Here is a 55118-nt window from a genome sequence, read left to right as displayed (position 1 = left end):
CCGCCGGCGGCGGCGATGGCGGTGACGGCAACGTGGTTGCGCATGTGAGTGACCCCCCATGTCTCGATTCGGCAGGAGGTTATGCGCGTAGCGCCGAAAGCGGGCGTGCCGAGAGGGTCTCCGGAACGGGCTGTTCGGCACTTGCGCCGCAGCGCGCCGCGGGCCGCACCCACGGGCCCCGTGCCGTACCGCCCCGGGCTACCCGGCCCCGAGTGCCTCCGCGTCGGGGGCGAAGACCGTCATCCAGTGCGGGCTGAGCCGGTAGAAGACGACTTCGTCGTCCCAGCGGAAGGCGTTCTCGCCGTAGAAGTCCTTGAAGTACGCGAGCATTTCCGGCCACTCGGGGTCGGGCTCGCCGCTCTCGGGGTTGAGGGTGACGGCGTTGCCGTGGGTGAACACGCCGAGTTCCTCGCCGCGCATGTGCGCCACGCTCGCGGCGGGGCGGGCGGCGAGGTGGCGGGCCTTGGCGGCGGTGCGGGCGGTGCCGAAGTACCAGGTGCCGTGGAGGAAGTGGCCGTCGGCGCCGCTGATGCGGGGTTCGCCCTTGGCGGTCACGGTGGACAGGGCGAGGGTGCACATGCCGGTGAGGACGCGCGTGAGCTGCTCGGCGTTGAGAGTGCGGTCGGTGTCGATGATGGAGCGGAGGTGGCCGGTGGAGCGGGCCAGGGAGGTGTCGAGGAGTTCCTGGAGCCGCCGCAGTTCTTCGGGGGTTTCGCGCATCCGGTCACGGTAACCGGGCGGGTCGGGGGCGGGCGGGGTACGGCGCGGGGGTGGCTCGTATCCGTCCCGGACGGCGGGTGGCGGCGGGTGGGAGCAGGCGGTGCGGCGGGGTCTTCGGGCCGCCGGCGGCCGTGGCGCGGGTCTCTTCGCCGGCTCGTCACATCGGCGTGTTCTCGCCGGTCAGTTAGGTGACGGCCGACGGGGAGAGGACCGGAGCGCATATGAGTGAACACGACTGGCTGGCCGAGCGTTTCGAGACGGACCGGCCCCGGCTGCGCGCGGTTGCGTACCGGATGCTGGGTTCGGTCACGGAGGCCGACGACGCGGTCCAGGAGGCGTGGATCCGGCTGAGCCGCTCGGACACCAGCGAGGTGGAGAACCTCAGTGGCTGGGTGACGACGATCGTGGCCCGGGTGTCGCTGAACATGCTCCAGTCCCGCAAGTCCCGTCCCGAGGTGCTGGTGGACACGTCGGACGCGGGTGAGCCGCAGGACGAGTTGTCGGCGGACGATCCCGAGGAGGAGGCGGTGATCGCCGACTCGGTGGGGTTGGCGCTGCTGGTCGTCCTGGACACGTTGACGCCGGCGGAGCGGCTGGCGTTCGTGCTGCACGACATGTTCGCCGTGCCGTTCGAGGAGATCGCGACGATCGTCGACCGCTCGCCGGCGGCGGCGCGGCAGTTGGCCAGCCGGGCGCGGCGGCGGGTGCAGCGGTCCACGCCGAGTGCGCGGCGGGGGGAGAGTTTCGGTGTGTACGACGACACCGGGGGCTCGTTCGCGACGGGCAAGTCGGATCTGGCGACGGCGTTTCTCGCGGCGTCGCGGGAGGGTAATTTCGAGGCGCTGCTGGCGATGCTGGCGCCGGACATCGTGCTGCGTACGGACTCGGCGGCGGTGCGCATGAGTCTGGAGGCGGGGATGCGCGGGATGCATCCGATCACGGATGTGGCGGAGATCCACGGCGCGGACGCGGTGACGCGGGTGTTCGCGGGGCGGACGTGGAACCCGGCTCCGGCGCTGATCGACGGCGAGTCGGGGCTGGTGTGGGTGCAGGACGGCCAGCCGCATGTGGCGTTCTGCTTCGTGACGGAGAAGGGCCGGATCACGGCGATCGACATCAAGGCCGATCTGGGCGGTCTGGGCATCGCGTTCTAGTACGGGCCCGCGGGGGTAGCAGGTTTCTGCACCGGCGGGGGCGGCCGTCTGTCGGTCGGCGCAGCCGCGACCTAGGGTGTGGTCGTGGACGAATCTACCGATCTCACCGGGCAGTTGCTGGATTTATCACTCGGCTATCTGAAGTCCGCCGCGCTGCATGCCGCGGCGCACTGGCGTATCGCGGATCTGCTGGCGGACGGTCCGCGCAGCGCGGACGACCTGGCGGCGGAGGCGGGGCTGAACGGCCCGCATCTGGCGCGGCTGCTGCGCTATCTCGCGGGGCAGGGTGTCTTCCGGCAGGAGGAGGACGGGCGTTTTGCGCTGACGCCGCTGGCGGAGTTGCTGCGGGAGGATGCGCCGGGGTCGATGCGCGCGTACGTGGACGTGCGTGGCGAGGACATCTTCTGGCGGGCGGCGGCGGGGATGCACGAGGCGGTCCGTACGGGCGGCAACCCGTTCGAGGACATCTTCGGGATGCCCTTCTACCGGTATCTTTCCGCCAACCGTGAGCTGGGTGTGCAGTTCGACGCGAGTATGGCGTCGTTCTCGGAGGCGCTGAGCGACGAGGTCGCGGAGTCCTACGACTTCGGTGGGGCGTCGACGGTGGTGGATGTCGGCGGTGGCCGCGGCGGGCAGTTGCGGGCGATCCTGCGGCGTCACGCGCATCTTGAGGGCACGCTGCTGGATCTGGAGCCGGTGGTGGCGGGGCACGTGCTGGATGTGCCGGAGCTGGCCGGGCGGTGGCGTGCGGAGGGCGGCGACTTCTTTTCGGCGGTGCCGGAGGGCGGGGACGTCTATCTGCTGAAGCATGTGCTGGCGAGCTGGCCGGACGAGAAGTGTGTGCAGCTTCTGGAGGTGTGCCGGCGTGCGATGCCGGACGACGGCCGGCTGCTGGTCGTCAACGCGCTGGTGCCGGAGGGCAACGAGCCGCATCCGGGCAAGACGATGGACATGCTGATGCTGACGGTGCTGAACGGCAAGGGCAGGACGCGGGCGGAGTACGAGGAGTTGCTGCGCAAGGCGGGGCTGGTTCCTGGCCGGGTGCTGGATGTGTCGCCGCATGCCTCGATCGTGGAGGCGACGAAGGGCTGACGGGCGGCGTGGGCGGCGGTCGCCGGCAGTCGGCGCTGACAGCCGGTTCGGCCGCACGTACCGACGGGCGGCGTGGGCGGCGGGCGGCCCGGGTTCTTTGGGGCGCCGGCCGCCCGCGCCGTTCGCCGTCGTACGGTCACGGCTCCGGCGGGTGCCGTGCGGGTTACGGCTGGAGGCGGCCGGAGGTCCAGCCGTCGCCGTCGCGGTCGTAGCGCAGCCGCAGGTGGAGCCGGTCGGGGCGGTGGGCCCAGAACTCGACGTCCTGGGGCTGGAGCCGGTAGCCGTAGAAGCGCTCGGGGCGGTCCAGTGGCTTGCCGTCCGCGCCGAGGCGTTCGGCTTCGGCGCGCAGCGCCGCCGGGTCGGCGAGGGGTTCGCTCTGCCGGGAGGCGACGGACATGGCGTGCAGGGGGATGGGGCGGCCCTGCCAGAGGGATTCCGATTCGGCGACGGGGACCGGTTCGACGGTGCCGGAGAGCTTGATCTGCTGGCCGGTCTCGCGCCAGTAGAGGAGTCCGGCGGCCCAGTTGTTCTCTTCGAGTTCGCGGCCCTTGCGGCTGGAGGCGTGGCTGGTGAAGAGCACGCCGCGCTCGTCGATGGCGCTGACCAGGACGATGCGCGCGGAGGGCCGGCCGCGTTTGTCGGCGGTGGCCAGGGCGAGCGCCTTGGGTTCGCGGACTTCGAGTTCGACGGCGCGTTCGAGCCAGCGCTGCATGAGGCCGACGGGGTCGGCGGGCGGGTTGTCGTACTCGGGGAAGTCCGGGTCGTTCTCGACGGTGAGGCTTTCGAACTTGCTGCTGTGCATCGCGTGCCTTTCTCACGGTGGCGGCCGGCGGGGCGCCTGGGGGCCTAGAGGAAGAGGGTGCCGCGTCCGACGGTGACGCCGTGGCCGCCGACGTGGACGGCGTGGATCCGGTCGCCGTCGCCTTCGGCGGTGGCGAGCATCAGGGAGGGTCTGCCCATCTCGACGCCTTGGAGTATCTCCATCTGTTCGCCGTATTCGGCGAGGCCGTGGCGGGCGAGGTGGATGGCGAGGGGGCCGGCGGCGGAGCCGGTCGCCGCGTCTTCGACGACGCCGTACGCGGGTGAGAACATCCGGGCTCGCCACTGCCGGCCCTGGCCGGCGAAGCAGTTGGCGGCCATGTCGGGGAAGGCGGACAGTGCGCGGTGGTCGGGGCGCAGCGCGGAGAGTGCGGGGACGCTGTCGAGGCCGACGAAGACGTGGCGGGGGCCGTTGCGGTAGATCTCGACGGGGGCGATGGAGGAGTCGGCGCCGAGGGCGTCGAGGAGGGCGTCGGCTTCGGCGTAGGGCTCCCAGACGGGGTTCGGCTGGCGCATGCTGATCTTGACGGCGCCTTCGTCGTCGGTGAGGCGGACGGGGATGACGCCCATCGCGGTTTCCAGTTGCAGTTCGTCCTGTTTGCGGGTCTCGCCGAGGGCGACGGCGGTGCCGATGAGGGGGTGGCCGGCGAAGGGGAGTTCGTTGACGGGGGTGAAGATGCGGATGCGGGCGTCGCCGCCTTCGCCGGGGGGCAGGACGAAGGTGGTTTCGGAGAGGTTCATCTCGCGGGCGATGCGCTGCATCAGGTCGGGTGTGAGTTCTTCGGCGTCGAGGAACACGGCGACGGGGTTGCCGTTCAGCGGCCTGCGGGTGAAGGCGTCCACCAGCATGTAGTCGAGTTCTGGCATGTACGGCACTCCTGACGGGCGGATACGAGTGGTGCGGTCGCCTCGGCGAGGCGCATGTGGGGGGGGGCGGGGGCCGGCCGGGTGTGTCCGGTCGGCCCGGTGGTCACCGGCCGATCACCCCGAGGAGGGCGTCGCCGATGAGCCGGGGGCCGTCGACGGTGAGGACGGATTCGGCGTGGAACTGGAAGGAGGCGAAGTGGGGGCCGCGCAGTGCGTCGATCTGGCCGGTGGCCTGGTCGCGGCTGGTGCGGACGCGGCCGACGTGGGGCACGTCGAGTTCGTCGGTGGGGCTGACGGCGGCGAAGGTGTTGTAGTAGCCGACGTGTTCGCGGCGGCCGAAGAGGTCGATGGCGCGCTGGACGCCCTGGTTGGGCCGGCTGCGGCGGACGAGGTGGAGGCCGAGGCGGAGGCTGAGCACCTGGTGGCTGAGGCAGACGGCGAGGAACGGGGTGCGGTCGCGGAGCAGGCCGGCGACGGCGGTGTCGAGTGCGGCGATCTTCGGGTCGGTGGTGGCGCGGGGGTCGCCGGGGCCGGGGCCCATGACGACGAGGTCGAAGCCGTCGACGGCGTAGGGCTCGTCGAAGCGGCGTACTTCGGCGGTGGGGCCGAGGGCTTCGAGTTGCTGGACCATCATGGCGGTGAAGGTGTCCTCGGCGTCGACGACGAGGACCTTCATGCCTTCCAGCGCGGGTACGGTCAGCGGGCGGGCGCCGGTGGCGGCGAGCCAGAAGTCGGCGATGCCGGTGTTGCGGCCGCTGAGCGCGTCGCGGATGGCGGGGTGGTCGGCGAAGCGCGGTGCGGCGGCGTCGGTTGACGGGGCGGCGGCGTCGGCGGGCGCGGCTGCCGTGGGTGCGGCGCCGGCGGGTGCGATGTCCGCGTGCGCTGCCGGTGCGGGCGCTGGCTGCGCGGGCCCGGTGTCCGCGGCGGGGTCCGCGCCGAGGGCGTCGAGGAGGGCCGCGGCTTTGGCGCGGGTCTCGGCGGACTCGCCTTCCGGGGAGGAGTGGCGTACGAGGGTGGCGCCTACGGAGAGGGAGAGCCGGCCGTCGTCGGCGATGTCGGCGGTGCGGATGAGGATGGCGGAGTCGAGGGTGCGGCTGCCGGTGGGCTCGTCGCTGACGAGCGCGGCGATGCCGCTGTAGTAGCCGCGGCCGTGCGGCTCGTGGCGGGCGATGACGCGGGCGGCGCTCTCCACGGGGCTGCCGGTGACGGTGGGCGCGAAGAGCGTCTCGCGGAGCACGTCGCGTACGTCGCGTTCGGTGCGGCCCTCGATGAAGTACTCGGTGTGGGCGAGGCGCGCCATCTCCTTGAGCGCGGGGCCGGTGACCCGGCCGCCGGCGGGGCAGATGCGGGACATCATCTTCAGTTCCTCGTCGAGCACCATGTACAGCTCGTCGGTTTCCTTGCGGTCGCGCAGGAACGCGGTGAGGCCGTCGAGGGTGGGGCCGCCCGCGGGGTAGCGGTAGGTGCCGCTGATGGGGTTCATGACGGCGCGGCCCTCGTGCACGGAGATGTGCCGTTCGGGGGTGGCGCCGACGAAGGTGCGGCCGTCGGCGTGGATGGCGAACGTCCAGTAGGCGCTGGGTTCCAGGGAGATCAGCCGCCGGAAGACGGTCAGCGCGGCGCGGGCGGCGTCGCCGCCGACGTCGGCGAGGAGGGTGCGTTTGATGACGAAGTTGGCGCCTTCGCCGGTGCCGATCTCGCCGGTGACGACGCGTCGTACGACGTCGGCGTAGTCGGCGTCGGAGAGGTCGAAGCGGTGGCCGGTGAGCGCGGCGGGGGTGTCGGGCAGCCGGGCGAGGGTGTCGGCCAGCGGCACGGCGGCCTGCTCGGTGATGTTCATGGCGATGAGCGGTGCGCCGTCGTCGGGGGCGGCGAAGCCGCGTTCGCCGAGCTGCCGGTAGGGCACGACGAGCAGGGTGCGGTGGGCGGTGGCGGCCGGCGGGGCGGCGGGGGTGGGCAGCGGGAGGCCGGCGAGGGTGCGGGGGTGGGTGGTGTCGCCGATGAGGACGTCGACGGTGCCGGGGGTGCCGCTCTCGGGGCGGTGGAGCAGCGCGTACGAGGGCGGGAGGGGGCCGGTGAGCAGCCGGTCGAGCAGCGCGGTGCCGGCGCCGGTGTTGGTGCCGGTGTCGGCGCCGGCGTCTGCGGGGGCGGCCGGGCGGGGGTCGGGGGCGGTGCTCATGCGAAGATCTCCGCGCTCGGGAGGACCATCCCGCAGCGCTGGGCCACGTATTCGAGGGTCATGCGGTGCTGGTCGGCGGTGAAGTCGGCGATGGCGTCGGCGGCGAGGAACACCTGGATGTCGTGGGTGAACGCCTCGATGGCGGTGGCGAGTACCCCGACGTGGGCGTAGACGCCGCACAGCACGAGCTGGTCGCGGCCTTCGGCGCGCAGCCTGTCGAGCAGGCCGGACTTGAAGAAGGCGCTGTAGCGCCACTTGGTGAGGAGCCAGTCGCCGTCGGCGGGGGCGAGTTCGGGGACGACTTCGCGGTCCTCGGGGGCGGTGCGCATGCCGGGGCCCCAGAAGTCGACGAGCAGGCCGCGCTCTTCGGGGGTCATGCCGCCGGGCTGTGCTGAGTAGGCGACGGGTACGCCGAGTGCGGCGGCGCGTTTGCGCAGCAGTGCGGCGTTGTGGACGAGCTGGGAGCGGACCGTGTCGGGCACCGGGCGCAGGAAGAACCGCTGCATGTCGTGCACGATCAGCGCCGCGCGGGCGGGGTCGGGCGTCCACGCCGCCTGGTTGGCCGGCAGGGTCTCTGCCGTCGGCAGCTCGTACGGGTCGATGACGGGTATGCCGACCACGGTTCGGCTCCTTTCGGGTGCGGGGGGGGTACGCGGCCGGCTGGTGTCCGGCCGCGCCGCCGGGGCCGGGCCGGGGCCCGGTGTCCGGTGTCGCTGTCAGCGGGTCTGGGCCCACGCCGCGACGAGCCGGTGGGCCTGGCCCGGGTTGAGCCGGGGGTCGCAGAAGGTGGTGCGGGGGCCGGCGGAGCCGATGGTGGCCATGTCGGTGGCGCACTCGGTGACCGGGTCGGGGGTGGTTTCGAGGTGCAGTCCGCCGTTGGTGCCGCCGGTGGCGTCCAGGACGTGGCAGAAGTCGTGGATCTCGGCGAGCATGGCGCCCATCAGCCTGGTCTTCTGCCCGTCGGGGCCGGTGATGGTGTTGCCGTGCATGGGGTCGCAGATCCACACGGCGGGGTGTCCGGCGGCGTGGACGGCGCGTACCAGGGCGGGGAGCCGGCTGGTGACGAAGCCGGCGCCCATGCGGGCGATGAGCACGAGCCGGCCGGGCTGGCGGGCCGGGTCGAGGCGGCCGGCGAGTTCGGTGACGTCGTCGGCGGTGGTGCCGGAGCCGATCTTGCACGCGACGGGGTTGACGATGCCGGCGAGGAGGTCGACGTGGGCGCCGTCGGGGCGGCGGGTGCGCTCGCCGACCCACGGCAGGTGGGCGGAGGCGAGGTACTGCTCGCCGGTGGCGGTGCGCCGCAGCATCGGTCTCTCGTAGTCGAGGAGCAGTGCTTCGTGGCTGATCCAGACCCGTTCGGCGTCGGGGCGGCCGGCGTTGACGGCGTCGAGTTCGCGGACGACGTTCTGGGCGGCGCCGAAGCAGGCGAGGATGCGCTGCGGGTCGGCGCGGCGGGCCCGGGGGTCGGGTTCGGGGCCGTTGACCATGTGCCCGCGGTAGACGGGCAGGGTGATGTCGCCGATCTGCTCGACGGGTTTGGAGCGGGGTTTGGCGAACTGGCCGGCGATACGGCCGATGCGCAGGACCGGGCGGCCGGTGAGCTGCGTGGCGGTGGCGGCGAGGCCGTCGATGAGTGCGCTCTTGCGCTGTACGTGGTAGGGCGTGGACTCCGCGGGGTCCTCGGCGCAGTCGCCGGCCTGGATGAGGTGGGCGCGTCCCTCGGCGACCTCGGCGAGCGCGCGGCGCAGCCGCGCCGCGCCGTCGTCGGTGACGAGCGGCGGCGCGGCTTCGAGGGCCTCGCGTACCCGTCGCACCTGGTCGGTGTCCTCCCACACGGGTTGCTGTAGAGCTGGTAGCGCGTGGAATTCCTGGACTGAGGTTGGCACGTTCTCCCCCTGCCGGGTGCGTGTCGAGTTCGAGGGTGGTGGGGCGGCAGCCGTCAGGTCGGGATGCCTTCGCGGCGTACCGAGGGGACCTCGATGCCCAGGGCGCGGAACTGCTGGCAGGGGTTCATGAACTCGCGCTGCTGCTTGATCTTTCCGTCCTCGAAGAGGAAGGAGTGCAGGAAGTGGTTGCGGTAGTGGCCGGGTTCGTAGCCGGGGAAGAGGATCTTGCCTTCGCCGTCGCACTCGACCCAGAAGCGGTTGGGGTCCTGGGTGTCGAATATTTCGATGTTGATCCAGGCCCAGTCGGGGAAGCACTTGAGCGACCAGACGGCGTGCTCGCCGAGCCGGTCGCGGCCGCTGATGACGATGGGCTCGCCGGTCTCGGTGGTCCACAGGCCGCCGGTGCCGTCCTCGGTGAACAGCAGGTGCCGCTCCAGCCGGTCCTGGCCGCGGCAGTGCATGTACTTGTCGACGATGGCGCGGTTGTGGTCACGTACCTCTTTGTCGCTGGACATAAGTGGTCTCGCTTCCCTTTACTCATGAGGCGGATGGGGGCATATGCCGTACGGACTCCGTCGTCCTGAATACGGCTGGCGGCCGCCGGGGGCGCGGGCGCCGTCGGCGCTCCGGACACCCGGTCGGTCAATGGAATTCCATTGTCAGTGCACAGAACTGTCCCGCGCGGCTCAGCGGGACTGGGTGGAATTCCCGGCCGGCACTGGCGCGGCGCGGGCAAAACGCCGTGTATGCCGGTTACATGGGATGCGGAAGTGCCGCGCCGGAGGTGCGGCCACGGTGGAAGATCGGGCTGAAACGCGCACCACCGAGTCGAGCCTCCCTTGTCCCTTGTACGGATCCGGACCTGCTCCTGCACCATATCCGTCCGCAGGGTCCTTTCAACACGAGGCGGCGGCCTGGCACGGACGGCTGGCAATGAATTGCCATTCTGTTTCCGGCCGTCTGTGCAATACGTCGCGCCGGTGTCTTGGCGATGAATGTGCGCCGTCATGAAGCGGGGTCCGAAATCTGCCGGCGGGTCACCGGGGCGGAACCGTCGGGCATTTGCCGACACGCGCCGCGGGCGGGTGCGGCGGGGCCGGGGCGGGTGGGGCGGGCGGGGCGGGCGCGGTGTGCGGGACGGCCCTCGGGAGGGGGGCGGTCTTGCGCATCGCTGCCGCGTGCCCAAGACTCCCCTACGACGTGTCAGGGGCACGGCAAAAAGCCGAGCCGCTGACGGTGTCTCACGGGCTCGTCACCTCGAGTCCTGGTTCCCCCAAACCAGAGGAGACATCTGTGAAGATCAAGCGCACCACCCCCACCGGGGCTTTCCGCGGCAGATTGCGGCTGATCACCGCGACCGCTGGCCTCGCCGCCGTGGCAGCGCTCGCGCTGCCCGCGGGTGCGAACGCACAGGAAGCCTCGTTCAGCGCGGCGGAGCTCCGGGCCGTCGACCTCGCGGTCGGCGAAGCGGACGTCGCGGGTACCGCCTGGTACATCGACCGCGAGAGCGACACCGTCGTGGTCACCGTCGACAGCACGGTCTCCAAGGCCGAGGTGGCCCGGATCACCGAGGCGGCCGGCGCCGACGCCGGAGCGGTCGACGTGCAGCGCACCGTAGGGAAGTTCACCAAGTACATCGCCGGCGGCGAAGCCATCACCACCGGCGGCGCCCGCTGCTCCCTCGGCTTCAACGTCGAGAGCGCGGACGGCACCAAGTACGCGCTGACCGCCGGTCACTGCACCAACATCGGCAGCTCGTGGAACATCGGCACCACGACGGGCAGCAGCTTCCCGACGAACGACTACGGCATCATCCAGCACTCCAACCCCGCCGCGGCGGACGGACGTGTCTACCTGTACAACGGGCAGTACCAGGACATCACCAACGCGGCCGACCCCTCGCAGGGCCAGTCCGTGCAGCGCAGCGGCAGCACCACCGGTCTGCACGGCGGTTCCGTCACGGGCCTGAACGCCACCGTCAACTACGGCGGCGGCGACGTCGTGTACGGCATGATCCAGACGAACGTCTGCGCCGAGCCCGGCGACAGCGGCGGCCCGCTCTTCACCGGCAGCACGGCGGTCGGTCTCACCTCCGGCGGCAGCGGCAACTGCTCCTCCGGCGGCACGACCTTCTACCAGCCGGTCGTGGAGGCCCTGAACGCCTACAGCGTCAACGTCTTCTAGATTCGGCGCAGTTCACGCGACACCCAGCCCCTCGCCCCGGCCGGCCTTCCGCCGGCCGGGGTACGCGTGCCCGGCCGGGGCGGGGCGGGCTGCCGGCGGGTGCGATGGCCGTGCCGCGGGCCGTCCGGAGCCTCGGGGCCGCCGGCGCGCCGCCCCCGCCGCTACGCGGTGCCCTGCGCGGCGGCGGCCTCCCGGATCGCACGGGCCGCGGCGGTCGGGACGTAGCCCTCGGGGACGCCCTCGATCAGGATGATGTCGCCCTCGATGTGGCGCGAGCGCAGCGGCGCCAGCTCCCGGTAGGCCGGGGAGTCCCACCAGGCCCGGGCCTGCTCCGTCCCGGGGAAGCCGATCATCACGATGCCGCCGGACCAGTCGCCCTCCAGCACCTCGTGCTGCGCGGCGTGCACGAGGTAGCTGCCGCCGTACGGCTCGAAGGTGCCCGGCAGCCGCTCGATGTAGTCGGCGATGTCCGGGTGCGGGGCGGCGTCCTGGAGCCTGGCGATGACGTAGGCGGGCATGGGGGTCCTTCCGTTCGGTGACGCGGTCCGTACCCTGCCGATCCTGGCAGGACGGCGGACCGGGGTCGATTACCCCGCGGGTAGGCGACCCCGGCGCGGGGGCACGGACCGGGGGCCCGTCAGGAGGGGATCCAGCCCCGCTCGATGTGGGGTGTGTCGATGCTCAGCGCGCGCATGTGCTCGATCGGGTTGGTGTACTCGCGGCTGGAGACGATGCGGCCGTCGCTGAGCGTGAACCCGTGGATGAAGTGGTTGCGGTAGCGGCCCTGCGGATAGCCGGGGAAGCGGATGGTGCCCTCGCCCTCGCACTCGACCCAGATCACCGACGGGTCCTGCGTCTGGTAGATGGTCACGTCGCTCCACTGCCAGTCCGGCAGCACCTGCATGGACAGCTCGCCGTGCCGCTTGAGCTTCTCGCGCCCCCTGACCACGATGGGCCGGCCGACGTCGGTGTAGAAGAGAGCCGCCGAGCCGTCCTCGGTGTAGAGGGTGTAGCGGCGCAGCCGGGCCTCGGCGCCGGTCAGCATGTACTGCTCGACGGCGATGCGGTTGCGGGCCCGTAGGTCGTGGTGGTCGGTGAACACCGGAGCGGCGGTGTCGGGTGGGAGGGACACGGACGAGGTCATGGCGTCTCCTGGCGCATGCGGACGGATGGGATCGGTGGTGCCTGTCGTGGGGAGAGCGCGTACGCCGCCGTGGGGGACGGTCGCGGCCGTGCGCGCGGTGCCGGTGCGGGCGTCGGTGTCGGAAGTGCGGGCGGGGCCCGCCGGCTGCTGCCGGCGGGCCCCTTCACGTCCCGGCACCGCGGCGCTCCCGTCGCCGGGGGCGCCGCCGCGCACCGAGTTCTCGTGCCGCCGCCCTAGGCCCGCGCCGGCGGGCTGTAGGAGGGGCGGGAGTTGAGCTGTGCGACCTCGCCTTCTGCCATCTGCCGGTAGAGGCCGACCATCTGCGTGACGGTCTCGCGGTCCCAGGTGTCGGGACCCGCGGAGTGCGCCACGGCCCGGCCGACGGTGACGACGGCGGTGGTCTCCGGGACGCGCACGGCCTCGTACCCGGCGAGGCCCGCCGGCACGTCGTCGCCGGCGCGGGCGAGTTCGTAGGCGAGGACGCGCGCGTCGAGGACGGCCTGCGACGCCCCGTTGGCCCCGGCCGGGTACATGGGGTGGGCGGCGTCGCCGAGGAGCGTGACGCGGCCGGTGCCCCAGGCGGGCAGGGGGTCGCGGTCGACCATGGGGTACTCCAGGATGTCGCCGGAGCGCTCCAGCAGCGCCCGTACGTCGAGCCAGCCCAGCGACCAGTCCTCGTAGTGCACGAGGACGTCCTTCAGCCGGCCCTCGCGGTGGTCGTCGACGAGCAGGCCGTCGCTCTCCTCGGGCAGCGGGCCGGGCTCGCCGAGGCGCACCAGGCAGACCCAGTTCACGCGGTCCTTGCCGATCGGGTACGCGACGAGCGACGCCGCGCCGTCGCTCACCACGACCATGGAGCGGCCGGTGAGGAACTCCGGGACGCCTTCGGTGACCCCGCGCCACATCCGCTGGCCCGACCAGGCCAGCGGCTGCTCGCCGGGGTGCAGCCGGGCGCGTACGGTCGAGTGCAGGCCGTCCGCGCCGACGAGCGCGGTGGCCTCGATGGTCTCGGACGCGCCGCTCTCGCGGTCCGTGACGCGGACCTCGACGGCGTCGTCGCGCTGGGTGAAGTCCTCCAGGCGGATGCCGGTGCGGACGGCGCCGGGGCCGAGCAGCCTGCGGACGCGCTCCAGGAGCGCCAGGTGCAGTTCGCCGCGGTGCAGGGAGTACTGCGGCCAGCGGGAGCCGGCGGCCTCGCCGCGCGGCTGGGCGAAGATCTGGTTGCCGGACTTGTCGCAGAAGACGTTCTCGGCGGTGGGCACGCCGATGGCGGCGAGTTCGTCGCCGAGGCCCAGGTCGGTGAGTTCGCGGACGCCGTGGGTGAGGATGTTCATCCCGACGCCGATGGGCTCGATGCGGCGGGCGTGTTCGAGGACGAGGGCGTCGATGCCGACCTCGTGCAGGCTGAGCGCGGCGGTGAGCCCGCCGATGCCGCCGCCGGCGATGACGACGGGGGCGGTCATCGGGCGCCTCCCCCGGTGGCGGCGGTCGGCGTGCGCGGGTCGTGGACGGGGGCTGGTGCGTGGTGGCGGAGGTCGACGGACAGCGTGGCCGGATCCTTGGATTGGTGGCTTACTCGGGTCTCGGTCATGCTCGGCTCCTTGTCCTGACTGGTGCTCAGCGGGTTCAGCCCGCGGGGCGAACCCGGTCGGAAACCTGAGTTGTCTTCTGGTAGTGCGAGGCGAGCTTGAAGAACTCCTCGTCCCGCGCCACCGCGCCGGCGTAGACATGGATGGGCTCGCCGCCGTGCACGGTCGGCATGTCGCGGGCGAACTCCGCGATGGCGGGCTCGATTCGGGACGGCAGCAGCATCGGGTCGGAGGAGCGGGTGGAGAAACAGACCCGCTCGATGCGGGTGGTGTCCCAGCCGAACGTGGGATACATGGCGAACGAGGTGCCGATGAACTCCAGCATCCGCTCGCTCGGCGCCGGCAGCCCCATGGCGCGCAGCGCGGCGGTGACGGCGTCCGGCCGCGTGTATTCGGGGGAAAGCCCGCTGATGTATACGTTCCACGTGCGGCTGGCGAAGTCGACGGCGACGGCCGACACCTTGCCGTCGAGCCCGGCTTCGGCGAACGACTCGGCGTGCGCGGCCAGCGCCGGCGGAATGGACGGGAGATCCACGAGCGTCTTCATGCTCGCCGGCTCGGCGAGGGGGAAGAACGCGTACGCCTTCTTGAAACCGCCGACGACGCCGTAGTCCACGCCGTAGGTGTCGACGGTATAGCGCTCGGTGATCTCGGGGAGCAGTCGGGTGACGGGGTGGTCGACCTTGTCGAGGAGGCCGCCGGTCACGGCGAGTTCGTACGGGTCGCCGGCCGCGGTGGGTACGGCGAAATCGAAGGCCAGCTCGCCCAGGTGCCGTTTTCCTGTGCCCATGCCGAAGACGATGTGGGCGTCCTCGAACCACCGGCCGAAGGTGTCCATGGCCGGCCAGACCTTCGCCCGGGAGCAGGGCGCGCCCACGAGGGCGGCGGTTTCCTCGACGGCCGAATAGATGGTTTCCAGCTTGGTGGTCTCGGGCATTCTTCCCTCCAAGGGGGTAAACCTCGGCGATCACCGGGACAGGAATTCCTGTCGCCCGTCGCCCTATTCGTTTCCGACCGGCCGGCCGCGACCGCGGGGGCCGCGGTGAGTCCGTATCGGACGGCCGGAAGCGGGCGTTCGCCGCGGCGCACTCCGCTATCGGCTCTGCGATACGTCCGAATCGTGCCAGCCGCCGCTTGTCTTCGGCTTCACGTGGACTTGGCGGGCGCTTGCGAGCCCCGGCGCCACCAGCGGGAAAGCGCGCGGCATTCACTTTCCGTTCGCGCCGGTGACCGGTGGTGAAATTCTCGGAGTTGGCTCAATCACGGCGGTGCCCGCGGGCGCGGCGGGCACGCGTGACGGCCGCCGCCGGGTCTCCCCGGCGGCGGCCGTCTCCGCCCGCGCCGTGCGGCGTGGTCCGTCTCACACCTTGCGGAGCACCGCCCCGTAGGCGTCGCACGCGTTCTGCGACTCGCCGGACGGGCGCCACTGGCTGACCGGGACGAGGCCCGGCTCCACCGGCGTCCAGCCGTCGAGGATCCGCTCCAGGCCGGCGCGGTCCCGGTCGATCAGCGGGTCGCTGGCCCGGCGGAACATCTCGATGACGTCCGGCACCCGCGGGTCGATGTCGGACGAGATGTGGTTGACGGCCAGGTAGCTGCCCGGCACCACGGTCTCGTGCACCCGGTTGACGATCGCGGCCGGGTCCTCCTCGTCGGTGAGGAAGTGCAGGATGCCCGAGAGCAGGACGCCGATGGGCATCGTGAAGTCCAGGGTCGACCTGACGACTTCGTTGAAGAGGACGGTGTCGGGGTCGCGCACGTCGCCTTCGAGGGCCACGGTGTACTCGCCGTCGGCCTGGAGCGCCGCCATGTGGGCCACGGCGACGGGGTTCTTGTCGACGTACACCACCCGGGTGTCGGGGGCGATGCGGTGCGCGACCTCGTGGACGTTGTCGTAGATGTCGGTGGGCATGCCGCCGCCGATGTCGAGGATCTGCCGGATGCCGGCCTCGCCGACCCAGTACTCGACGGTGCGGTCGACGAAGAGCCGCTGCTCCCGCGTGAGCACCTTGAGGTCGGGCATGATCTGCTCGGCCTCCTGGAGCAGGTCGCGGTCGGCGTGCACGTTGTCACGGCCGCCCAGCGCGTAGTCCCAGAAGCGCGAGGGGTGGGGTTTGCGCGCGTCCGGCAGCGGCATTCTCCCCTCGCGGCCCGCCGACGTCCCGTCCACAGTCATCTCTGCCTCCGTGCCCGCCACCTGTGGTCTCACTCGCCGCCGAGCGTGATCGACGTGTCGATGAACTCGTTGGTCACCAGGTCCTCGGGCGTCAGCCCGTCCTTGATCGGCTTCTTCTGCGCCTCGAAGACCGGCCCGGCGAGGTCGATCAGCTCCTGCACCCGCCCGGTGTCGAACTCGCCCACCGGCTTGCCCGGGTCGGCGACGAGGTCGAGCGCCTGCATCTGCTCGACCGAGTACTTCCCCACGCCCTTGGAGAACGGCTGGTCGGCCTTGAAAGCGTCGCGCAGCTCGATGACCTTGTCGATCACCGGGTCCGGGTTCTCCATCAGGTCGACCGCGCCCTGCTGGACGACCGGCACCAGCTTCTTCAGGCACGGCGCCAGCTCGCCCTTGTCCGCGGGGCGGATCACCGGCGAGGGGCCCGGGTTGGGGTAGTACTCGTACGCTAGCTGGGAGGCGACCGGCTTGCCCCAGTCGGGCAGCTCCTCCTCGTAGATGTACGGGTCCTCGGTGGCGTACCCGGAGGTGGCGATGTCGCCGCCGGCGGCGACGAAGCGCGCCGGGGAGCCGTCGCCGGAGCTGTCGACCTGGTCCTTCTTCAGGATGCCCTTGCTGGTCAGGTAGTCCATGTAGGGGGTGGGGACGTAGACGACGGTGGTGTCGGTCCTGCCGATGTCCTCGATCGTCTCGACGTCCGGGTGCTTCTTCGGGTCCCACATGATGACCTGCGGGTTCTTCGCGAGCAGCGACATCACCGCGAGCGTCGGCTGCTTGTCGGAGTTCTGGATCGCCTCGTCGAAGCCCTGGGGGATGCCGAGGTGGATGCTGTCGTCCGTGTACATCTGCGAGGACGTCGGGTTGAACCCGATCGCCGGCCCGCCGGAGCGCAGCTCCAGCTTCACGCCGGTGTCCTTGCCGCCGGAGGCCACGAGCGGTGCGGTGACCTTCTTGGCGCCCGCGTCCACGTCCATGTCGTCGCCGAGGAGCTGGTACATGGCGCCGGCGGAGGTGATGTCCGGCCACCACGCCGTCTGGACCACGATCGTCTCCGGGCACTCCTTGCTCAGGTCCGTGGCGCCGCCGGCCTCGGCGGCCGGGGACGCGCTGTTCTTGCCGTCGCCGTCGCCGTCGTCGTCGCTGTCGCCGCAGGCGGCCAGCACGGACAGCATCGCTACGGCGGCGGCGAGGGGGACCGCCTTTCTACGCACGTGGTGCAGAGACATATGAGATCCAGTGACGATCGGGCGGCCGGAGGGGCCGGTCGGGCTGACGGGGGTGCCGGACGGACTGATGCCTGATCATAGACATGCCTTCCGCGCGTACGTTCGGCGCGTTCCCCGGTCGAGTTCCTTTTGCAACATGGGCGTTGAGGCGCAGGAGCGCCTGGTTCCGTACGGCCGTCAGTACGGGCCGGGGTGCGGGCCGGGGGTGCGGCGGGGGCGGTCAGCCCCACCAGTCGCCGACGCCGTCCCACGCGGCCTCCAGCTCACGGGCGTGCACCGGCCCCAGCTCGGCCCGTACGGCGGCGTGCGCATGGAGCATCTTCTGCTTGCCGCCCTTCTCGTGCAGCTCGGCGCCGATCTCCCGGGTCCGCCCGTCCTTGCCGCCGTGTACGGACAGGAAGCCCCGGCCGCGGCCGATGGCGCGCAGCTCGGCCACCAGCTCCAGGGTGCGGTCGTCCTCGCCGCGGGCCTCGCGCCGGCGCTTGTGCGCCTCCGCCACCCAGGGCGGGGTGTCGACTCCGCCGCCCGGCCCGGGCCCGACTCCAGCCGGCGCCGGACGGCGTCGGGGTAGGTGCGGGCCCGCGACGCCTCCGCGCGGCGGTCGCGCCGGCCGACGGCGAGGCCGCCGAGGATCGCGGCGACGATGATCCCCACGAGGACCACCACGACGAGCAGCGACGTCGGCATGCCGTCCCCTTCCGGTCCGCTCCCGCCGGCGGGCACCTTTCCTGCGGTGCCTCCACCCCGGCGGGAGCCGACCCTACCGGCGTCCGCCGGGCGGCGTCAGCCGGGCGCCACGGCGCGGCGGGCGTAGGCGCGGACGTCGGCGTCCGGGTCCTCGGCGACGGCGGCGAGCGCGGCGGGTACGGAGTCGTCGGTGCCGCGGTGTTCCAGCAGCGCCAGGACGGCGGCGCGGCGGACGTCGGCGTGCGGGTCGGCCAGTGCGCGGGTCAGGGCCGGTACGGCGCGCGCGGGGGCGGCGGCGCCGAGGGCGGTCGCCGCGCCCTTGCGGACCTCCCAGGCCGCGTCGCCGAGCGCGTCCTCGGCGGCCTCGTCGTACGGGGGCGGGCAGCCCGCGGCGGCCAGCGCCGTCAGCGCCCCGGCCCGTACCAGCAGGTCGTCGTCGCGCAGCAGCGGCGCGAGGGCCGCCGCGTCGGCCGCCGTGCCGAGGGCGTGCGCGGCGGCGACGCGCACCTCGCGGGCCGGGTCGGCGGCGGCGCGGGCCAGCGCGCCGGCGGCACCGGCCGTCGCCAGGGCCCGTACCGCCTGGAGCCGCACGGCCGGCTCCGGGTCGGCCAGGGCGGGCGCGAACTCCGCCTCCCCGCCGAGGCGCAGCGCCCGCAGCACCTCCAGCGCGGCGGCCCGCGCCCCGGCGTCGGGCAGCCCGAGCGCGGGCAGCAGGGCGGTGCGCAGCGCCGCGTCCGCGGGCAGCACCTCCACCAGTTCGCGCAGCGCGGCGGCGGCTCCGGCGCGTACGGCCGCGTCGTCGTCGGCGAGCGCTTCGGCGAGGGCGGGGCCGGCGCCGGGCGGCGCGGCCTCGGTCAGCACGCCGACGGCGGCGCGGCGCACGGCGGCGTCCGGGTCGGCGAGGTAGGGCCGCAGCTCGTCGAGCGCGAACTGCTCCTCGGCGAGGGCCAGTACGTCGAGGATGCGCGGGTTGCCGGCGGGCGCGTGGCCCGCGGCCGGTTCGGTGTGCGCCGCCGGTGCGGGCGCCGGCGCGTCCTCGCCGCCCGCCCGGGCGACGGCCTCGCCGCGCACCTCGCCGAGGTGCCGCTCGGGGCCGCCGCGCGGCTCGTACCCGGCGACCGGCACCACGTACGGCTGCACCGGGCGGGCGGTGAACTCCATGGCGCCGGATGGCGACTTGCGCAGGTCGAGGTGGTGCAGCCAGCGCTCGTCGTCGCGCTCGGGGTGGTCGGTGCGGCGGTGGTACAGGCCCCAGCGGGACTCGGTGCGGGCCAGGGAGGCGCGCGCGGCCATCTCGGCGCAGTCGCGGATGAACGTGACCTCGGCGCAGCGCATCAGCTCGTGCGGCGTCTGCGCGCCCATCGCGGCGATCTCCGCGCGCATCCGCTCGAAGCTCTCCAGCGCCAGCGACAGCCGCGCGGCGCTCTTGGGCGGTGCGACGTAGTCGTTGACGAAGCGCCGCAGCTTGTACTCCACCTGCTGCTGCGGCGGGCCGCCGGCGTTGCGCAGCGGCCGGTAGACCAGTTCGTGGGCCTCGGCGAGCTGGTCGGCGGGCAGGTCGCCGGTGTACGGGCGGGCGCCGGCGGCGTCCGCGCCGGCGAGGTCGCCGAAGACGAACGCGCCGATCATGTAGTTGTGCGGCACGCAGGCCAGGTCGCCGGCGGCGTAGAGGCCGGGGACGGTGGTGCGGGCGTGCTCGTCGACGCGGACGCCGGAGGCGGAGTGGCCGCCGCACAGCCCGATCTCGGAGATGTGCATCTCCACGTCGTGGGTGCGGTAGTCGTGGCCGCGGCCGGCGTGGAAGGTGCCGCGGGTGGGCCGCTCGGTGGTGTGCAGGATCGACTCCAGCGCGCTCAGCGTCTCCTCCGGCAGATGGCTGACCTTCAGGTACACCGGCCCGCGGTCGGAGGCGACCTCGGCGGCGAACTCGGCCATCATCTGGCCCGACCAGTAGTCGGAGTCGACGAACCGCTCGCCGAGCCGGTTGACCTGGTAGCCGCCGAAGGGGTTGGCGACGTAGGCGCAGGCGGGGCCGTTGTAGTCCTTGATGAGCGGGTTGATCTGGAAACACTCGATGCCGGTGAGCGCGGCGCCCGCGTGGTACGCCATGGCGTGCCCGTCGCCGGCGTTGGTGGGGTTCTCGTACGTGCCGTAGAGGTACCCGCTGGCGGGCAGCCCGAGCCGGCCGGCGGCGCCGGTGGCGAGGATCACCGCGCCGGCGCGGACGACGACGAACCGGCCGGTGCGGGTGTCGAACCCGGCCGCGCCCACCGCCCGGCCGCCGGCGGTGAGGACCCGTACGGGCATCACCCTGTTCTCGATGCGGATCCGCTCGCGCATCTCGCGCCGCCGCAGCCGCCGGTAGAGGACTTTCTTGACGTCCTTGCCCTCGGGCATGGGCAGCACGTACGAGCCGGAGCGGTGCACCTGGCGCACCGCGTAGCGGCCCTGCTCGTCCTTCTCGAACTTCACGCCGTACGACTCCAGCCGGCGCACCATGTCGTAGCCGCGGGTGGCGGTCTGGCGGACGGGCGCCTGGTCGACGACGCCGTCGTTGGCGCGGGTGATCTCGGCGACGTAGTCGTCGGGCTCGGCGCGGCCGGGGATGACGGCGTTGTTGACGCCGTCCATGCCCATGGCCAGGGCGCCGGAGTGGCGGACGTGGGCCTTCTCCAGCAGCAGCACGTCGGCGCCGTGTTCGGCGGCGGTCAGCGCGGCCATGGTGCCGGCGGTGCCGCCGCCGACGACGAGGACGCCGCAGGTGAGTTCGTCGGCGTCCGCGAGGTCGGGGACGGCGAGTGCGGGGGCGGGGGCGGTCACGGGGCCTCCAGGTCGTCGGCCGTGGCCGGTCCGGCGGACTCCGCGGACGCGGCGGTGCCGGCGGTGCGGGGGGTGCCGGCGGGGTCGGCGGCGAGCAGGCGGCGGCGCAGGGCGACGGTCGCCGGGTCCTCGCGGGCGGCGCGTTCGCGCGGCCGGGGCACGTCGTGCACGGTCAGCCCCTCGGGGCCGCCGAGCCGCGCCACGCGGTCGCCGAGGAAGAGGGCCTCGTCCACGTCGTGGGTGACGAAGACGACGGTGGCCCGCGTGCTGCCCAGCACCTCGACGAGCAGGTTCTGCATGCCCGCCCGGGTCTGCGCGTCGAGCGCGCCGAACGGCTCGTCCATCAGCACCGCCCGCGGCCGGCCCGCCAGCGCCCGGGCCAGTTGCGCGCGCTGGCGCTGTCCGCCGGAGACGCGGTGCGGCAGGGAGCCGCCGCGGTCGCCGAGGCCGACCCGCTCCAGCCACAGCCGGGCGGCGGCCTGCCGCGCGGCGCGCGGCTCCTTCCGTACGGCCAGGGGCAGTTCGACGTTGCGGCGCAGGGAGCGCCAGGGCAGCAGGGCGTCGTCCTGGAAGACCAGCGCGCGGTCCGCGCCCGGCCGGGTGACCGGCGCACCGTCCTGGAGCACCTCGCCGGCCAGCGGCGGCAGCAGCCCGGCCAGGGTGCGCAGCAGCGTGGACTTGCCGCAGCCGGAGGGGCCGACGACGGCGAGGAGTTCGCCGGGTGCGGCGGCCAGCGTCAGGTCGTGCAGCGCGGGCGCGCCGGGCCGCCCGAGGGTGGCGCCGCGCACCTCCAGCCGTACGCCCAGGGCCGGTTGCGCCTCCCCGGCGGCCTCCCCGGCTCCCCCGGTCGCCCCGGTCGCCTTCCCGGCCTCGTTTCCGGCCGCCGCCGCGGGCGCGCCGGGGGGTGCGGCGCGTTTCGCCGGCGCCGCGGCGGTGTCCTGCACGGTCTCGCTCACGCCCGTACCCCCTTGGTCGGGTGGCCGTACCCGTCGTGTTCCGTACGCGGCAGCCAGCCGGTCAGCCGGCGGCCCAGCACCTCGATGGCCGCCGAGGTGGCCCAGCCGAGCACCCCGATGGTGACCATGCCGACGAGCACGCCGGGGTAGTCGAGGAGCGTGTAGTCCTGCCAGGTGCGGTAGCCGACGCCGAACTCGCCGGAGATCATCTCGGCGGCGATGACGCAGATCCACGCCACCCCGATGCCGACCGACAGACCGCTGAAGACGCCCGGCAGCGCCCCGGGCAGCACCACCGACCACAGCACCCGCCACCGGCCGCCGCCCATCGTCAGCACCGCCTCCTCCCACACCGGGGCCAGCGCCCGCACGGCGTGCCGGGTGGCGACGGTGACGGGGAAGAACGCGGCGGCGAAGGTGATGGCGACGATGCCCTGCTCGTTGGTGGGGAAGAGCAGGATGGCGACCGGCACCAGCGCGATCGCCGGGATGGGCCGGATCACCTCCAGCACCGGGCGGATCACGTCGGACGCCACGCGGGAGCGGGCGAGCGCCACGCCGACGGCGATGCCGAGCACGGCGGCGAGCGCGAAGCCGGTGAGGATACGGGTCAGGCTGTCGGCCAGGTCCCGCCAGTAGTCGCCGCCGGCGAGCCGGTCGCGGAACCGGTCGGCGACGTCGAGGACCGTGGGGAACTGCGCGAAGCGCAGCCACAGGTTGACGTCGAGCGCGGTGAGCAACTGCCACAGGCCGAGGGCCGCGGCGAGCGAGGAGGCCCGCAGCAGCCGCGAGGCCCAGATCCGTCTCATCGCCCGGCTCCCTTCCCCGCGGCGGCCAGCGCGGTCTCGTAGTCGGTGACCTCGGCGCCCGGGTGGTCCGCCGCCCAGTCGCGGGCGGACTCGGCGGTGACGAAGGGGTGCAGCTCCGTACCGTCGCGGACCCACGCGGCGCGGTCGGCGAACCAGCGGGTGCCGGTCGCGGCGTCGGGCACGAACACGGCCCGTACCCCGCCGTCGTGCTCCGCGGCGAACGCCAGCGCCTGCGCCGCGTCGGGGAAGGAGTGGGTGCGCTCCTCGCCGTCGAGCCACACCTCGCCGGTACGCACCACGCCCGCGGCCCGCTTGAGCTGCCGGTCGCAGCCGGCGCCGTACGCCTTGCGGATGTGGGAGTCGTCGACGAAGCCGTCCACGTCGACCTCGCCGATCAGCTCCGCGTCCTGCATCAGCTTCACGTCGTCGCGGAACGCCTCGACCAGCGCCGGCTTGAGGGTGGGGTCGAAGGTGGCGGTGCCGTCGGGGCCGTTGTAGAGGTGGACGACCTCGGGCGGCAGTCCGGTGGCGTCGGCGACCTTCAGCGAGGAGTCGAGCGGCTTGTCGTCGAGGTAGCGGCCGGCGTCGGTCTGCGCCCGCAGGAACGCGCGCAGCACGGCTGGCTCGTCGTCGGCGAACGACTCGCGCACCACCACGCCGTGGAACGTCGGCAGGTCCAGCCGGCCGCCGTCGTAGAGCGCCCGCGCCCGGTCCTGGAAGGCGAGCAGCCCGGGCCAGGCGACGAACTGCGACAGCGCGTCGACGCTGCCGCCTTCGAGGGCGGAGGCACCCACGGCGGGCTGCTGGTTGAGCTTGCTGATGTCCTCGGCGGGGTCGAGACCGGCCCGCTCCAGTGCGCGGACGAGGGTGCCGTCGGCGGCGGACCCCTCGCTGGTGGAGACCTTCTTGCCCTTGAGGCCGGCGAGCGAGTCCAGGTCGGAGTCGGGCGGTACGACGACGGTGTTGAGGCCGCCGCGCAGGTTGTAGCCGGTGACGGAGACGAGTTCGGTCGGCGCGTCGAGCTGCGCGCCGCGGTAGGCGTTGATGAGCAGCGGGAAGTCGCCCATGGAGCCGATGTCGACCTTGCCGGCGGTCATCTGGGCGGTGATGGGCGCGCCGGTGGCGTAGTCCTGCCACTTCACCTCGTACGTGCGCCCGTCGCGCTTGCCGAGGGCCTTCAGTTCGCGTTCGAAGTAGCCGAGGGAGCGCAGCAGGGTGCCGGCGGTGACGGTGTTGATGGTCTTGGACTGGTAGCCGACGGTGACGGTGACGTGGTTGCCGTCGCTCGCGGAGCTGCTGCCGCAGCCGGCGATGGCGAGCGGGAGCAGCAGGGCGGCGGCGAGGGGCAGGGGTGTGCGTGGCATGACGGGCCTCTTAGCGCAGGAGGTAGGGCATGTTGACCGTGACCGCGCCGGTGGGACAGCGCGCGGCGCACGGGCCGCAGTACCAGCACTCGTCGACGTGCATGTACGCCTTGCTGCTGTCGGGGTCGATGGCGAGCGAGTCGAGGGGGCACATGTCGACGCACAGGGTGCAGCCGTCGATGCACTTGGACTCGTCGATGGTCACGGGCACGTCGGCCCGCTGGGGCACCAGCGCCATGCCGGGCTCCTTCGCGTTGGGCGTGGGTTCGGGACGTACGGGAGGGGGACGGGGGACGTACGGGATGCTCAGCGGCAGCGGTGCAGCAGCCCGCGCATGGTGATCCGGTCGCCGCGGAAGCGGACGAACTCCAGGTCGACGGGGCGGCCGTCGGACAGGTGGGTGAGCCGCTCCAGCATCAGCAGCGCGGCGCCGCGCGGCGCCTGGAGCACGGCGGCGGAGTGCGCGTCGGCGGTGACGGCCTCCAGGGTGATCTCCGCGGTGCCCAGCGGCTGTCCGGTCAGCTCCTCCAGCAGCCGGAAGATGTCGGTGTTCTCCAGGTCGGCGCCGAGGAGTTCGACGCCGATGTCCATGGGCAGGTACGTCAGGTCCAGGGAGAGCGGCAGCCCGCCGAGGCGGCGCAGCCGCTCCACGTACAGCACCTCGCCGCCCTCGGGCTCGCCGAGCCGCTCGGCGACGCAGGCGGGGGCGGCGACGGGGCCCGCGGTGCGGATCTCGTTGGTGACCCGGCCGTGTTCGTGCAGCGTCTCGGCAAGGCCCTGGAGCCGGTTGAGCCCGTGCGCGAACTTCTCCGCGACGACGACGGTGCCCAGCCCCGGCACGCGCTCCACGAGGCGTTCGGAGCGCAGCAGGTCGAGCGCCTGGCGCACGGTGTTGCGGGTGGCGTCGTAGTCGGCGCCCAGCGTCGACTCGTGCGGCAGCACGCCGTCGGGGTACGCGCCGCCGAGCACCTGGCCGCGCAGCAGGTCGGCCAACTGCCGTGCGCGGTCCGCCCGCAGCCGGCGGCGGCGCGCGGCGGCCGTGCCGTGACCGCCCGCACCGCCGCCGGCCGGGCTCGGCCGGCCGGCGGGGGGCTGTTCTGTCAGGCGTGCTGCGGAAGGCATGACGGCACGATAAGCGCGTGCCGCGCGGAAGTGTGTTGCCGCAGTGTTGCGCCATCCCGACGCGCCCGCGCTACGGCGCTGAGCTGGGACGACGCGAGGCCGGGGCGGACTTCCGCCAGCCCGCGGGCGGCGTGGGTGCCGCCCGGGGCGTCAGAACGTCACGTCGCTACAGAAGAAGTAGATCTGGTCGGCGTGCGACGCCTTCCAGATGGTGTAGACGATGTGGTGGCCGCTGCGGCCGGGTGCGCTGGCGTCCGCCGTGTAGTGGTTGGCGGGGCCGTACGGTCCGGCGGTGGCCACGCGCTCCAGGTCGCCCCAGTCGAGCGCGTCGTTCTGCGCGTCGTAGCCCTGCCGGGTCACGTAGACGTGGAGGTAGTCGGCGCCGTGGTACGCCTGGTCGAGGATGTCGACGGTGAAGCTGGTGCCGATGTCGGAGGTCTGCCACGCGCCGGGGGTGTCCATGGAGTCGTAGCGGCCGTCCTGGGTGCGGCCGGCGCTACAGAGCTGGTTGTCGGGGATGTGGGCCTGGAAGTCGCCGCCGGTGCCCTCGCGGTAGAGGCCGTTCCAGTTCCACATGCCGTTGGTGTCGTGCTGCCACGCCTGCCAGCACATCGGGTCCTGCTGCTGCATGTCCGGGTTCTGGAACTCGTCTCCCCAGCGCTGCCAGCAGCCGTAGTTGCGGGAGACGGGGTCGGCGGCGGAGCCGTGGGCCTGTGCGGGTCCTGCGGTCCAGGGCGTCAGCAGGAGCGCGGCCGCGGCCAGGACGGCCAGGAGGGCGCGGGCGGGCAGGCTTCGCGCGTCGGTGCGGTCGTTCCGTAGCGATGACACTGCGACTCCTCCTCCGGGAGGGGGGTGGGTGGGGCGGACAAGAATGGGAGCGCTCCCATTCCTCGCCTCCTCCCCCGGCGGCACCCTTACGAAACCTTTCGGCGGCCGCACGGCGGCCCGCGGCCGGGCGCTACGCGGCGCGTACGTCCGCCACCGCGCGGGCCAGGGCGGCGATGCCCCGGGCGATGGCGCGTTCGGACAGCGTCGCGTAGCCGAAGATCAGGCCGCCGGGGCCGGCCGGGTCGAGGCGGTAGCGGGCGACGCCGCGCAGCGCGACGCCGCGGCGGGCCGCCGCGGCGACGACCGCCGCCTCGTCGAGGTCCGGCGGCAGCCACGCCACCACGTGCTGGCCGGCCGCGATCCCGGTCGGGGTCAGCTCCGGCAGGTGGGTGTCGAGCGCCGCCAGCAGGGCGTCGCGGCGGCGGCGGTAGACGGGCCGCATGCGGCGCAGGTGGCGGTCGAACTCGCCGCGGCCGAGGAAGTCGGCGAACGTCAACTGGTCGATGACCGCCGAGCCGCGGTCGGCGAGCAGCTTGGCCTGCGCGACGTCGTCCACGAGGTGCGGCGGCACCAGCATCCAGCCGAGGCGCAGCCCGGGTACGAGGGTCTTGCTGGCCGTACCGCAGTAGACGACGCGGTCGGGGGCCAGGCCCTGGATCGCGCCGACGGGGGCGCGGTCGTAGCGGTACTCCGCGTCGTAGTCGTCCTCGATGACCAGCGCCCCGCGCCGCTGCGCCCAGCGGATCACCCGGGCGCGGGCCGCCGCGGACAGCACACCGCCGGTGGGCCACTGGTGCGACGGCGTGAGCACGACGGCATCCGCGTCGGCCTTCTCCAGTTCCCCGACGCGGATGCCGTCGGGGCCCACCGGGATGCCGACGACGTCCAGCCCGGCCGCGGCGGCCAGGGGGCGGGCGTCGTCGTCGGGCGACGGGTCCTCGACGGCCAGCCGGCGGGCGCCCCGGGCGGCGAGGACCTGGATGAGCAGCGAGACGCCCTGGCCGAACCCGGAGCAGACGACCATGTCCTTCGGGTCGGCCGAGGTGCCGCGGACGCGGTTCAGGTAGTCGGCCAAGGCCTGGTGCAGTTCGGGGACGCCGCGGCCGTCGAGGTAGGCGAACCGCTCGTTGGGCGTGGCGGCGAAGACGGTACGCACCGAGCGCAGCCACGCGGCGCGGGGGAACGTGGAGACGTCGGTGTGGCCGTAGCCGAAGTCGACGGCGGGCGGCGCCTCCCGGGCCCGCGTGCGGGGGGCGGGGCCGGGGCCGGTGCCCGGCTCCAGCGCGACCTGGGTGTAGCCGCCGGCGCGGCTGGTCAGGTAGCCCTCGGCGACGAGTTGCTGGTACGCCTCGACCACCACCCCGCGCGAGACCCCGAGGCCGGCGGCCAGCGTGCGGCTGGGCGGCAGCGACGCGCCGTGGCGCAGCCGGCCGGCCCGTACGCTCTCCCGGATCGACGCCGCGACCTGCCGGTGCAGCGGCTCCGCGCGGCTGCGGTCCCGGTCCAGTTCGATGAGCAGGTCCTCGGCGGTGCTGGAATTGGTCCGCAGTCGGTGCATGGAATCGGACCTTACCGCGGGTACCGATCCGCGTCAGGCTCGGCACATGACGACAGCGACGCACACCCGCACCGACCGCCCCGGCTCCCGCCTCGCCGCCCGCCTCGACGGCCGGCTCCTCTCCCCCGGCGACGCCGGCTACGACCCGGCCCGTACCGTCTGGAACGCCATGGTCGACCGCCGCCCCCGGATGATCGTCCAGGCCGCGAGCACGGCCGACGTGCAGGCCGCGGTGCGCTTCGCCCGCGACCGCGGCCTGGAGATCGGCGTCCGCTGCGGCGGGCACAACGTGGCCGGCTTCGCCGTCCCCGACGACGGCCTGATGATCGACCTGTCCCCCATGGGCGGCGTGCGCGTCGACCCGGTGCGGCGGCTGGCCCGCGTCCAGGGCGGCGCGCTGCTCGGCGCGCTGGACCGGGCCACGCAGCCGTACGGTCTGGCCACCACCGCCGGGAACGTCTCGCACACCGGCGTCGGCGGGCTCACCCTGGGCGGCGGCATGGGGTGGCTGGCCCGGCGGTACGGGCTGGCCTGCGACAACGTCGAGTCGTACACGGTAGTCACGGCGGACGGCGAGGTCGTGACGGCGAGCCGCACCGCGCACCCGGAGCTGTTCTGGGGGCTGCGCGGGGGCGGCGGCAACTTCGGCGTCGTCACGGAGTTCGAGTTCCGGCTGCACCGGACCGGCACGCGCACGCTGGTCGCCGAGTTCGACTTCCGCGCCGAGGACGCCGTGCCGGTGCTGGAGGGCTGGCGGGACCTGAGCGCCGCCGCGCCGCGCGAGGCGACGTTCACGGCCGACGTCGGCGACGGCCCGGCGGGCGGCGGGCCGCTGGCCACGGTCGGGTTCGTGTGGGTCGGCGACCCGGAGCGGGGGCGGCGGCTGCTGCCGGCGCTGCGCGCGCTCGGCCGGCCGGTCGCGACCCGGATCACCACGCCGTCGTACCTGGAGCTCCAGCGCCGCGACGACTCCACCGGCGGCCACGCCTACCGCCGCTACTCGGCGGGCCACTACCTGCGCGGCTTCCCGACCGCGGCCGTCGAGGCGTTCCTGCTGCGCGGCGCCGCGGACCTGCGGGGCGGCGGCTCCGGCCTGCCCGGGGTGGGCCTTCAGGCGCACGGCGGGGCCATCGCGGACGTCCCCGACGGCGACGCGGCGTTCGGTCACCGCGGCACGATGTTCGAGTTCGGCGCCGGGTCGCGCTGGACCGACCCGGCCGAGGACGGCGCCCGGATGACCGCCGCCCGCGCCGCGGGCTCGGCGATCGCCCCGTACGCGAACGGCGTCTACGTCAACTCGCTGACGGCCCACGACGGCCAGGGCGGCGTCCGCCGCGCCTACCCGGCCGCCAAGCTGGCCCGGCTGGCGGCGCTGAAGGGCGTCTGGGACCCGCACAACGTCTTCCGCCTGAACCAGAACATCCGCCCGGCCGCCGCCTGAGCCCTCCGGGAGCCGGACCCGGCTCCCGGAAGGCCGCGAGGACGGGCGGGCGCGCCGCGGCCGTACGGGTGACGGCGGGCGGCCGGCGGGCCGGCGTCAGCGCCCGAGCTTGCGCTTGAGCTGGGCCTTGTTCATCGACGAGCGGCCGTGGATGTTGCGGCGCCGGGCCTCGGCGTAGAGCTGGTCGTACGTGGGGCCCTCGGCGCCCCGGTGGGAGCGCAGGCCGCCCCGGCGGCCGGAGGAGATGTCGCGGGTGGAGGTGCGGCTCGCGGTGCGGGCCTCGCCGGTCCGGGCGCGCTCCTTGTTCACGGTGCGGGCGGCTATCTCCCTGGCCCGCGCGGAGCCGGCGCCGCGTTTCTGGGCGCCCTTCTTGATGTGCTCGTACTGGCGTTCCCGCTTGGGGCTGGATCCGCTCGGCATGGTTTCTCCCTGGTGGTGGTCGGTGGCGACGCCCTCATCGTCAGCCACCGGAGATTCCGTATCAAACGGACAGAACGGTTGATCGTCCTCTCCGGTTTCAGCCCACCGACCCGGGGCACCCGCGCCGGGAACGGCCTGCACGGCCCCACACAGCGAAGGGACGACCATGACCTACCACCCGGACGGCCAGCGCTCCGCTGCCCAGCAGGCGCTGCACACCGTCGCCCAGAACGGTCCGGACCAGCAGGCGCTGCACACGCTCGCCGAGACCCGTGTGCTGCTGCCCGACCCGAGCCCGCCGGAGGAGCCGGCCGCGCCCGAGGAGGCGCACTCGCTGAGCCTGCCGGTGGTGGAGCAGGGCGACGGCACCCGGCTGGTGCCGGTCTTCACCTCCGCCGACCGCCTGGAGCAGGTCTTCCCGGAGATCGAGCACTACAACGCGGTGGCGCTCGGCGACCTCGCCCGCGGCTGGCCCTCGGACGGTCCGTCGCTGGTCATCGACGCGGGCGCGCCGGAGGAGATGGCGCTGACGGCCCAGGGCGTACGGGACCTGCTGGCCACCGCCTGACCCCGCGGCGATGAGTTCCGCCGCGGCGGAACGTCTCCATCTCCACACCCGACCGCACCCACCGTGGAGACCGCCATGACCGCTACCTACACCTTCGACTTCTTCACCAGCCTCGACGGCTTCGGCGCCGCCGGCGGCGACTGGACCGGCTACTGGGGCAAGCAGGGCCCCGAGCTGCTCGACCACCGCCTCGCCCAGTACGCGGAGGAGCAGCGGATGGTCTTCGGGGCCCAGACCTACCGGCTGTTCTCGCGGATGCTCGCCGAGAGCACCGAGGAGTCCGAGGTACGCGACCCGTGGGTCACCCGGATGATCGGGTTGCCGGCGACCGTGGTGTCGACCACGCTCACGGAGCCCCTCGACTGGGCGGACGGGACCGTCGCCGGCGGGGACGCCGTCGATGTCGTCGCCCGGCTGAAGGAGGAGTCCGACGTGCCGCTGCGCTCGCACGGCAGCCTGGCGATGAACCGGGCGCTGATGGCCGCGGGTCTGGTCGACCGCGTCCAGGTGACGCTCTTCCCCGTGATCACCGGCCGCAGCGGTCTCGACCCGATCTTCCAGGGCGCGGCCGACTTCGACCTCGACCTGATCGGGACCCGGACCCTGGACGGCTCCATCCAGGAGCTGGTCTACCGGCCCACCCTGCACGGCTGAGGCGGGCTCCCGCCGCTCCGGCCCGGTTCGACGGCTCAGTTCGACAGGTTGATCTGCGGCCGGATCTGGTCGAACCCGAGGCCCGGGTGCGGCGTGGACGCCCGCTGCCCCGGTACGCGCGGATCGTCGCCGGCCGGGGCGGTCCACCAGCTCACGCTGCCCTCCTCGACGGTGCGCAGCAGGATCCCCTCCCGGATCGCCCAGGGGCAGACCGTGACCACGTCGATGCTCATCAGCTTCATCGCGGTGTGCGCGACCACCGCGCCGGCCAGCGACTGCCGGGCGCGGGCGGGCGAGATGCCGGGCAGCCGGGCGCGCTCGGCCGCGGGCAGCCCGCCGAGTTGCTTGACCGCGCGGCGGAGGTCCTCCTGCGCCATCGTGCGCGGTACGAAGGGTCCGTGCCGGCCGGGTGCGGCGCCGCAGAGCCGGGCGAGCTGCTGCATGGTGCGGGAGGTGACGACGGTGGTGCGCGGCGCCTCCCAGCGGATGCGCGCGGCCACGTCGCGCAGCCGGTGCCGCACGTGCCGGCGTACGGCCTTGACCTCGGCGGGCGACGGCGGGTCGTGCTTGCCGAAGAACTCGCGAGTGAGCCGGCCGGCGCCCAGCGGCAGGGCGATGGCGAAGTCGGGCAGCCGGCTGCGGCCGCAGGCGACCTCGAACGAGCCGCCCCCGATGTCGAGGACGGCCATCGGTCCGGCGCGCCAGCCCATCCAGCGGCGGGCCGCCAGGAACGTCAGCTCCGCCTCCTTCTCGCCGGGCAGCAGCTGGAGCACCACGTCGGTGCGCTCACGGACGGCGCGGCAGATGTCGCGGGAGTTGGGGGCGTCGCGCACGACCGCGGTGGCGAAGGCGAACGGCTCGGCCACCCCCCAGCGGCGGGCCTCCTCGCGCGCGGCGCCGACGGCCGCGGCCAGCTCACCGACGGCCCGTTCGCCCAGCCGCCCGTCGGCCTCCGCGAACTCCGCCAGCCGCAGTTGCCGCTTGGATGTGTGCACGGGAAGCGGCACCTGGCCGTCCGCATCCGCGACCACCAGGCGCACCGTGTGGGATCCCGCATCGATCACGCCGACTCTCATCCAGCCTCGGGTACCCCAACCGGCGGCTTCCTAGACATCCTTCCTCTACTGCTTCCTCTACTGCTTCCTCTACTGCTTCCTCCCCGGGTTCCTCTCCGGGTCCGGTCGCACCCGAGCGCTCCCGGGCTCACCGGAGCGGCCGCCCACCGGCAACTCCGGTGCCGTAAGCGCTTGATACTGGCCGGACTGCGGCAGCCCCCGCCCGCCGCGGAAAGAACCCTTTCCCTTACCGTCACGTATTCCGTGCGTCTACCCGCGTCAACTTGACAGTCGCGGGCCTGCTGCCAACCCGGGCGAGAACTCGTTTTCGGACTCGCTGTTCCGGGGGTGAAATTCCTCTTCACACCTGCTTTATCCGGCCCTAGCATGAGAACGCTCCCACCTCACGCGCCGCTGAGGTCGGGGACGCATTCGGTACGGCACCCCCACCCACAGCGTTCCGCACGAATGCTTCCCAGTCCCCGAAGCCGCACTCCCTTTTGTCTTCGCCCTCGCGCCCGCTCGGGCGCCCGGGAGCTCTTCGCCCTGCCCTGTCAGACCCTCAGCAGCGGCTGCACCGTCCTGCCCGTTTGCGGCACATGTGCTTTCACGAGCCGTCACCCGGCTCTCCCGTGCCCTCATTCGGTACGGCCGGCGCCGGATTCACCCGGCCCGGTCCAAAGATCCAGGAGATAGGAGAATCATGTCCGGTAAGTTGATTGCCGGTGGGGCCCTCGCGGCCTTACTCGCCACCACCCTGTCCACCCAGGCGGCGTCGGCGGACGAGGTACCGGCCGACGCCCCCGCGGAGCAGATCAGAGTCGGCATCCAGACCATCAACGGCTCCGGCTGCTCCGCCGGTACGGCGGCCGTGGCCGCCAACGCCGACAACACGGCGTTCACCGTGACCTACAGCGACTACCTGGCGGCGGCCGGCGCCGGCGCCAGCCCCGTGGACTTCCGCAAGAACTGCCAGCTCAGCCTGGTGCTGGACGTGCCCTCGGGGTTCACGTACGCGATCCAGAGCGTGGACTACCGCGGCTACGCGTACCTGGCGGACGGGGCGTCCGGTCTGGAGCAGGCGTCGTACTACCACATGGGTTCGCCGGAGACGACGACGAGCAGCCAGTCCTTCCAGGGCCCGTACGACGACAACTGGCAGGTGACCGACTCCAAGGAGTGGGCCGAGCTGGTGTGGGCCCCCTGCGGCGAGAAGCGGAACTTCAACGTCAACACCGAACTCCGGGTGTATCGCGGCACGTCCGCCCATGGAGCCACCAGTCTGATGACGATGGACTCCACCGACAGTGCGGTGAGCACGAAGTATCACCTGGCGTGGAAGGAGTGCTGAAATACCGGGAGGTGTAAGCACCTTACCCGCGGTACACCTTCGGAGACGGTTACGGAATTCCCGCCCCTCTCCCCTGTCGCGCCGGCATGCCGCCGGTGCGTGTCTTGACGGAATCCGGCGCAGCGGACCCGTTTGCCGCCCGCGCGCCGAACTCCGCCCGCATGGTCCGTTCTTGGGCATTGCCGTGCCCGGATAACGGTCCATCCGACCGATTGGAGAACCATGACTCTTGTCGCAGGCAGTGTCCTGGCAGCATTACTGGCCGCGACCGTCAGCAGCCCCATCGCGTCGCCGTCCCACGATATCGCGACGCCGCCGTACTTCGAAGACGTACCGGCCGACCAGATGGCGATCCAGGTGCTCACCGTCAACGGCACCGGGTGCGAGCCGGGCAGCGCCGCGATCGCGGTCTCCGCGGACAACCAGGCGTTCACCGTGACGTACAGCAACTACACGGCCCTCGTCGGGGTCGGCTCGACGCCGACGGACTTCCGCAAGAACTGCCAGCTCAACCTGGCCGTGAAGGTGCCCGGGGGCTTCACGTACGCCATCGCCAGCGTCGACTACCGGGGGTACGGCTACCTGGCGAACGGCGCGAGCGGCCTGGAGAAGGCGTCGTACTACTTCCAGGGGTCGCCCGACACCGACTCCTTCACCCACAACTTCAACGGACCGATGGACGACAACTGGACCACGACCGACGTGACGGACCTGGAGTCGCTGGTCTGGGCGCCGTGCGGGGAGATCCGCAACTTCAACATCAACACGGAGCTGCGGGTCAACGCGGGTACGTCGGACCCGAAGACGACGACCAGCATGCTGGCCATGGACTCGACGGACGGAGAGATCGAGACCACGTACCACGTGGCCTGGCGCGAGTGCCTGCCGGGCGAGGACTGACCCGCGGCTGACGGGAGGACCCGCCCCGCACCGGGAGCTTTCCCGGTGCGGGTGCGGGGGCGTGCGGGTGCCGCCCGGCGGCTCAGCGCAGGTCGAGCCGCATCAGGACCCGGGGGTGGCCGGAGAGCACGGACGTGGTGTCGGCGGCGTGGGTGAAGCCGGCGCGCTCGAAGTTCTTCCGGAGCCCCGCGTACGCCATCGTCAGGTCGACCCGGGCGGAGCCGTTGTCCAGCGGGTACGCCTCGACGGCCGGGGCGCCGTGGGCGCGGGCGAAGTCGACCGCGCCCGCGATGAGGGCGTGCGAGATGCCCTTCCTGCGGTGGCCGGGGCGTACCCGTACGCACCACAGCGACCACACGGGCAGGTCGTCCACGTGCGGGATCTTGCGGTTGCGCGCGAAGGTGGTGTCGGCGCGCGGCGCCACGGCCGCCCACCCGACCGGCTCGTCGCCGTCGTACGCGAGCACGCCGGGCGCCGGCTCGGCGGCGCACAGCCCGGCGACGTACTCGCCGCGGGCGGGTCCGCGCAGTTCGTTGTTGAGCCGGGAGGGGATCCGGTAGCTCAGGCACCAGCAGACGTTCGCCGTCGGCGACTTCGGCCCGAGCACGGCCCGGACGTCCTCGAAGACGGCGGCGGGGCGGACGTCGATGGTCATGGCACGAGGATGCCACGCGGGCGCCGGCGGTGCGGGGGAGCCCCGGTGCCGCTCAGGCGTGCGCGTGCTCCCTGACCTCCGCCGCCACGCCCTTGTCGAGCGCACAGCGCACCAGCGCCGCCGTGAACGGCGTGAGCTGCGGCTCGCTGACGAGCCGGGCCAGCCGGGACGGGTCCTTCGGCAGGTCCAGCCGGCCGGCGCCCTGCACCACCTTGGCGTCGATGTACGGGGCGGCCTCCGGCCAGACCCCCTGGACCTCGCGCAGGAAGATGGTGGCGCCCACCGGCCCGAGCCCGGGGACCTGCTGAAGCAGCTCGCCGAGCCGGCCCACGTCGCCGTCCGCCTCGCGGCGCAGCTCGCGCAGGTCGCCCCCGTAGGTGTCCAGCAGCAGCCGGGCGCCCTCACCGAGCTGGGTGGCGGTGCCTTCGTCGTAGCGGCGGTAACCGCCCTCGCCGAGTGCGTCGACCCGCTGCTGCCAGGTGGCCTCCGCCATCCGGCGCGGGTCGCGCATCCCGGCGTCGGCCAGGGCGCGGGCCGCGGTGACCGCGGCGCTCGCCCGGATCGGGGCGCTGAGCAGGCAGGAGAGCACCAGCAGCCGGTAGAGGGGCTGGGGCGTGTTCCGCAGCCGGATGCCCGCGTCCTCGGCGTACGTGCGTCCGTACGCGTCGAGCAGTGCGTGCACCGTGCGCTTCTCGTTCTTCGTCACGGTTGTGTCCTCCGCGCTCTGGGGTGTGTTCTTCGGGTGCGGGCCCCCGGTCCGCACCCGCCTGGGTCAGACGGTCCCGGCGCCGTCCGCCGCGGCGAGGTCGCGGGCAGCCGCCGCGATCGCCTCCGCGTCGATGCCCGCCGCCGCGAGCTGCTGCGTGCCGGTCGCCGAGCCGGGCATGGTGCGTACCGCCAGCCGGGCCAGGCGCGGGGCGGGCCGGCCGTCGGCGAACGCCTCGGCCACCGCGTCGCCGAGGCCGCCCTGCGGGCGGTGGTCCTCGACGGTGAGCACCCGGCCGGTCAGCTCCGCCGCGGCGCGCACCGCGGCGACGTCGAGCGGCTTGAGGGAGTACAGGTCCAGCACGCGCGCCCCGATGCCCTCCGCGGCCAGCAGGTCGGAGGCGGCGAGCGCCTCGTGCACGGTGACCCCGGCCGCGGCGATCGTCACGCTGTCCTCGGACGAGGCGCGCAGCAGCTTGCTGCCGCCGATCGGGAAGTCCTCGTCGGGCCCGTAGAGGACGGGCCGGGCGCCGCGCATGGTGCGCAGGTAGCGCACGCCCGTCAGCCCCTCGTCGGCCATGGCGGCGACGAGCCGCGCGGTCTGGTTGGCGTCGCAGGGGTGCAGCACGGTGCTGCCGTGTACGGCGCGGAACATCGCCAGGTCCTCCAGCCCCATCTGCGACGGGCCGTCCTCGCCGATGGCGACGCCGGCGTGCGAGCCGACCAGGCTGAGGTTCGCCCGGCTGACGGCGGCCATGCGGACGAAGTCGTGGGCGCGGGTCAGGAACGCGGCGAAGGTCGCGGCGAACGGGGCCCAGCCGCATGCCTGCATGCCCACGGCCGCGGCGACGAGCTGCTGCTCGGCGATGTAGCACTCGAAGTACCGCTCGGGGTGCTCCTTGGCGAACAGCTCGGTGCGGGTGGAGTCGCCGACCTCGCCGTCCAGGGCGACGACGTCCGGGCGCGCGGTGCCGAGCGCCGCCAGCGCGTGCCCGTACGCGTCGCGCGTGGACACCTCGTCCCCCGTGTCGTACCGGGGCAGCGCGGGATGCGGCGCGGCCGCGCGCGGCGGCGCGTCGGCGTGCGGCGGGGCGTGCGGCTCGACGCGCAGGTCGGAGGTGCCGCCCAGCTCGGCGATCGCCGCCTCGGGGTCCGGCAGGGGCTTGCCGTGCATGCCCTCGCGGTTCGCGACGGCCGCGACCCCGCTGCCCTTGACGGTGCGGGCGAACACGGCCGTCGGCCGGTCGGTCACCGAGGCGGCCTCGGCGTACGCGGCATCGACGGCGGCCACGTCGTGGCCGTCGACCTCGACGGTGTGCCAGCCGAAGGCGCGCGCCCGGTCGGCGTACGCGTCCAGGTCCCAGCCGTGCCGGGTGGGCCCGCGCTGGCCGAGCCGGTTCACGTCGACGATCACGGTGAGGTTGGCCAGGTGCTCGTACCCGGCGTGCTCGAACGCCTCCCAGACCGAGCCCTCGGCCATCTCGCTGTCACCGCACAGCACCCACACCCGGTACGGCAGGTGGGCGAGCCGCTTGCCCGCCAGCGCCATGCCGACGCCGATGGGCGGCCCCTGCCCCAGCGACCCCGTGGCCACGTCGACCCACGGCAGCATCGGCGTCGGATGCCCCTCCAGCCTGCTGCCGAGCTTCCGGAACGTCAGCAGTTCCTCGTCGTCCACGGCGCCGACCGCCTTGAACGCCGCGTACAGCAGGGGCGAGGCGTGCCCCTTGGACAGCACCAGGCGGTCCGCCCCGGGGTGGTCGGGCCGGTCGACGTCGTAGCGCAGATGCCTGGTGAGCAGCACGGCCATCAGGTCGGCGGCGGACATCGACGAGGTCGGATGGCCGGATCCGGCGGCGGCAGCGGCCCGTACGGCGTCCACGCGCAACTGTCGGCCGAGCGCGGTGGGCAGTTCCAGATCCACGTCGGCGGCGGTCATGTCGTTCTCCTTGTCCGAGCGGTGCAATCGGGCCAGGAACACGCCGGGAGACCGGTCCGGTCACGTACGCGCCGAGCCCTGGTCGGTCATGGGGTCCGGGTACCACGCGGCGAGGGGCACTAACGACCGATCCTCGGGCGCCGCGGGCTGCGACACCGCGGGTGACCTGCGGTCAGCCGAGTGTGCACGCGGCGTACGCGGGCGGCGGTCAGCGGGTGAGCCAGGCGCCCAGGCGGGAGAGGCGGGGGAGGCGTTCGCGGTAGTCGCGGCCGCTGCGGTCCAGGGCTTCCAGGAGGCGGGCGGAGCGGTGCTCCGTGTCCAGTTCGTCGAGGATCCGGTTGACGTCGGCGAGCAGTGCGCCGTAGAGGAACCAGTTCTCCTCGTCCTCCTGGACGGTGTCCAGGAGCAGCGTCTCCACCCGGTCGCGTACGGCGTGGGCCGCCGCCAGGTCCGCCTCCAGCCGTCCGGCCGCCGTCTCGGCGCTCGCGGAGACCTCGGTCGACACCAGTTGCGCGAAGCTCACCAGCGCGTCCCCGACGTAGCCGAGCAGGTCCTGGAGCGCCGCGCCCACGTCGCGCGGGAACAGCGGCTCGCGGGGGCTCCGCGCCTTCGCCAGGTCCGCCAGGCCCCGGGTGAGGACGCGCACCACCACCGCGCTGATCTCCAGCGTGTCCAGACCGGTGCGCAGCACGACCCGGTGCATCAGCCCCTCGCTCACCCGGGGGTTGAGCCGCAGGCTGTCCTCGGCGCGGCGCAGCGAGGTGTCGACCTCGCCGACGAAGTCGTCCAGCTCGCGCGCCGCGCGCAGCCGGTCCGCGGCCACGGCGGGCGGGGTGACGACGGTGAGCTGCTCCGCGCTGCGCAGCAGCAGGCGGCGCAGGCGGCGGGCCAGGTCCTCGATCGCGTCGCCGGCGTCCTCCACCCACACCGGGGGTGCCAGCAGGAGGTTGAACGTCAGGCCCACGACGGCCCCGATGAGCGTCTCCAGGATCCGCGTGAACGCCGTGTCCCCCACGTGGGTGACGCCGAGGACGAGCATCGCGCTGATCGCGACCTCGGGCACGAACTCGTTCACCCGCACGATGCGGCCCGCGACCAGCGAGCTGAGGATGATCAGCCCGAGGCTCCACCAGCTCAGCCCGACCAGTGCGCTGAACCCGCTGGCGATCAGCACCCCGACCACGACGGCGGTGACACGCCGGGCGCCGGTGGTGAGCGTGGCGTAGAAGGTCACCTGGACGACGAGCAGCGCGGTGAGCGGCGCGGTCAGCGGCTTGTGCCCGCTGCTGAGCTGGAGGGCGACGACGTACGCGAGGGTGGCCGCCATGGCGGCGCGCAGCGTCTGCGACACGGCGGGCGCGCGGACCCGGTCGGCGAACCCGGCCAGGCGCGGGTGCCGTCTGATGGCGTCGGCTGCGTCGGACCTCAGCGCTCCTCCGGGTGACGTCGCGGCTGCGGGCGCCGCGGGCGGGCGGTCCGCCGCGGCGCCGGTGAACAAAGCACAACGTCTCACAGAGACCGCCGCCACTGCCGCGCGGCGCCACCCCCTCGGGTCCGCGTGGGCCGAGGGGGTGGTGTGGGGGGTGCGGTCGGGCCGGGCCCGGTGGCCCGGCGTGGGTCAGTCCCCGGTGCCGGTGAGGACCGGCGTCTGCCAGTTGCGCCACTCGGCCAGGTTGCCGGCCTTCCTCGGCGAGATCCGGAACACGCCGGGGGCGCTGCCCGTGCCGTGCAGGAACGTCGCGATGCTCTGCTGGAGGGGCCCGCGCCACTCGGACCGCGACGCGCAGTGCGTGCCGTCCTGCACATCGGACCAGTAGCTGATGTTCGGGCCCGCGCCGAGCGCCTTGTAGACCTCCGCCCCGCCGAGCGCCGCCACGCTGCCGGACCGGGCGCCGAGCCAGTCGACGTGCGGGTTCTCCATGATGAACAGACCGCGCGGCGCGACCATGCCGACTATCTCGTGGGTGTCCACGGGCAGTTGGGCGGGGTTGCCGGTGTACGGGCCGAACGCGTCACCCAGCCACGGCTGCTCGGAGTACCCGCTGCTCAGCGGCTGTGCGCCGCTCTCCTTCGCGATGCTGCGGAGGGCGGGCGCGCCCGCGGTGCCCGACTCGACGGGCATCGTCAGGGCGATGCGCTGGTCGAACGCGCCGGCCACGAACGCGCCCTTGCCGAACCGCGAGCAGCCGGTGACGCCGGTCGACTCCGCCCGCAGCACGCTGCCGTCCGACTGCTCGACGACGTCGATGATCCGGCTGACACCCCAGGCCCAGGCCATGAGCAGCCCGGTGCTGCTGGAGGAGCCGTAGACGCTGTAGAAGGCGCCCTGCTTGTTGGTGCGCGGGGTGCCCTCGCGGCCCACGGCGTACGGGTCGAAGTTGACGACGGCGGCGCCCGCGGCCTTGATGGCGGCGGTGTCCGCGCCGAAGCCGCCGTAGACGACGACCGCGGGGAACGGGCCGGTGCCGGCGGGCAGGTCGACGCTCGCCGAGAAGCTCGCGCTGCGGCCCTGGTCCGAGACGTTCACGGTGATCCCGGTGCGCGAGACGCTGCCGGTGACGCCGGCGGGCTTGGGCGGCTTCTGGCCGTAGACGGTGCGCTCGGCCAGCTCCCTGATCTCGGCCCGGCGGCAGCGCCAGTCGGACCTGGTGGAGATGCGGGTGCCGTCCAGCTTCGTGAAGGGGTCGGGCAGCAGGGAGTCGGACGGCGTGGCCGGGCTGGGTACGGGGCAGTCGGCGCCGTCGTCCTCGACCGCCGGGGCCGCTTGCACGGCGGTCCCGATGCGGTCCGCGGCGGCTCCCGGGGGCGCGTCGAGGGTCGCGGCGAGTGTCGCCGCGGCGGCCACGACGGCGGCGACCGCCCATGCGAGTGGTCGGTGCCGGCGGAGCGGGTGGCAGCGCATGGGGGGCCTCCAAAGAATGGGAGCGCTCCCATACCGTAGGAAGGGGCCCGCGGCGCGACAACAGTTATTTTCAGCCACTTTCGTGATGTACAGCGAAAGTTTCGGCGCGCCTCCGCCCGCACCGGCGGCCACGGCCGAAGCCCTCCTCCCTCAGCCGCCGACCACCGCACTCGACGGCACCCGGTCGGCCGGCACCGAGAACACCGCCACATACGGCTTCGGATCCCCGCACGCCCCATCCGCCGGCACCGGCCGCAGCCGCCGCGCCGTGATCTCCAGCAGCAGGTCGTCGCCGCAGCCGCGGCCCTCGAAGGCGAAGCGCCGCGCGGGCCCCGGCAGGTCCGAGTCGTACGCGCTCCCCAGCTTGCCCCGGAGCGCCATGGCCGCCGCCTTTGGCAGCGGGCGCACGAAGGCGTCGAACTGGTCGGGCTGGCTGACCTCGGCCGCCCGCGGCTCCGGCGCCGCCGCGGCGCCGTCGTCCAGCGGCGCGTACGCGAGGAGTTCCGCCGGCCCCGGCTCGCCCGGCGAGGTGCCGCCGATGGTCGGGTGCGCGCCGACGTCCTCCTCCGGGACGGCGAAGACCGTGAGCACGTCCCACGGGCTCTCGCACGTCTCGTACGTCGTGGTGTCGGTCAGCCGCGCCGAGTAGCCGGTGCCCTCCGCGTACGTCAGGACCGCGCCCTCGGCGCTGGTGCAGCCGCTGCTCCAGCTCGTGGCGACCAGCGCCTCGGCGTCCAGGTCGCGGCCGAGCAGCTTCTCCCGCAGCTCGACGCCCATGCTCTCCTGCGGGAACCAGCCGGCGAACGCCTGCACGTCCGCCGGCGACCGCAGCATCGTGCTGACCGGCGCGAACCCGTGCCCCTGCGCGAAGTGCACGGCCTCCGCCCCGGGCACCACCGCGTCCGCGCCGCCGCCCGGCCCGGACGTCCGCTGCCCGGTCGAGTCGTCCACGGCCCACCACATGCTCACCACGAGCAGTACGCCCGCGACGACCGCCGCGGCGACCGTCCATCCGCCGTCGCGCCGCCGCGCCGCGATAGGGTCCCCCGTCATGCCGTCCCCCCTCGTTTCCCCCGTACTCCGCTTCGACGGCACCGCGCTCCCGGCGGTTCCGCGGTTCCCCCGGACGGGTGCATGCGGAACCTCCGCGTCCTGCGGAGGCGTTGAGAGGGTGACCGCGGCACAGCGGTCTTCGGTACGACGACCGGAACTGACGAGTCGGGCGGTACGCCCGCAACCCGAGGTGGCATTCAGTGTCGATGTTTGATCGGATCAAGGACCAGGCCAAGGGCCTTCAGCAGTCCCGGGGTGGCTCGCGGCCCGGGGGCCAGGGCACCGGCTCGACGGGTTCGGGCGGTGGTTCCAAGGCCCAGCTCGTGAGCATGTTCAAGTCGCAGCTCAGCTCGATGAAGACGGAGCTGAAGAGCGGTGCGTACCGGGACGCGAGCATGGCGATCTGCGCGCTCGTGGCGGCGGCGGACGGGCACGTGCACCCCGCCGAGCGGGAGCGCATGGACTCGCTGATCGTGAGCAACGACGTGCTCCAGAACTTCCCGCCGGAGCAGTTGCGGCAGCGGTTCACCAAGCACCTGGACCGGCTGACGGTCAACTTCCAGCAGGGCAAGGCGGAGGCGATGCAGGAGATCGCGAAGGCCGCGAAGAAGCCGGCCGAGGCACGGGCGGTGATCCAGACCGGGTTCGTCATCGCCGGCGCCGACGGCCACATCGACCCCTCCGAGCAGCAGGTGCTCCGCGAGGCGTGCACGGCGCTCGGCGTGTCGCCCACGGAGTTCGGCATCTGAGGCCGTACGGGCCCGAGGTCCGCGTGCCCCGTGCGCCTCTCAGGCGTACGGGACACGCGGCGCTCGGCGCGTGTCAGGCCCCGCCGAAGCGGCTGCGCCACAGGTCGCGCAGCAACGCGATCTCGGCCATGTGGTGGATGAACTCCAGATTGCCCGCCCACAGCACATCGACGTAGGGCACGTCGGGATCCGAGGCGTGCGGGTACTGCGAGAAGCCGACCGTGTCGAGCTGCTCCTCGGTGACGGTCGCGACGCTCTCGCGCCAGCGGTCGACGGTCTCCCAGAACCGCGCGACGGCCCGCTCGGCGGAGGGCGTGAAGTCGACCAGCAGCCCCGGGTCCCGCCGCCGCTCGCCGAAGGTCCACTCCCAGCCGCCGGCGAAGCCCGAGTGCAGATGCCCCAGCCGCCACGCGATGGTGGTGACCGGGGCCTCGTCGGGCTCCAGCGGGCCGGTGTGGGCGAGGACCTCGCGGACCCGCTCGACGCTCACGTCCCAGTCCGCGGCGACCTTCTCGACGGGCATGCCCTCGGCGACGTCCCGCGCCACGCCGGCGTACTCGCTGTTCGGGATGGACGCGGCGCCCTTGTCGAGCACCCACTCCCCCGGCCCGTACGCCCGGGGCGTCGTCGCCTCCGCCCGCCGCCGGACCGACCAGCAGCCGGGCACCGGCTCCCACCGGAACTCCTCGTCGCCGAGCCCGGCGAGACGCAGCTCGGCCGACTCCCTGGCCATGTCGAACTGGTCCAGCAGCAGGCTCAGCCGCCCGCTCGGCGCACGCCCGTCCGCCATCCCCGTCTCCCTCCGCGGCCGCGGGCCTCGCGGCGGCGCCCTGCGGAGGCTAGCGGCTGCCCCGGCGGAGGGCGACGGGATTTCGCACGGGCCGGGAGGGACAAGGGGGGCCGGGGCCCGGTCAGCCGCGGTACGCCTCCAGCAGCCGCAGCCACACCTCGCTGATCGTCGGGTACGACGGGACCGCGTGCCACAGCCTGCTCACCGGGACCTGGCCCGCGACCGCGACGGTCGCCGAGTGGATCAGCTCCCCCACCCCGGGACCGACGAACGTGACGCCGCGCAGGATCTCCTCGTCCAGGTCGACGACCATGCGGGCCTGCCCGCGGTAGCCGTCGGCGTACAGCCCCGCGCCCGCTACCGAGCCCAGGTCGACGTCCACCGCGCGCACCCGGTGGCCGGCCCGTACCGCCTCGGCCAGCGACATCCCGACGGCCGCGGCCTCGGGGTCGGTGAAGACGACCTGCGGGACCGCGCCGTGGTCGGCGGTCGCGGCGTGCGCGCCCCACGGGTCCGACTCCAGCAGCGGCACGCCCTGCGCCCGGGCGGCGATCGCGGCGCCCGCGATACGGGCCTGGTACTTGCCCTGGTGGGTCAGCAGCGCGCGGTGGTTGACGTCCCCGACCGCGTACAGCCACTCGCTGCCCTCGACCCGCAGGCTGTCGTCCACGGCCAGCCAGGAGCCGGGCTCCAGGTCCACGGTCTCCAGGCCGATGTCGTCGGTGCGGGGCGCGCGGCCGGTGGCGAAGAGGATCTCGTCGGCCTCGATCGTGTCGCCGGCGTCGGTGGTCGCGACGACGGTGCCGTTCTCGCGGACCACGGAGGTGACGGAGGTGCCGGTACGGACCCGGGCCCCGGCCTCGGTCAGCGCCTCGGCGACCAGTTGGCCGGCGAAGGGCTCCATGCGGTCCAGCAGACCGTCGCCGCGGACGAGGAGGGTGACCTCGGAGCCGAGCGCCTGCCAGGCGGTGGCCATCTCGACGCCGACCACGCCGCCGCCGACCACGATGAGCCGGCCGGGGACGGTCGCGGAGCTGGTGGCCTCCCGGCTGGTCCACGGCCGCACGTCGGCGAGCCCCGGCAGGCCGGGCAGCACGGCGCGGCTGCCGGTGCAGACGGCGACGGCGTGCCCGGCGGTCAGCGTGCGCACCCCGCCGTCGGCGTCGGTCACGGTGACGGTGCGCGGCCCGGCGAGGCGGCCCCGGCCGCGGTAGAGGTCGGCGCCGATGCCGTCCAGCCAGGCGACCTGGCCGTCGTCCTGCCAGTGGGAGGTGAACGCGTCCCGGTTGGCGAGGACCGCGGGCGCGTCGAGGTCGCCGGTCACCAGCCCGCTCAGCCCGGGGACGCGGCGGGCGTCGGCGCGCGCGATCACCGGCCGCAGCAGGGCCTTGCTGGGCATGCAGGCCCAGTACGAGCACTCGCCGCCGACCAGTTCGCTCTCGACGACCGCGGTGGACAGGCCGGCGGCGCGGGTGCGGTCGGCGACGTTCTCGCCCACCGGCCCGGCGCCGAGGACGATCACGTCGTACGCGAAGGATTCCGTTTGCTCCATGGGGCCAGTGTGGCCGGTGGGTGCGCGGGGGCGGAACAGCGGGCCGCCGGGGTGTGTCGCCCGCGCCGTACCCTGCGCTCCGCGGCGGCCGAGGGCGGCGGGCAGGGCCCCGACCGGTCGCCGGCCCGGGTCCCGCGGGGGCGGCGCCGGGCGCGCGGTGCGGTCAGCGGCCGTGCAGCAGGCTGGTGAGGAACTCGGCGGCGTCGGTGCTGGTGCTCGTGGCGGCGGCGAGGTTGTCCAGGGCCAGGCGGTAGCGGTCGACCTCGCTCGGCTTGTCGATGCGCACCGTGCCGGAGAGCTGGTCCAGGCAGACCACGTCCGGCAGTTCGGGCTCGGCGAACCGGAGCATCGTCAGCGACTGCGCCACCGCCGCCGGGCCGCCCGCCGCCAGCGGCACCACGTCGAGGGTGACCGTGGGGTGCTCGACGTGCAGCCGCAGCAGGTGCCGCAACTGGCCCTCCATCACCCCGGGGGCACCGACGGAGCGCCGCAGCGCGGCCTCGTCGAGCAGCACCCAGCAGCGCGGCGGGTCGGTGCGGGTGAGGGCCTGCTGACGGCGTTCGAGCAGGTGCAGGCGGCGCTCCACGGTCTGCACCGGGTCCCGCGGGAAGCCGAGTTGCGTCACGGCGCGGGCGTAGGCGGGGGTCTGGAGCAGGTCGGGGATGCGCTGGGACTGGTAGCTGCGGATGACGGTGGCGGCTTCCTCCAGGCCGAGGTGGGTCTCGGCCTGACTGGGTATCAGGTCGCTGTACTCCTGCCACCAGCTCGGCGCGTTGGCGCCGCGGGTCAGGGCCGCGTACTCGTCGAGTTCGTCCTCGTCGACGATGCCGTAGAAGTCGAGCAGCGCCGCGACGTCGTGGTCCTTGCAGCCGCCCTGGCCCAGCTCCAGCCGGCACAGCTTGGCGACCGAGGCGCCGATCGCCCGGGCGGCCTCCTGCAACTGGACGCCCCGGTCCTGGCGCAGCCGCCGCAGCCGGGCGCCGAGAACGGACCTACAGACCGGCCGGCCGCCGCGCTCGTGGTCGCCGACGTACGGGATCTCCGGGTCGTGCACTGCCGCCATCGGCACCGTCATCGGTCCTCCGCAGGCGATGGGCCTTCGCCACCAAGACTCACGCTACCCGGCGAAGGGTAGCCCGCCACGGGCGGCAAAAGTGCAGCTTGGCCCGAACTTTACGAGCGGCGGACCTGCCGGCGGCGGCAATGCGCCACGGTGGCGCATCGCCGCTCACGGTTTGCGGGCGACCCCGCCCAGGACGGCCATCTCCACCGGGCTGCCGATGTCCACCGGTTCCGGCCGCCACAGCGGGCAGGACACCATGCCCGGCTCCACCGGCTCCAGGCCGTCGAGGTAGCCGGCTATCTGCGCCGTGCTGCGCAGGTGGTACGGCACGGCGCCGGTGGCGTTGTAGCCGGCGATCGCCCGGCTGTACTTCTCGTTCCCCTCGACGCCGTCGCGGATCGCGAGGTAACTGCCGGACGGCAGCGGGTCCATCAGCCGCCGCACCACCGACCGGGCCCGCTCGTAGTCGTCCACGTGCGCCAGGATCCCCATCAGGATGACGGCGACCGGCCGGTCGAGGTCCAGGGTGCGCGCCGCGCCCGCGAGGATCGACTCGGGGTCCTCGACGTCGGCGTCGAGGTACGCGGTCGCGCCCTCGGGGGTGCTGGTGAGCAGGCCGCGGGCGTGGGCGAGGACGAGCTTGTCGTTGTCGACGTAGACGATGCGGGAGTCGGGGGCGATGCGCTGGGCGACCTCGTGGGTGTTGTCGGCGGTCGGCAGCCCGGTGCCGATGTCCAGGAACTGCCGTACGCCCGCCTCCCCCGCGAGGTGGCCGACGACCCGCCGGAGGAACTGCCGCCCGCTGCGGGCCAGGTCGATGATCTCCGGGAAGACCTGCTGGAACCGGGCGCTGGCGGCGCGGTCCGGCTCGTAGTTGTCCTTGCCGCCGATCCAGTAGTTGAAGATCCGGGCCGAGTGCGGCACCGACGTGTCGACGACCACCTGCTTCGCTCCCTCGTGGAACGCTTCCTCTGGCATGGACTCCACCGTCCGGGTCGGGGGCGCGGCCCGGACAACGTAGCCGAGCCGCGGCCCGCCGTCACCGGCGCCCGCCGGCCGCGGTGGCGCGCCCTGCGGTCATCCCCCGCCGCCCGCCATGCCGCGGGACATCGCGAGGTGGCTCGCCAGCAGCCCGCCGTCCACCGGCAGGCTGACGCCGGTGATCCACGCCGCGTCGGGCGAGGCGAGGAACGCGACCGCCGCGGCGATGTCGTCCGGCTCGCCGACGCGGCCCAGCGGATAGTGCTCCACGACCCGGGCCAGGACCTCCGGCCGGTCCTCCCAGACGGCGGTGCGTACGGTGCCCGGCTCGACGAGGTTCACGCGCACGCCGCGCGCGGCGCTCTCCACGGCCAGGGTGCGGGTGAGGGAGACGAGCGCGGCCTTGGCGGCGCTGTAGGCGTGCTCGCCGTAGTGGCGTTCGGCGTTGACCGAGCCGATGTTGACGATCGCGGCCCGGCCCGGCGCCCCGGCGAGCAGCGGCAGGGCCGCGCGGGCGCAGCGCGCGGCGCCGTGCAGGGTGACCTCGAAGTCCTCGTACCAGGCGGGCTCCTGCCAGTCCTCGAAGCGGGGCGGGTCGAGGTGTACGGAGTAGGCGTTGTTGACCAGCACGTGCAGCCCGCCGAAGGACTCCGCCGCGTGCGAGACCGCCGCCCGCACCGCCTCGCCGTCCGTCACGTCGCACGCCCGCGCCGCGGCGGTGCCGCCGGCGGCGCGGATGGCGGCGGCGGCCCGCTCGGCGCGGGGCCCGTCCCGGTCGGTGACCAGCACGCGCGCGCCCTCCGCGGCGAACCGGCGCGCGACCGCCTCTCCGATGCCCTGTCCGGCGCCCGTGACGAGCACCGCGTATCCCTCGAATCGCGTCATCGGACCAGGTTAGGAGGCCGGGGCCGGGGTGGGACCCGGAGGGGGCCGGTGCCGGGCGGGACTGTGTGCCCGGACGCGGTACGCCCCGTGCGCCGCCGCATCGCCGCGCGCCCCGACCGCAGGAACACGGCCGCCCGCCTGGCGTTTCGGCGGGGGCGGAGCGTGGAGGATGGGGCGGGTGAGTGCTGCGGTGGCCGAGGCCCTGTCCGTCACGCTGCTGGCCGCGGTGCTGGTCAGCGCGGTCGTACGGCCGTGGGGGCTGCCGGAAGCGGTGGTGGCCGTGCCGGCCGCCGGGGTCGTCGTCGCCACCGGGGCCCTCTCCCTCGACCACGCGGCCGACGAGGCGGCCCGGCTGGGGCCGGTCGTCGGGTTTCTGACGGCGGTGCTGGTGCTGGCCCGACTGTGCGGCGACGACGGGCTGTTCGAGGCGTGCGGCGCGTGGATGGCCCGTACCGCAGCGGGACGCCCGCGGCGGCTGCTGGCGCAGGTCTTCGTCCTCGCCTCGGCGATCACCGCGGTGCTCAGCCTGGACGCCACGGTCGTGCTGCTGACGCCGGTGGTCTTCGCGACGGCCGCGCGGCTGGGCGCGCGGCCGCGACCGCACGTGTACGCCTGCACCCACCTGTCGAACGCCGCGTCGCTTCTGCTGCCGGTCTCCAACCTCACCAACCTGCTCGCCTTCGCCGCGAGCGGGCTGAGCTTCACCCGGTTCGCCGCGCTGATGGCGCTGCCGTGGCTGGCGGCGATCGCCGTCGAGTACGCCGTCTTCCGCCGGTTCTTCGCCGTCGACCTCGATGCCGGCGCCACCGCCCCGGCCGCCGCGGCGCCGCCCCGGCTGCCGGTGTTCGCGCTGGCCACGGTGGCGTGCACGCTGGCCGGCTTCGCGGTGGCCTCGGCGCTGGGGGTGGATCCGGCGTGGGCGGCGTGCGCGGGCGCGGCGGTCCTCGCGGCGCGCGCCCTGATCCGGCGCCGTACCACCCCGGCCGCCCTCGTGCGGGCCACCGCGCTGCCGTTCCTCGCCTTCGTCCTCGCCCTCGGCCTGGTGGTCCGCGCGGTCGTCGACAACGGCCTCGGCACGGCCCTGGGCCGGCTGCTGCCGGAGGGCACCGGCCTGCTCGCACTGCTGGGCACGGCGGCGCTGGCGGCCGTGCTCGCGAACATGATCAACAACCTTCCCGCGGTGCTGGTGCTGCTGCCGCTGGCGGCCCCGTCGGGCTCCGCGGCCGTGCTGGCGGTGCTGCTGGGCGTGAACATCGGCCCGAACCTCACCTACACGGGCTCGCTGGCGACCTTGCTGTGGCGGCGCGTGGTGCACGCGCACGACGCGGAGGTGGAACTGAAGGAGTTCACCCGGCTCGGCGTGTACGCCGTACCGGCGAGCCTGGGCGCCGCGGTGCTGGCACTGTGGGTGTCGCTGACCGTGATCGGAGGAGGGTGAGCCGTGGCCGTGGTGGTGTGGATCGTCGAGGGCACATGGCCCGCGTGCGTGGACGCCGCGGGCACGCACGCGCCCGACGGCGCGGAGGTCGTCCTGCTCCACGTCGCCCCCGCGGACGTGCCCGGCGCGGCGCACGGCGCGCTCGCAGGGCTCCTCGGCCGGGGCCGGCCCGACCCCGGCGAGCGGCTGGAGCACCTCGCGGACGCCTCCGCCGACGCGCTGCTGGCCGAGGCCGCGGCGCGGCTGGGCCGGCCCTGCACCCGGGACAGGCGCGCGGGGCGGGCCGAGCGGGAGGTCGTCGCGGCGGCGGAGGGCGCCGACCTGCTGGTCGTCGCCCGGGACGGCGACCGCTCGCACCTGGGCCCGCGCAGCCTGGGCCCGGCGAGCCGCTTCGTGGTCGACCACGCGCCGTGCCCGCTGCTGCTGGTGTGGCCCGAGTCCGCCCCGAGCACGTCGACGCTCCCGCCACCACCACCGCCGCCGCCGCCGCACGGTCCGTGACGGCGCGGGAGGTCAGGCGTCCTCGCCGTAGAGGCGGGCGACGTCCTTCGAGTCGAGCCAGCCGCTGTACGCGGGCGACTTCGGCCAGCCCTCCGGCGAGTCCTGCCACTCCTCCTGCCGCCCGTACGGCAGCACGTCGACCAGCGGGAAGGTGTGGCTGAGCTGCTCGGTGCCGCGCCCGTTGGTGTGCCAGGTGCGGTAGACGGTGTCGCCGTCGCGCAGGAAGACGTTGAGCGCGAACCCGCCGCCGGGCGGGGCGTCGACATCGGCGCCGAACGCGCTGTTCGCGGTGGAATACCAGGTCATCTTGTTACCGACGCGCTTCTTGTACGCGAGCGCCTCGTCGATCGGGCCCTGCGTGACGATGACGAACCGCGCGTCGTAGGGATCGAGGAAGCCGAGCCGGGTGTACTGCGTGGTGAGGCTCGTACAGCCCCCGCACTGCCACTCCTTGCCCTCGAACCACATGTGGTTGTAGACGATGAGCTGCGACTTGCCGTCGAAGACATCGACCAGCCGGACCGGCCCGTCCGCACCCTCCAGGGTGTAGTCGGGCATCTCGACCATCGGCAGCCGGCGCCGCTGCGCGGCGATGGCGTCCAGCTCCCGGGTCGCGGCCTTCTCCCGGACGCGCAGCTCGTCCAGCTCGCGGCGCCAGGTGCCGGTGTCGACGACGGGCGGTAGTGCCTTGGCGGTCATGGTGCTCCTCCGGCGTTCAGGAATGGGTTCTCCGTACGGATAGACCACCCGGCCCGGCAGAACTCATCGCTCGGCGCGATGGCACTCGGTCACGTACGGCATCTCACCCGGTCGCTCCGCCGCGAGCAGCGCCCGCACCCGGTCCAGCAGGCCGGCGCGTACGGCGGGGTCCAGGGTGATCACGTAGCTGCGGGAGGCGACCATGTCGACGATCTCCGGGACCGACATCGGATGGCGCCAGCGGAAGTCGCGCCGCTCGACGGGCCCGAACGGCGCGCCGACGCGGTCCGTCTGGCGGTCCTCCGTGGGGGCCGCGGCGTACTCCCGCAGGAGGCGGCCCAGCTCCGCGACCCACGGCACCGACTCGTCGCGGCTGTTCCACACCAGCGCGAGCCGCCCGCCGGGGCGCAGCACCCGGGCGGCCTCCGGGACGGCGCGGGCGGGGTCCACCCAGTGCCACGCCTGGGCGCAGACGACGGCGTCGGCGCTCGCGTCGGGCAGGGGGATCGCCTCGGCGGTGCCGGCGAGGGCCCGGATGCCGGGCAGCACGCGGGCGAACTCCGCGCGCATGCCGTCGGAGGGCTCGACGGCGACGAGTTCCCGGCCGGGGGCGCGCAGGGCGCGGGTCAGCTTGCCGGTGCCGGCGCCGAGGTCGACCACCGTGCGGGCGGCGTCGGGCACCAGCCAGGCGCTCGCCGCGGGCGGGTAGGGCGGCCGGCCGCGCTCGTAGGCGCCGGCCGCGGCACCGAAGGAGCCGGCCTGCCGGCTGCGCTCGCGCTGCTCCTGCCGTTCGCGCCGCTCCCGCTGTCCTCGGCCGCCCCGGTCACCCTGCTCGTTCGCTGAGGTCATGTCCGGCATCGTGCCAGGGGCCGGGCCGGTGCGTCCCGGCGGCCAGCAGTCGGAGCGCGTCGGCCGAGGCGGGGCCGTTGGGGGTGTAGACCTCCAGCCGGTGGTCGGGGCTGTCGGGCTGGAGCCAGACCTGGTAGTCGACGTCGAGCGCGCCGACGGTGGGATGGCGCAGGCGCATCGTGCCCACGGTGCAGTCGGCGACGTCGCCGGAGGCCCACAGCCCGGCGAAGTCCGCGCTGCCCATGGCGAGTTCGCCGATCAGCTCGGCGAGGCGCGCGTCGGCCGGGTAGCGGCCGGCGGTCAGCCGCAGGTACGCGACGTGGATGCGGGCCAGCTCCGCCCAGTTGGCGTGCTGGTCGCGTACGAGCGGGTCGAGGAAGAACATCCGGGGCACGGACGGCCGGCGGGCGGGGTCGCGGGGCGCGTCGAAGTCGACGTGCTCGGCGGTGAGCGCGTGGCCGGTGCGGTTCCAGGCCAGCACGTCGCCGCGGCGGCCCAGCACGACGGCCGGCGTGGTCTCGTCCAGGGACGTCAGCAGCGACAGCACCCGGGGGTGCGGCTGCTCGGGGCCGGGGCGGACCAGCCGCGGCGCGGCGGGGCGGCGGGCCAGGTTGTGCAGGTGGGCCGTCTCGGTCGGGTCCAGGCGCAGCACGCGGGCCAGGGCGTCGAGGACCTGCCGGGAGGCGGTGCCGGCCTGCCCCTGCTCAAGACGCGTGTAGTACCCGGCGCTCACCCCGGCGAGCTGCGCCAGTTCCTCACGGCGCAGGCCCGGTACGCGGCGGGCGGCGCCGTAGGTGCCGAGTCCGGCGGCGTCGGGCGTGACCCGGTCGCGGCGGGTCTTCAGGTACGCCCCGAGGCTCTCCAGTTCCATGGCTCCGAGGCTACGTCGGCGCAGGCGGGAGCGGGATGGCCGTGGGTATCCCTGCCGGGTGTACCCACGGTACGGGGATGGCTGCCCGGCGCGCGGCGGAGCACCGTCGTGGCCATGGACGTACGGCTTGCTTCCTCCTCCCCCGATCCTTCCGCCCCTCCTTCCCCCGGGTCCCCCGGGTCCCCCGGTGCCCCCGGGCTGCGGGCCTGGCTCGGGCTGCTCGTGGTGCTCGGCCCGGTGCTGCTGGTCGCCATGGACGGCTCGGTGCTGTTCCTGGCGATGGCGCGGATCTCCGCGGAGCTGTCGCCGTCCGCGGACCAGGCGCTGTGGATCCTCGACGGCTACGGGTTCGCGGTCGGCTCGCTGCTCATCGCGTTCGGCAACATCGGCGACCGGTACGGCAGGCTCCGGCTGCTGATGACCGGGGCCGCGGTCTTCGGCGCCGCCTCGGCGGGCGCCGCGTTCGCGCCGTCGGCGGAGCTGCTGATCGCCTTCCGGGTGCTGATGGGCGTGGCCGGCGCCACGCTGCTGCCGTCGGCGCTCGCGGTGCTGAGTGAGCTGTTCACCGACGCGCGCCGGCGCTCGCAGGCCATCGGGATCTTCGCGGCGGCCTTCGCCGCGGGCTTCGCGCTCGGCCCGGTCGTCGGCGGGCAGTTGCTCGCGCACTTCTGGTGGGGCTCGGTGTTCCTGATCAACATTCCGGTGGTCGCGCTGTTCCTGCTGTTCGCCCCGCGGCTGCTGCGCGAGGTACGCACCGGAGGGCGGGGCCGCATCGACGCGCGGAGCGTCGTGCTCTCCGCCGCGGGCATCCTGCTGGCCGTCTACGGGATCAAGCACGCGGCGGCCCACGGGCCGGCGGTCGTCCCGCTCGTCGCGGCCGGTGCCGGCGCGGCCCTGCTGTGGTGGTTCGTACGCCGCCAACTGCGGCTGGAGCACCCGCTGGTCGACCTCCGGCTCTTCCGCGACCGGGTGTTCGCGATCGCGGCCGTCACCGGGCTGCTGCCGCTGGCGGCGTGGTCGGCGGTGGCGTACCTGGGCGGCATCTACCTCCAGTCCGTACGCGGACTGGACGCCTTCGACGCGGCCCTCGTCACGCTCCCCGGCGCAATCGTGCTCACCGTCACCACCGTCGTGACCCCGGCGGTGGTCGCGCGCACCGGCACCCGCGCCGGGCTGCTCGCCTCCCACTTCCTGGTCGCCGGGGGTGTGCTGCTCATCCTGCCCACCGGCGTCTCGGGCGGCACCGGCTGGTACGTCGCCTCCACCGCCGTCGCCGGGGTCGGCTACGGGATCTCCTTCAGCCTCGTCGCCGACACCGCCGTCGCCGCCGTACCGCCGGAGCGCGCCGGGTCGGCCGGGGCGATCGCCGAGACGAGCAACGAATTCGGCAACGCCCTCGGCATCGCCCTGCTCGGCTCGCTCGCGGCGCTGGTCTTCCGCCTCCAGGGCCCCGACCTGGCCGGCACCCTCACCGAGACGCTTCAGGTGCCGGGGATCACGGCGGCGGCGGCCGGGGACGCCCAGGCGGCGTTCGTCACGGGGCTGCACGCGGCGGCGCTGGTCGCGGCGCTGCTGCACGCGGCGCTGGGGGTGTTCACGCTGCGGCACCTGCCGCGGGGCGGGGTGCGGGGGCGGGCGGAGGCGAAGGCGGAGCCCGGGGCGGGCGGGTGAGGGGAGCCGGCGCGGCCGGGGGGTCGGGTCGTACGCCCGGTGCCCCCGGCGCCTGCGGCCCGTGTCCGGCGGGCCGCAGGCCGCGGTCTGCGGTCTGCGGTCTGCGGTCTGCGGGCGGGCCCGGCGGCGGGCCGGCCGTTCAGGCCGCGGCTTCGCCGTTCGCCTCGCCGCGTGCCGCCTCGTCGAGCATCGGCCGCAGGTGGGCGTACGCCCAGGCGGCAAGGGTGGTGGGGGTGGTGGTGACCACGTCGCGCGGCTGCTCGGGGATCAGGTCGCGGGTGCCGGCGGCCATGCCGACGATGCCCTCCACGGCGCCGGGCGGCAGCCCCACGGAGCCCAGCGCCGCGCGGACGTCGTCGTCGGTGACGGCCCGCACCCGCACCGGCCGGCCCAGCGCCCCGGTGAGGACCTCCGCGACCTGCACGAAGCTCAGGTCCTCCGGCCCGTGCACGCCCTGCACCACGCGCCCCTTCCAGTCCTCCGCGAGCAGCCGCGCGGCGACGACGTCGCCGATGTCGCGCGGGTCGACCCACGCCATGGGGCGCTCGGGCCGGAACTGCGTGGTGAGCACCCCGCGGGCCAGGTCGTCCAGGGCGCTTTCGAGGTTGGTGAAGAAGTAGCCGCAGCGCAGGTGGAGGGTGTCGGCGCCGGTGGCGTCGAGGCTCGCCTCGATCCGGCCGAGCGCGTCGATGTGCCCGGCCCCGTCGCGCAGTTCGGCGCCGACGCTGCTGAGCAGGACGACCCGCTCGACGTCGCCGGCGCGGGCGGCTTCGACCACGCCGGCGGCGGTCCGCTCGGAGGCCGCGACCGGGTCGGCGTCCGTGGCCGGGGTCGGGTCGACCCAGAAGACGGTCCGCGCCCCGGCGGTCGACTCACGGACGAACGCGGCGTCCGTCAGGTCGCCGGGCCGTACGTCGACGAGGTCGCAGGTCGCCGGGTCCAGCCGCGCGGGATCGCGGACGAGCACCCGGGGGCGTACGCCGGCCTGGAGGAGGAGGCGGACGACGCGGGATCCGACGTGGCCGGTGGGGGTGGTGACGACGATGGTCATGGGTGGTGCCTCTCGTTTGTCGGCTCCCCGCCACCGTAGAAGCGAAGGCGGACAGTTCCTGGCCTCTTTCGGCCGTTCGGCCGTTCGGCGGGGCGCGGGGCGAGTGGACGCGTGATCGCCCGATGGGCGAGGGTGGTGCCGGCACAGCCCACCCCCGGAGGTCCCCGAGCATGCGGCTCACCCGCACCCACCGCGCGGCGGTCGGCGCGCTCTGCGCGCTGGTCCTCGCACCGCTGACGTCGTGCGGCGGCGAGGAGGACCCGGAAGCGAAGGCGCCGCCGTCGCCCGCCTCCTCCCCGTCGGCATCGGCGTCACCGTCGCCGTCGCCGGAGGCGTACGTCCGCGAACTGGCGGCCCTGGAGCGCGACTACGGCGCGCGCCTCGGCGTGTACGCCGTCGACACGGGCACGGGCCGGGAGGTCGCGTACCACGCGGACCAACGCTTCCCGTACGCCTCCACGTTCAAGGCGCTGGCCGCGGGCGTCGTGCTCCGCACGCACTCGGCGCGGGAGCTGGACCGGGTCGTCACGTACTCCCGGGACGACCTGATCGCCCACTCCCCCGTGACCGCGGAGCACGTCGCCACCGGCATGTCCCTGCGCGACCTGTGCGAGGCCGCCGTCCGCTTCAGCGACAACGCCGCGGCCAACCTGGTCCTCGCCGAACTCGGCGGCCCCGCGGGCATGGACGCCGAGCTGGAAGCGATCGGCGACGACGTCACCCGCATGGTGCGCGACGAACCGGAACTGAGCCGCTGGACCCCGGGCGACACCCGCGACACCAGCACGCCCCGCGCGCTCGCCCGCGACCTGCGCGCGTTCGTCCTGGACGACGCCCTCGACAAGGCCGACCGCGCCCAGCTCACCACGTGGCTGCGCACCAACACCACCGGCGACACCCTCATCCGCGCCGGCGTGCCCGGGACCTGGAAGGTCGGCGACAAGACCGGCACGGGCAGCACCTACGGCGCCCGCAACGACATCGCGGTCCTCTGGCCCCCGGACCGCGCCCCCCTCGTGCTGGCCGTCATGACCAACCGCACGGAACGGGACGCCGCCCCCGACGACGAACTCCTGGCCAGGGCCGCCGCCGAGGTCACCGCCGCGCTGCCGCCCGGGGACGGCCCCTCGTAGGGCGGCGCGCCCGGGTGCCGGGCGGGCGGCGGCTCACGCCTCGTCGGGGTGGAGCGCGTCGA

The 55118-nt window shown here is 74.0% G+C and carries 54 protein-coding genes (2 of these 54 running past the window's edge); 13 read left to right on the top strand and 41 right to left on the bottom strand.

Going from position 1 to position 55118, the window contains the following annotated elements; translation table 11 throughout:
* Positions 1-44, bottom strand: the beginning of a protein-coding gene (locus QBL21_RS13810; RefSeq protein ID WP_407562459.1) for a lamin tail domain-containing protein. It extends 454 nt beyond the left edge of the window; 44 of the gene's 498 nt are visible here — the first part of the coding sequence; its start codon is at positions 42-44; its stop codon lies off the left edge, out of view.
* Positions 45-198: 154 nt separating this feature from the next.
* On the bottom strand, positions 199-720 hold the full coding sequence (locus tag QBL21_RS13805; RefSeq protein WP_407562458.1) for a pyridoxamine 5'-phosphate oxidase family protein: 522 nt from the start codon (positions 718-720) through the stop codon (positions 199-201).
* A 221-nt stretch (positions 721-941) separates the two neighbouring features.
* Between QBL21_RS13805 and QBL21_RS13800 the strand changes: the two genes are divergently transcribed.
* Positions 942-1874: a sigma-70 family RNA polymerase sigma factor gene (locus QBL21_RS13800; protein ID WP_407562457.1), complete on the top strand. Its 933-nt coding sequence runs from the start codon at positions 942-944 to the stop codon at positions 1872-1874.
* 84 nt (positions 1875-1958) lie between these two features.
* Positions 1959-2966, top strand: a complete 1008-nt coding sequence (locus QBL21_RS13795) for a methyltransferase (protein ID WP_407562456.1) — start codon at positions 1959-1961, stop codon at positions 2964-2966.
* Between the two features lie 163 nt (positions 2967-3129).
* On the opposite strand, the gene phzG is transcribed toward QBL21_RS13795, so the two are convergent.
* The 6 genes from phzG to QBL21_RS13765 all read right to left on the bottom strand — a co-directional run bounded on the left by phzG (position 3130) and on the right by QBL21_RS13765 (position 9232).
* Positions 3130-3768: a phenazine biosynthesis FMN-dependent oxidase PhzG gene (phzG, locus tag QBL21_RS13790; protein WP_407562455.1), complete on the bottom strand. Its 639-nt coding sequence runs from the start codon at positions 3766-3768 to the stop codon at positions 3130-3132.
* A gap of 44 nt (positions 3769-3812) precedes the next feature.
* Entirely contained in the window at positions 3813-4652 is an 840-nt protein-coding gene (locus tag QBL21_RS13785; protein ID WP_407562454.1) for a PhzF family phenazine biosynthesis protein, read from the bottom strand.
* A gap of 103 nt (positions 4653-4755) precedes the next feature.
* Positions 4756-6831, bottom strand: a complete 2076-nt coding sequence (locus tag QBL21_RS13780) for an anthranilate synthase family protein (RefSeq protein ID WP_407562453.1) — start codon at positions 6829-6831, stop codon at positions 4756-4758.
* Complete coding sequence (locus QBL21_RS13775; protein ID WP_407562452.1) at positions 6828-7451, bottom strand: isochorismatase family protein; 624 nt, start codon at positions 7449-7451, stop codon at positions 6828-6830. The genes QBL21_RS13780 and QBL21_RS13775 overlap by 4 nt, the downstream gene beginning before the upstream one ends.
* Positions 7452-7547: 96 nt before the next feature.
* Complete coding sequence (locus QBL21_RS13770; RefSeq protein ID WP_407562451.1) at positions 7548-8717, bottom strand: 3-deoxy-7-phosphoheptulonate synthase; 1170 nt, start codon at positions 8715-8717, stop codon at positions 7548-7550.
* A gap of 53 nt (positions 8718-8770) precedes the next feature.
* The gene (locus tag QBL21_RS13765; protein ID WP_407562450.1) at positions 8771-9232 is read right to left on the bottom strand and encodes a PhzA/PhzB family protein; all 462 of its coding nucleotides are present in this window, start codon (positions 9230-9232) and stop codon (positions 8771-8773) included.
* 778 nt (positions 9233-10010) lie between these two features.
* Here QBL21_RS13765 and QBL21_RS13760 point away from each other — a divergent pair.
* Positions 10011-10901 (top strand): S1 family peptidase, encoded by an 891-nt coding sequence (locus QBL21_RS13760; RefSeq protein WP_407562449.1) that lies wholly within the window; start codon positions 10011-10013, stop codon positions 10899-10901.
* Between the two features lie 161 nt (positions 10902-11062).
* Here QBL21_RS13760 and QBL21_RS13755 read toward each other — a convergent pair whose 3' ends face one another.
* From QBL21_RS13755 to QBL21_RS13685, 15 genes are all read right to left on the bottom strand, one after another.
* A complete protein-coding gene (locus QBL21_RS13755; RefSeq protein WP_407562448.1) occupies positions 11063-11419 on the bottom strand; it encodes a DUF1330 domain-containing protein in 357 nt (118 codons plus the stop codon).
* 119 nt (positions 11420-11538) lie between these two features.
* Positions 11539-12045: a PhzA/PhzB family protein gene (locus tag QBL21_RS13750; protein WP_407562447.1), complete on the bottom strand. Its 507-nt coding sequence runs from the start codon at positions 12043-12045 to the stop codon at positions 11539-11541.
* Between the two features lie 233 nt (positions 12046-12278).
* Positions 12279-13508 carry an FAD-dependent monooxygenase gene (locus QBL21_RS13745; protein WP_407562446.1) on the bottom strand — a complete coding sequence of 410 codons (1230 nt, stop codon included), beginning with the start codon at positions 13506-13508 and terminating at the stop codon, positions 12279-12281.
* A 163-nt stretch (positions 13509-13671) separates the two neighbouring features.
* A complete protein-coding gene (locus QBL21_RS13740) occupies positions 13672-14571 on the bottom strand; it encodes an aromatic prenyltransferase (RefSeq protein ID WP_407562445.1) in 900 nt (299 codons plus the stop codon).
* A gap of 423 nt (positions 14572-14994) precedes the next feature.
* Positions 14995-15810, bottom strand: coding sequence for an SAM-dependent methyltransferase (locus QBL21_RS13735; protein ID WP_407562444.1), 816 nt, complete (start codon positions 15808-15810; stop codon positions 14995-14997).
* Positions 15811-15839: 29 nt separating this feature from the next.
* Positions 15840-17021, bottom strand: coding sequence for a hypothetical protein (locus tag QBL21_RS13730; protein WP_407562443.1), 1182 nt, complete (start codon positions 17019-17021; stop codon positions 15840-15842).
* A 235-nt stretch (positions 17022-17256) separates the two neighbouring features.
* On the bottom strand, positions 17257-17535 hold the full coding sequence (locus QBL21_RS13725) for a hypothetical protein (RefSeq protein ID WP_407562442.1): 279 nt from the start codon (positions 17533-17535) through the stop codon (positions 17257-17259).
* A 284-nt stretch (positions 17536-17819) separates the two neighbouring features.
* Positions 17820-20543, bottom strand: a complete 2724-nt coding sequence (locus QBL21_RS13720) for a fumarate reductase/succinate dehydrogenase flavoprotein subunit (RefSeq protein WP_407562441.1) — start codon at positions 20541-20543, stop codon at positions 17820-17822.
* Positions 20540-21349: an ABC transporter ATP-binding protein gene (locus QBL21_RS13715; RefSeq protein ID WP_407566417.1), complete on the bottom strand. Its 810-nt coding sequence runs from the start codon at positions 21347-21349 to the stop codon at positions 20540-20542. The genes QBL21_RS13720 and QBL21_RS13715 overlap by 4 nt, the downstream gene beginning before the upstream one ends.
* Positions 21350-21495: 146 nt before the next feature.
* A complete protein-coding gene (locus QBL21_RS13710; protein WP_407562440.1) occupies positions 21496-22308 on the bottom strand; it encodes an ABC transporter permease in 813 nt (270 codons plus the stop codon).
* A complete protein-coding gene (locus tag QBL21_RS13705; RefSeq protein WP_407562439.1) occupies positions 22305-23672 on the bottom strand; it encodes an ABC transporter substrate-binding protein in 1368 nt (455 codons plus the stop codon). The genes QBL21_RS13710 and QBL21_RS13705 overlap by 4 nt, the downstream gene beginning before the upstream one ends.
* A gap of 10 nt (positions 23673-23682) precedes the next feature.
* Entirely contained in the window at positions 23683-23910 is a 228-nt protein-coding gene (locus QBL21_RS13700) for a ferredoxin family protein (protein WP_018837164.1), read from the bottom strand.
* Between the two features lie 68 nt (positions 23911-23978).
* Complete coding sequence (locus QBL21_RS13695) at positions 23979-24794, bottom strand: GntR family transcriptional regulator (protein ID WP_407562438.1); 816 nt, start codon at positions 24792-24794, stop codon at positions 23979-23981.
* Positions 24795-24944: 150 nt separating this feature from the next.
* Positions 24945-25622 (bottom strand): lytic polysaccharide monooxygenase, encoded by a 678-nt coding sequence (locus tag QBL21_RS13690; protein ID WP_407562437.1) that lies wholly within the window; start codon positions 25620-25622, stop codon positions 24945-24947.
* A 130-nt stretch (positions 25623-25752) separates the two neighbouring features.
* Positions 25753-27180, bottom strand: a complete 1428-nt coding sequence (locus tag QBL21_RS13685) for a PLP-dependent aminotransferase family protein (RefSeq protein WP_407562436.1) — start codon at positions 27178-27180, stop codon at positions 25753-25755.
* Positions 27181-27226: 46 nt separating this feature from the next.
* On the opposite strand from QBL21_RS13685, the gene QBL21_RS13680 reads away from it, so the two are divergent.
* A complete protein-coding gene (locus tag QBL21_RS13680; protein ID WP_407562435.1) occupies positions 27227-28621 on the top strand; it encodes an FAD-binding oxidoreductase in 1395 nt (464 codons plus the stop codon).
* Positions 28622-28717: 96 nt separating this feature from the next.
* On the opposite strand, the gene QBL21_RS13675 is transcribed toward QBL21_RS13680, so the two are convergent.
* Positions 28718-29041, bottom strand: a complete 324-nt coding sequence (locus tag QBL21_RS13675; RefSeq protein ID WP_407566416.1) for a plasmid stabilization protein — start codon at positions 29039-29041, stop codon at positions 28718-28720.
* Positions 29042-29207: 166 nt separating this feature from the next.
* On the opposite strand from QBL21_RS13675, the gene QBL21_RS13670 reads away from it, so the two are divergent.
* Both QBL21_RS13670 and QBL21_RS13665 read left to right on the top strand, forming a co-directional pair.
* Positions 29208-29609, top strand: a complete 402-nt coding sequence (locus tag QBL21_RS13670; RefSeq protein WP_407562434.1) for an SseB family protein — start codon at positions 29208-29210, stop codon at positions 29607-29609.
* 75 nt (positions 29610-29684) lie between these two features.
* The gene (locus QBL21_RS13665; RefSeq protein WP_407562433.1) at positions 29685-30263 is read left to right on the top strand and encodes a dihydrofolate reductase family protein; all 579 of its coding nucleotides are present in this window, start codon (positions 29685-29687) and stop codon (positions 30261-30263) included.
* A 35-nt stretch (positions 30264-30298) separates the two neighbouring features.
* Here QBL21_RS13665 and QBL21_RS13660 read toward each other — a convergent pair whose 3' ends face one another.
* Entirely contained in the window at positions 30299-31339 is a 1041-nt protein-coding gene (locus tag QBL21_RS13660) for a Ppx/GppA family phosphatase (protein WP_407562432.1), read from the bottom strand.
* 682 nt (positions 31340-32021) lie between these two features.
* Here QBL21_RS13660 and QBL21_RS13655 point away from each other — a divergent pair.
* Both QBL21_RS13655 and QBL21_RS13650 read left to right on the top strand, forming a co-directional pair.
* Positions 32022-32669 (top strand): DUF4360 domain-containing protein, encoded by a 648-nt coding sequence (locus QBL21_RS13655; protein ID WP_407562431.1) that lies wholly within the window; start codon positions 32022-32024, stop codon positions 32667-32669.
* A 345-nt stretch (positions 32670-33014) separates the two neighbouring features.
* On the top strand, positions 33015-33569 hold the full coding sequence (locus tag QBL21_RS13650) for a DUF4360 domain-containing protein (RefSeq protein ID WP_407566415.1): 555 nt from the start codon (positions 33015-33017) through the stop codon (positions 33567-33569).
* An 82-nt stretch (positions 33570-33651) separates the two neighbouring features.
* Here QBL21_RS13650 and QBL21_RS13645 read toward each other — a convergent pair whose 3' ends face one another.
* The 6 genes from QBL21_RS13645 to QBL21_RS13620 all read right to left on the bottom strand — a co-directional run bounded on the left by QBL21_RS13645 (position 33652) and on the right by QBL21_RS13620 (position 40823).
* Positions 33652-34224, bottom strand: a complete 573-nt coding sequence (locus QBL21_RS13645) for a GNAT family N-acetyltransferase (protein WP_407562430.1) — start codon at positions 34222-34224, stop codon at positions 33652-33654.
* A gap of 52 nt (positions 34225-34276) precedes the next feature.
* Positions 34277-34930 (bottom strand): endonuclease, encoded by a 654-nt coding sequence (locus QBL21_RS13640; RefSeq protein WP_407562429.1) that lies wholly within the window; start codon positions 34928-34930, stop codon positions 34277-34279.
* 66 nt (positions 34931-34996) lie between these two features.
* A complete protein-coding gene (locus QBL21_RS13635) occupies positions 34997-36868 on the bottom strand; it encodes a transketolase (protein WP_407562428.1) in 1872 nt (623 codons plus the stop codon).
* Between the two features lie 208 nt (positions 36869-37076).
* Complete coding sequence (locus QBL21_RS13630) at positions 37077-38366, bottom strand: FUSC family protein (RefSeq protein WP_407562427.1); 1290 nt, start codon at positions 38364-38366, stop codon at positions 37077-37079.
* 120 nt (positions 38367-38486) lie between these two features.
* Positions 38487-39770 (bottom strand): cellulose-binding protein, encoded by a 1284-nt coding sequence (locus QBL21_RS13625; protein ID WP_407562426.1) that lies wholly within the window; start codon positions 39768-39770, stop codon positions 38487-38489.
* Between the two features lie 150 nt (positions 39771-39920).
* Positions 39921-40823 carry a hypothetical protein gene (locus QBL21_RS13620; RefSeq protein ID WP_407562425.1) on the bottom strand — a complete coding sequence of 301 codons (903 nt, stop codon included), beginning with the start codon at positions 40821-40823 and terminating at the stop codon, positions 39921-39923.
* A 206-nt stretch (positions 40824-41029) separates the two neighbouring features.
* Here QBL21_RS13620 and QBL21_RS13615 point away from each other — a divergent pair, with 206 nt between their 5' ends.
* Entirely contained in the window at positions 41030-41572 is a 543-nt protein-coding gene (locus QBL21_RS13615; protein WP_407566414.1) for a tellurite resistance TerB family protein, read from the top strand.
* A 73-nt stretch (positions 41573-41645) separates the two neighbouring features.
* Here the strand turns inward: QBL21_RS13615 and QBL21_RS13610 are convergent, their stop codons facing one another.
* From QBL21_RS13610 to QBL21_RS13590, 5 genes are all read right to left on the bottom strand, one after another.
* Positions 41646-42362, bottom strand: a complete 717-nt coding sequence (locus QBL21_RS13610; RefSeq protein ID WP_407562424.1) for a DinB family protein — start codon at positions 42360-42362, stop codon at positions 41646-41648.
* 121 nt (positions 42363-42483) lie between these two features.
* Positions 42484-43914: a dihydrolipoyl dehydrogenase family protein gene (locus tag QBL21_RS13605; RefSeq protein WP_407562423.1), complete on the bottom strand. Its 1431-nt coding sequence runs from the start codon at positions 43912-43914 to the stop codon at positions 42484-42486.
* Positions 43915-44077: 163 nt separating this feature from the next.
* Positions 44078-44989, bottom strand: a complete 912-nt coding sequence (locus tag QBL21_RS13600; protein ID WP_407562422.1) for a helix-turn-helix domain-containing protein — start codon at positions 44987-44989, stop codon at positions 44078-44080.
* Positions 44990-45142: 153 nt separating this feature from the next.
* The gene (locus QBL21_RS13595; protein WP_407562421.1) at positions 45143-45955 is read right to left on the bottom strand and encodes an SAM-dependent methyltransferase; all 813 of its coding nucleotides are present in this window, start codon (positions 45953-45955) and stop codon (positions 45143-45145) included.
* Positions 45956-46054: 99 nt separating this feature from the next.
* Positions 46055-46843, bottom strand: coding sequence for an SDR family NAD(P)-dependent oxidoreductase (locus tag QBL21_RS13590; RefSeq protein ID WP_407562420.1), 789 nt, complete (start codon positions 46841-46843; stop codon positions 46055-46057).
* A 178-nt stretch (positions 46844-47021) separates the two neighbouring features.
* On the opposite strand from QBL21_RS13590, the gene QBL21_RS13585 reads away from it, so the two are divergent.
* Positions 47022-48281, top strand: coding sequence for an SLC13 family permease (locus QBL21_RS13585; protein WP_407562419.1), 1260 nt, complete (start codon positions 47022-47024; stop codon positions 48279-48281).
* A gap of 3 nt (positions 48282-48284) precedes the next feature.
* Positions 48285-48782: a universal stress protein gene (locus QBL21_RS13580; RefSeq protein ID WP_407562418.1), complete on the top strand. Its 498-nt coding sequence runs from the start codon at positions 48285-48287 to the stop codon at positions 48780-48782.
* Between the two features lie 12 nt (positions 48783-48794).
* On the opposite strand, the gene QBL21_RS13575 is transcribed toward QBL21_RS13580, so the two are convergent.
* From QBL21_RS13575 to QBL21_RS13565, 3 genes are all read right to left on the bottom strand, one after another.
* On the bottom strand, positions 48795-49481 hold the full coding sequence (locus QBL21_RS13575) for a DUF899 domain-containing protein (RefSeq protein ID WP_407562417.1): 687 nt from the start codon (positions 49479-49481) through the stop codon (positions 48795-48797).
* Between the two features lie 63 nt (positions 49482-49544).
* Positions 49545-50330, bottom strand: coding sequence for a class I SAM-dependent methyltransferase (locus QBL21_RS13570; RefSeq protein WP_407562416.1), 786 nt, complete (start codon positions 50328-50330; stop codon positions 49545-49547).
* Complete coding sequence (locus tag QBL21_RS13565) at positions 50305-51201, bottom strand: helix-turn-helix transcriptional regulator (RefSeq protein ID WP_407562415.1); 897 nt, start codon at positions 51199-51201, stop codon at positions 50305-50307. Before QBL21_RS13565 ends, QBL21_RS13570 begins: the two co-directional genes overlap by 26 nt.
* A 252-nt stretch (positions 51202-51453) precedes the next feature.
* Here QBL21_RS13565 and QBL21_RS13560 point away from each other — a divergent pair, with 252 nt between their 5' ends.
* Complete coding sequence (locus QBL21_RS13560; protein WP_407566413.1) at positions 51454-52872, top strand: MFS transporter; 1419 nt, start codon at positions 51454-51456, stop codon at positions 52870-52872.
* Positions 52873-53011: 139 nt separating this feature from the next.
* On the opposite strand, the gene QBL21_RS13555 is transcribed toward QBL21_RS13560, so the two are convergent.
* The gene (locus QBL21_RS13555; RefSeq protein ID WP_407562414.1) at positions 53012-53923 is read right to left on the bottom strand and encodes an NAD(P)H-binding protein; all 912 of its coding nucleotides are present in this window, start codon (positions 53921-53923) and stop codon (positions 53012-53014) included.
* Between the two features lie 170 nt (positions 53924-54093).
* Here QBL21_RS13555 and bla point away from each other — a divergent pair, with 170 nt between their 5' ends.
* Positions 54094-55056, top strand: a complete 963-nt coding sequence (bla, locus tag QBL21_RS13550; RefSeq protein WP_407562413.1) for a class A beta-lactamase — start codon at positions 54094-54096, stop codon at positions 55054-55056.
* A 33-nt stretch (positions 55057-55089) separates the two neighbouring features.
* Here bla and QBL21_RS13545 read toward each other — a convergent pair whose 3' ends face one another.
* Positions 55090-55118: the end of a TetR/AcrR family transcriptional regulator gene (locus QBL21_RS13545; RefSeq protein WP_407562412.1), read on the bottom strand. Its footprint extends 634 nt past the window's final position; the window shows 29 of its 663 coding nt (coding positions 635-663); its start codon lies beyond the right edge, outside the window — the gene reads right to left on this strand; its stop codon occupies positions 55090-55092.

This window comes from Streptomyces sp. 184, from assembly GCF_045781775.1.
GTDB lineage: Bacteria > Actinomycetota > Actinomycetes > Streptomycetales > Streptomycetaceae > Streptomyces.
This window is presented reverse-complemented; position numbering and strand designations above follow the sequence as displayed.

Excerpts from the sequence above, each read along its gene's own strand:
- QBL21_RS13625 (WP_407562426.1), bottom strand. The coding sequence starts at position 39,770 with ATGCGCTGCCACCCGCTCCGCCGGCACCGACCACTCGCATGGGCGGTC.
- QBL21_RS13755 (WP_407562448.1), bottom strand. The coding sequence starts at position 11,419 with ATGCCCGCCTACGTCATCGCCAGGCTCCAGGACGCCGCCCCGCACCCG.
- QBL21_RS13650 (WP_407566415.1), top strand. The coding sequence starts at position 33,015 with ATGGCGATCCAGGTGCTCACCGTCAACGGCACCGGGTGCGAGCCGGGC.
- QBL21_RS13745 (WP_407562446.1), bottom strand. The coding sequence starts at position 13,508 with ATGACCGCCCCCGTCGTCATCGCCGGCGGCGGCATCGGCGGGCTCACC.
- QBL21_RS13575 (WP_407562417.1), bottom strand. The coding sequence starts at position 49,481 with ATGACCGCCAAGGCACTACCGCCCGTCGTCGACACCGGCACCTGGCGC.
- QBL21_RS13645 (WP_407562430.1), bottom strand. The coding sequence starts at position 34,224 with ATGACCATCGACGTCCGCCCCGCCGCCGTCTTCGAGGACGTCCGGGCC.
- QBL21_RS13620 (WP_407562425.1), bottom strand. The coding sequence starts at position 40,823 with ATGACGGGGGACCCTATCGCGGCGCGGCGGCGCGACGGCGGATGGACG.
- QBL21_RS13695 (WP_407562438.1), bottom strand. The coding sequence starts at position 24,794 with ATGCCTTCCGCAGCACGCCTGACAGAACAGCCCCCCGCCGGCCGGCCG.
- QBL21_RS13700 (WP_018837164.1), bottom strand. The coding sequence starts at position 23,910 with ATGGCGCTGGTGCCCCAGCGGGCCGACGTGCCCGTGACCATCGACGAG.
- QBL21_RS13670 (WP_407562434.1), top strand. The coding sequence starts at position 29,208 with ATGACCTACCACCCGGACGGCCAGCGCTCCGCTGCCCAGCAGGCGCTG.
- QBL21_RS13635 (WP_407562428.1), bottom strand. The coding sequence starts at position 36,868 with ATGACCGCCGCCGACGTGGATCTGGAACTGCCCACCGCGCTCGGCCGA.
- QBL21_RS13570 (WP_407562416.1), bottom strand. The coding sequence starts at position 50,330 with ATGACCTCAGCGAACGAGCAGGGTGACCGGGGCGGCCGAGGACAGCGG.
- QBL21_RS13665 (WP_407562433.1), top strand. The coding sequence starts at position 29,685 with ATGACCGCTACCTACACCTTCGACTTCTTCACCAGCCTCGACGGCTTC.
- QBL21_RS13800 (WP_407562457.1), top strand. The coding sequence starts at position 942 with ATGAGTGAACACGACTGGCTGGCCGAGCGTTTCGAGACGGACCGGCCC.
- QBL21_RS13600 (WP_407562422.1), bottom strand. The coding sequence starts at position 44,989 with ATGACGGTGCCGATGGCGGCAGTGCACGACCCGGAGATCCCGTACGTC.
- QBL21_RS13660 (WP_407562432.1), bottom strand. The coding sequence starts at position 31,339 with ATGAGAGTCGGCGTGATCGATGCGGGATCCCACACGGTGCGCCTGGTG.
- QBL21_RS13610 (WP_407562424.1), bottom strand. The coding sequence starts at position 42,362 with ATGGCGGACGGGCGTGCGCCGAGCGGGCGGCTGAGCCTGCTGCTGGAC.
- QBL21_RS13595 (WP_407562421.1), bottom strand. The coding sequence starts at position 45,955 with ATGCCAGAGGAAGCGTTCCACGAGGGAGCGAAGCAGGTGGTCGTCGAC.
- QBL21_RS13680 (WP_407562435.1), top strand. The coding sequence starts at position 27,227 with ATGACGACAGCGACGCACACCCGCACCGACCGCCCCGGCTCCCGCCTC.
- QBL21_RS13605 (WP_407562423.1), bottom strand. The coding sequence starts at position 43,914 with ATGGAGCAAACGGAATCCTTCGCGTACGACGTGATCGTCCTCGGCGCC.
- QBL21_RS13780 (WP_407562453.1), bottom strand. The coding sequence starts at position 6,831 with ATGAGCACCGCCCCCGACCCCCGCCCGGCCGCCCCCGCAGACGCCGGC.
- QBL21_RS13655 (WP_407562431.1), top strand. The coding sequence starts at position 32,022 with ATGTCCGGTAAGTTGATTGCCGGTGGGGCCCTCGCGGCCTTACTCGCC.
- bla (WP_407562413.1), top strand. The coding sequence starts at position 54,094 with ATGCGGCTCACCCGCACCCACCGCGCGGCGGTCGGCGCGCTCTGCGCG.
- QBL21_RS13705 (WP_407562439.1), bottom strand. The coding sequence starts at position 23,672 with ATGCCACGCACACCCCTGCCCCTCGCCGCCGCCCTGCTGCTCCCGCTC.
- QBL21_RS13710 (WP_407562440.1), bottom strand. The coding sequence starts at position 22,308 with ATGAGACGGATCTGGGCCTCGCGGCTGCTGCGGGCCTCCTCGCTCGCC.
- QBL21_RS13560 (WP_407566413.1), top strand. The coding sequence starts at position 51,454 with ATGGACGGCTCGGTGCTGTTCCTGGCGATGGCGCGGATCTCCGCGGAG.
- QBL21_RS13765 (WP_407562450.1), bottom strand. The coding sequence starts at position 9,232 with ATGTCCAGCGACAAAGAGGTACGTGACCACAACCGCGCCATCGTCGAC.
- QBL21_RS13590 (WP_407562420.1), bottom strand. The coding sequence starts at position 46,843 with ATGACGCGATTCGAGGGATACGCGGTGCTCGTCACGGGCGCCGGACAG.
- QBL21_RS13805 (WP_407562458.1), bottom strand. The coding sequence starts at position 720 with ATGCGCGAAACCCCCGAAGAACTGCGGCGGCTCCAGGAACTCCTCGAC.
- QBL21_RS13735 (WP_407562444.1), bottom strand. The coding sequence starts at position 15,810 with ATGACTGTGGACGGGACGTCGGCGGGCCGCGAGGGGAGAATGCCGCTG.
- QBL21_RS13750 (WP_407562447.1), bottom strand. The coding sequence starts at position 12,045 with ATGACCTCGTCCGTGTCCCTCCCACCCGACACCGCCGCTCCGGTGTTC.
- QBL21_RS13555 (WP_407562414.1), bottom strand. The coding sequence starts at position 53,923 with ATGACCATCGTCGTCACCACCCCCACCGGCCACGTCGGATCCCGCGTC.
- QBL21_RS13685 (WP_407562436.1), bottom strand. The coding sequence starts at position 27,180 with ATGCACCGACTGCGGACCAATTCCAGCACCGCCGAGGACCTGCTCATC.
- QBL21_RS13615 (WP_407566414.1), top strand. The coding sequence starts at position 41,030 with ATGTTTGATCGGATCAAGGACCAGGCCAAGGGCCTTCAGCAGTCCCGG.
- QBL21_RS13785 (WP_407562454.1), bottom strand. The coding sequence starts at position 4,652 with ATGCCAGAACTCGACTACATGCTGGTGGACGCCTTCACCCGCAGGCCG.
- phzG (WP_407562455.1), bottom strand. The coding sequence starts at position 3,768 with ATGCACAGCAGCAAGTTCGAAAGCCTCACCGTCGAGAACGACCCGGAC.
- QBL21_RS13675 (WP_407566416.1), bottom strand. The coding sequence starts at position 29,041 with ATGCCGAGCGGATCCAGCCCCAAGCGGGAACGCCAGTACGAGCACATC.
- QBL21_RS13565 (WP_407562415.1), bottom strand. The coding sequence starts at position 51,201 with ATGGAACTGGAGAGCCTCGGGGCGTACCTGAAGACCCGCCGCGACCGG.
- QBL21_RS13740 (WP_407562445.1), bottom strand. The coding sequence starts at position 14,571 with ATGCCCGAGACCACCAAGCTGGAAACCATCTATTCGGCCGTCGAGGAA.